Source organism: Alkalicaulis satelles (genome assembly GCF_008630495.1).
Classification (GTDB): Bacteria; Pseudomonadota; Alphaproteobacteria; order Caulobacterales; family Maricaulaceae; genus Oceanicaulis; species Oceanicaulis satelles.
Genome location: NZ_VWOJ01000002.1, coordinates 182767 through 238499, shown reverse-complemented (window position 1 = coordinate 238499; position 55733 = coordinate 182767). Strand labels below are relative to the sequence as shown.

The 55733-nt window shown below is 67.8% G+C and carries 57 protein-coding genes (2 of these 57 only partly in view); 28 read left to right on the top strand and 29 right to left on the bottom strand.

Translation table 11 applies throughout. The features are described 5' to 3' along the window. Positions 1–928 carry the 3' portion of a calcium/sodium antiporter gene (locus tag F1654_RS06845; protein ID WP_150022784.1) on the top strand. Its footprint begins 65 nt before the window's first position, so 928 of the gene's 993 nt are visible here — the last part of the coding sequence; its start codon lies beyond the left edge, outside the window; the stop codon is at positions 926–928. Here the strand turns inward: F1654_RS06845 and F1654_RS06840 are convergent, their stop codons facing one another. The 4 genes from F1654_RS06840 to F1654_RS06825 all read right to left on the bottom strand — a co-directional run bounded on the left by F1654_RS06840 (position 929) and on the right by F1654_RS06825 (position 5546). Further along, complete coding sequence (locus F1654_RS06840) at positions 929–2353, bottom strand: aldehyde dehydrogenase family protein (protein ID WP_150022783.1); 1425 nt, start codon at positions 2351–2353, stop codon at positions 929–931. It lies immediately after the preceding gene. Continuing rightward, entirely contained in the window at positions 2350–3957 is a 1608-nt protein-coding gene (locus F1654_RS06835; protein WP_150022782.1) for an FAD-binding oxidoreductase, read from the bottom strand. The genes F1654_RS06840 and F1654_RS06835 overlap by 4 nt, the downstream gene beginning before the upstream one ends. A gap of 10 nt (positions 3958–3967) precedes the next feature. Further along, positions 3968–4615: a hypothetical protein gene (locus tag F1654_RS06830; protein WP_150022781.1), complete on the bottom strand. Its 648-nt coding sequence runs from the start codon at positions 4613–4615 to the stop codon at positions 3968–3970. Between the two features lie 109 nt (positions 4616–4724). Beyond that, complete coding sequence (locus F1654_RS06825; RefSeq protein ID WP_150022780.1) at positions 4725–5546, bottom strand: GntR family transcriptional regulator; 822 nt, start codon at positions 5544–5546, stop codon at positions 4725–4727. Between the two features lie 83 nt (positions 5547–5629). Between F1654_RS06825 and F1654_RS06820 the strand changes: the two genes are divergently transcribed. Together F1654_RS06820 and F1654_RS06815 are read left to right on the top strand one after the other, a co-directional pair. After that, entirely contained in the window at positions 5630–6676 is a 1047-nt protein-coding gene (locus tag F1654_RS06820; protein ID WP_150022779.1) for a nitrilase-related carbon-nitrogen hydrolase, read from the top strand. A 105-nt stretch (positions 6677–6781) separates the two neighbouring features. Further along, the gene (locus F1654_RS06815; protein WP_150022778.1) at positions 6782–7267 is read left to right on the top strand and encodes a hypothetical protein; all 486 of its coding nucleotides are present in this window, start codon (positions 6782–6784) and stop codon (positions 7265–7267) included. 134 nt (positions 7268–7401) lie between these two features. Here the strand turns inward: F1654_RS06815 and F1654_RS06810 are convergent, their stop codons facing one another. The 5 genes from F1654_RS06810 to F1654_RS06790 form a co-directional block, all read right to left on the bottom strand. Beyond that, on the bottom strand, positions 7402–7920 hold the full coding sequence (locus F1654_RS06810; protein WP_150022777.1) for a CarD family transcriptional regulator: 519 nt from the start codon (positions 7918–7920) through the stop codon (positions 7402–7404). A 370-nt stretch (positions 7921–8290) separates the two neighbouring features. After that, a complete protein-coding gene (gene fdxA / locus F1654_RS06805; protein WP_150022776.1) occupies positions 8291–8632 on the bottom strand; it encodes a ferredoxin FdxA in 342 nt (113 codons plus the stop codon). 102 nt (positions 8633–8734) lie between these two features. Beyond that, a complete protein-coding gene (locus F1654_RS06800; RefSeq protein ID WP_150022775.1) occupies positions 8735–9052 on the bottom strand; it encodes an RNA-binding S4 domain-containing protein in 318 nt (105 codons plus the stop codon). Next, entirely contained in the window at positions 9049–11655 is a 2607-nt protein-coding gene (locus F1654_RS06795; protein ID WP_150022774.1) for a helicase-related protein, read from the bottom strand. The genes F1654_RS06800 and F1654_RS06795 overlap by 4 nt, the downstream gene beginning before the upstream one ends. Before the next feature lie 87 nt (positions 11656–11742). After that, positions 11743–12543 (bottom strand): DUF3108 domain-containing protein, encoded by an 801-nt coding sequence (locus F1654_RS06790; protein ID WP_150022773.1) that lies wholly within the window; start codon positions 12541–12543, stop codon positions 11743–11745. Positions 12544–12753: 210 nt separating this feature from the next. On the opposite strand from F1654_RS06790, the gene rpmB reads away from it, so the two are divergent. Beyond that, positions 12754–13041 carry a 50S ribosomal protein L28 gene (rpmB, locus tag F1654_RS06785; RefSeq protein ID WP_150022772.1) on the top strand — a complete coding sequence of 96 codons (288 nt, stop codon included), beginning with the start codon at positions 12754–12756 and terminating at the stop codon, positions 13039–13041. 153 nt (positions 13042–13194) lie between these two features. Here the strand turns inward: rpmB and F1654_RS06780 are convergent, their stop codons facing one another. The 3 genes from F1654_RS06780 to F1654_RS06770 form a co-directional block, all read right to left on the bottom strand. Then, a complete protein-coding gene (locus tag F1654_RS06780; RefSeq protein WP_150022771.1) occupies positions 13195–14307 on the bottom strand; it encodes a ferritin-like domain-containing protein in 1113 nt (370 codons plus the stop codon). Positions 14308–14470: 163 nt separating this feature from the next. Next, on the bottom strand, positions 14471–15430 hold the full coding sequence (locus F1654_RS06775; RefSeq protein WP_150022770.1) for a sterol desaturase family protein: 960 nt from the start codon (positions 15428–15430) through the stop codon (positions 14471–14473). Further along, a complete protein-coding gene (locus F1654_RS06770; RefSeq protein ID WP_150022769.1) occupies positions 15427–15894 on the bottom strand; it encodes a hypothetical protein in 468 nt (155 codons plus the stop codon). Before F1654_RS06770 ends, F1654_RS06775 begins: the two co-directional genes overlap by 4 nt. A 128-nt stretch (positions 15895–16022) precedes the next feature. On the opposite strand from F1654_RS06770, the gene F1654_RS06765 reads away from it, so the two are divergent. After that, positions 16023–16895, top strand: a complete 873-nt coding sequence (locus F1654_RS06765; RefSeq protein WP_150022768.1) for a glycerophosphodiester phosphodiesterase — start codon at positions 16023–16025, stop codon at positions 16893–16895. 922 nt (positions 16896–17817) lie between these two features. Then, on the top strand, positions 17818–18030 hold the full coding sequence (locus F1654_RS06760; protein ID WP_150022767.1) for a hypothetical protein: 213 nt from the start codon (positions 17818–17820) through the stop codon (positions 18028–18030). 68 nt (positions 18031–18098) lie between these two features. Here F1654_RS06760 and F1654_RS06755 read toward each other — a convergent pair whose 3' ends face one another. The 3 genes from F1654_RS06755 to F1654_RS06745 all read right to left on the bottom strand — a co-directional run bounded on the left by F1654_RS06755 (position 18099) and on the right by F1654_RS06745 (position 22020). Continuing rightward, positions 18099–19046 (bottom strand): tyrosine recombinase XerC, encoded by a 948-nt coding sequence (locus F1654_RS06755; RefSeq protein ID WP_150022766.1) that lies wholly within the window; start codon positions 19044–19046, stop codon positions 18099–18101. Further along, positions 19031–19735 carry a DUF484 family protein gene (locus F1654_RS06750; RefSeq protein WP_150022765.1) on the bottom strand — a complete coding sequence of 235 codons (705 nt, stop codon included), beginning with the start codon at positions 19733–19735 and terminating at the stop codon, positions 19031–19033. The genes F1654_RS06755 and F1654_RS06750 overlap by 16 nt, the downstream gene beginning before the upstream one ends. Before the next feature lie 68 nt (positions 19736–19803). Continuing rightward, positions 19804–22020: a prolyl oligopeptidase family serine peptidase gene (locus F1654_RS06745; protein WP_233205177.1), complete on the bottom strand. Its 2217-nt coding sequence runs from the start codon at positions 22018–22020 to the stop codon at positions 19804–19806. Between the two features lie 132 nt (positions 22021–22152). Here F1654_RS06745 and dapF point away from each other — a divergent pair, with 132 nt between their 5' ends. After that, positions 22153–22983 (top strand): diaminopimelate epimerase, encoded by an 831-nt coding sequence (dapF, locus tag F1654_RS06740; protein WP_233205176.1) that lies wholly within the window; start codon positions 22153–22155, stop codon positions 22981–22983. Here the strand turns inward: dapF and F1654_RS06735 are convergent. Next, entirely contained in the window at positions 22980–23498 is a 519-nt protein-coding gene (locus F1654_RS06735) for a GNAT family N-acetyltransferase (RefSeq protein ID WP_150022764.1), read from the bottom strand. The two genes, dapF and F1654_RS06735, sit on opposite strands and share 4 nt — an antisense overlap. A gap of 215 nt (positions 23499–23713) precedes the next feature. On the opposite strand from F1654_RS06735, the gene rpoH reads away from it, so the two are divergent. Both rpoH and F1654_RS06725 read left to right on the top strand, forming a co-directional pair. Then, a complete protein-coding gene (rpoH, locus tag F1654_RS06730; protein WP_150022763.1) occupies positions 23714–24601 on the top strand; it encodes an RNA polymerase sigma factor RpoH in 888 nt (295 codons plus the stop codon). A 47-nt stretch (positions 24602–24648) separates the two neighbouring features. Beyond that, positions 24649–24840, top strand: coding sequence for a hypothetical protein (locus F1654_RS06725; RefSeq protein ID WP_150022762.1), 192 nt, complete (start codon positions 24649–24651; stop codon positions 24838–24840). A gap of 9 nt (positions 24841–24849) precedes the next feature. Here F1654_RS06725 and F1654_RS06720 read toward each other — a convergent pair whose 3' ends face one another. Continuing rightward, the gene (locus F1654_RS06720) at positions 24850–25551 is read right to left on the bottom strand and encodes a lysoplasmalogenase (protein ID WP_150022761.1); all 702 of its coding nucleotides are present in this window, start codon (positions 25549–25551) and stop codon (positions 24850–24852) included. An 86-nt stretch (positions 25552–25637) separates the two neighbouring features. On the opposite strand from F1654_RS06720, the gene F1654_RS06715 reads away from it, so the two are divergent. Then, positions 25638–26645: a DUF481 domain-containing protein gene (locus tag F1654_RS06715; protein WP_150022760.1), complete on the top strand. Its 1008-nt coding sequence runs from the start codon at positions 25638–25640 to the stop codon at positions 26643–26645. A gap of 88 nt (positions 26646–26733) precedes the next feature. Here the strand turns inward: F1654_RS06715 and F1654_RS06710 are convergent, their stop codons facing one another. After that, entirely contained in the window at positions 26734–27585 is an 852-nt protein-coding gene (locus F1654_RS06710; protein ID WP_199200492.1) for a 1-acyl-sn-glycerol-3-phosphate acyltransferase, read from the bottom strand. A gap of 99 nt (positions 27586–27684) precedes the next feature. Between F1654_RS06710 and trmB the strand changes: the two genes are divergently transcribed. The 15 genes from trmB to metK all read left to right on the top strand — a co-directional run bounded on the left by trmB (position 27685) and on the right by metK (position 43184). Then, positions 27685–28386 carry a tRNA (guanosine(46)-N7)-methyltransferase TrmB gene (trmB, locus tag F1654_RS06705; RefSeq protein ID WP_150022758.1) on the top strand — a complete coding sequence of 234 codons (702 nt, stop codon included), beginning with the start codon at positions 27685–27687 and terminating at the stop codon, positions 28384–28386. Between the two features lie 128 nt (positions 28387–28514). Further along, a complete protein-coding gene (rimP, locus tag F1654_RS06700) occupies positions 28515–29063 on the top strand; it encodes a ribosome maturation factor RimP (protein WP_150022757.1) in 549 nt (182 codons plus the stop codon). A gap of 16 nt (positions 29064–29079) precedes the next feature. Then, a complete protein-coding gene (gene nusA, locus F1654_RS06695) occupies positions 29080–30843 on the top strand; it encodes a transcription termination factor NusA (protein ID WP_150022756.1) in 1764 nt (587 codons plus the stop codon). Then, the gene (locus F1654_RS06690; protein ID WP_150022755.1) at positions 30840–31487 is read left to right on the top strand and encodes an RNA-binding protein; all 648 of its coding nucleotides are present in this window, start codon (positions 30840–30842) and stop codon (positions 31485–31487) included. Before nusA ends, F1654_RS06690 begins: the two co-directional genes overlap by 4 nt. Positions 31488–31627: 140 nt before the next feature. Further along, a complete protein-coding gene (gene infB / locus F1654_RS06685) occupies positions 31628–34216 on the top strand; it encodes a translation initiation factor IF-2 (protein ID WP_150022754.1) in 2589 nt (862 codons plus the stop codon). A 30-nt stretch (positions 34217–34246) separates the two neighbouring features. Continuing rightward, entirely contained in the window at positions 34247–34876 is a 630-nt protein-coding gene (gene tsaB, locus F1654_RS06680) for a tRNA (adenosine(37)-N6)-threonylcarbamoyltransferase complex dimerization subunit type 1 TsaB (protein ID WP_150022753.1), read from the top strand. Further along, positions 34873–35313, top strand: a complete 441-nt coding sequence (locus F1654_RS06675; protein ID WP_150022752.1) for a GNAT family N-acetyltransferase — start codon at positions 34873–34875, stop codon at positions 35311–35313. The genes tsaB and F1654_RS06675 overlap by 4 nt, the downstream gene beginning before the upstream one ends. A gap of 103 nt (positions 35314–35416) precedes the next feature. Continuing rightward, positions 35417–35833 (top strand): Fur family transcriptional regulator, encoded by a 417-nt coding sequence (locus F1654_RS06670; protein WP_150022751.1) that lies wholly within the window; start codon positions 35417–35419, stop codon positions 35831–35833. Between the two features lie 128 nt (positions 35834–35961). Next, positions 35962–37374: a tRNA (N6-isopentenyl adenosine(37)-C2)-methylthiotransferase MiaB gene (gene miaB, locus F1654_RS06665; protein WP_150022750.1), complete on the top strand. Its 1413-nt coding sequence runs from the start codon at positions 35962–35964 to the stop codon at positions 37372–37374. A gap of 71 nt (positions 37375–37445) precedes the next feature. Continuing rightward, on the top strand, positions 37446–38405 hold the full coding sequence (locus tag F1654_RS06660; RefSeq protein ID WP_199200532.1) for a PhoH family protein: 960 nt from the start codon (positions 37446–37448) through the stop codon (positions 38403–38405). Next, positions 38402–38860 (top strand): rRNA maturation RNase YbeY, encoded by a 459-nt coding sequence (gene ybeY, locus F1654_RS06655; RefSeq protein ID WP_150022748.1) that lies wholly within the window; start codon positions 38402–38404, stop codon positions 38858–38860. The genes F1654_RS06660 and ybeY overlap by 4 nt, the downstream gene beginning before the upstream one ends. Next, positions 38857–39786, top strand: coding sequence for a hemolysin family protein (locus F1654_RS06650; protein ID WP_150022747.1), 930 nt, complete (start codon positions 38857–38859; stop codon positions 39784–39786). Before ybeY ends, F1654_RS06650 begins: the two co-directional genes overlap by 4 nt. Beyond that, positions 39783–41408 (top strand): apolipoprotein N-acyltransferase, encoded by a 1626-nt coding sequence (gene lnt, locus F1654_RS06645; protein ID WP_150022746.1) that lies wholly within the window; start codon positions 39783–39785, stop codon positions 41406–41408. The genes F1654_RS06650 and lnt overlap by 4 nt, the downstream gene beginning before the upstream one ends. A 51-nt stretch (positions 41409–41459) precedes the next feature. Beyond that, the gene (locus F1654_RS06640; RefSeq protein WP_150022745.1) at positions 41460–41897 is read left to right on the top strand and encodes a helix-turn-helix domain-containing protein; all 438 of its coding nucleotides are present in this window, start codon (positions 41460–41462) and stop codon (positions 41895–41897) included. A 114-nt stretch (positions 41898–42011) separates the two neighbouring features. Beyond that, the gene (metK, locus tag F1654_RS06635) at positions 42012–43184 is read left to right on the top strand and encodes a methionine adenosyltransferase (protein ID WP_150022744.1); all 1173 of its coding nucleotides are present in this window, start codon (positions 42012–42014) and stop codon (positions 43182–43184) included. Between the two features lie 81 nt (positions 43185–43265). Here the strand turns inward: metK and F1654_RS06630 are convergent, their stop codons facing one another. The 11 genes from F1654_RS06630 to sdhC form a co-directional block, all read right to left on the bottom strand. After that, positions 43266–44939, bottom strand: coding sequence for an AbgT family transporter (locus F1654_RS06630; protein WP_150022743.1), 1674 nt, complete (start codon positions 44937–44939; stop codon positions 43266–43268). Positions 44940–45012: 73 nt separating this feature from the next. Next, positions 45013–45714, bottom strand: a complete 702-nt coding sequence (locus tag F1654_RS06625) for a DUF4197 domain-containing protein (protein ID WP_150022742.1) — start codon at positions 45712–45714, stop codon at positions 45013–45015. 31 nt (positions 45715–45745) lie between these two features. Next, positions 45746–46735 carry an alpha/beta fold hydrolase gene (locus F1654_RS06620; RefSeq protein WP_233205175.1) on the bottom strand — a complete coding sequence of 330 codons (990 nt, stop codon included), beginning with the start codon at positions 46733–46735 and terminating at the stop codon, positions 45746–45748. 4 nt (positions 46736–46739) lie between these two features. After that, positions 46740–47681, bottom strand: a complete 942-nt coding sequence (rarD, locus tag F1654_RS06615) for an EamA family transporter RarD (protein ID WP_150022741.1) — start codon at positions 47679–47681, stop codon at positions 46740–46742. A gap of 52 nt (positions 47682–47733) precedes the next feature. Next, positions 47734–48057 (bottom strand): hypothetical protein, encoded by a 324-nt coding sequence (locus F1654_RS06610; RefSeq protein WP_150022740.1) that lies wholly within the window; start codon positions 48055–48057, stop codon positions 47734–47736. Positions 48058–48128: 71 nt separating this feature from the next. Continuing rightward, positions 48129–50537 (bottom strand): FtsK/SpoIIIE family DNA translocase, encoded by a 2409-nt coding sequence (locus F1654_RS06605; protein ID WP_150022739.1) that lies wholly within the window; start codon positions 50535–50537, stop codon positions 48129–48131. 74 nt (positions 50538–50611) lie between these two features. Further along, complete coding sequence (locus F1654_RS06600; RefSeq protein ID WP_150022738.1) at positions 50612–51397, bottom strand: succinate dehydrogenase iron-sulfur subunit; 786 nt, start codon at positions 51395–51397, stop codon at positions 50612–50614. Between the two features lie 35 nt (positions 51398–51432). After that, complete coding sequence (locus tag F1654_RS06595; RefSeq protein ID WP_150022737.1) at positions 51433–51657, bottom strand: hypothetical protein; 225 nt, start codon at positions 51655–51657, stop codon at positions 51433–51435. A gap of 24 nt (positions 51658–51681) precedes the next feature. Beyond that, a complete protein-coding gene (gene sdhA / locus F1654_RS06590) occupies positions 51682–53472 on the bottom strand; it encodes a succinate dehydrogenase flavoprotein subunit (RefSeq protein ID WP_150022736.1) in 1791 nt (596 codons plus the stop codon). 14 nt (positions 53473–53486) lie between these two features. Beyond that, positions 53487–53864 (bottom strand): succinate dehydrogenase, hydrophobic membrane anchor protein, encoded by a 378-nt coding sequence (gene sdhD / locus F1654_RS06585; RefSeq protein ID WP_199200491.1) that lies wholly within the window; start codon positions 53862–53864, stop codon positions 53487–53489. Continuing rightward, positions 53864–54262, bottom strand: a complete 399-nt coding sequence (sdhC, locus tag F1654_RS06580; protein WP_150022735.1) for a succinate dehydrogenase, cytochrome b556 subunit — start codon at positions 54260–54262, stop codon at positions 53864–53866. The genes sdhD and sdhC overlap by 1 nt, the downstream gene beginning before the upstream one ends. Before the next feature lie 407 nt (positions 54263–54669). Between sdhC and F1654_RS13875 the strand changes: the two genes are divergently transcribed. The 3 genes in view from F1654_RS13875 to F1654_RS06570 are tightly spaced (at most 60 nt apart) and all read left to right on the top strand, a layout consistent with a single transcriptional unit that may run on beyond the window. Next, entirely contained in the window at positions 54670–54831 is a 162-nt protein-coding gene (locus F1654_RS13875; protein ID WP_199200490.1) for a hypothetical protein, read from the top strand. A gap of 11 nt (positions 54832–54842) precedes the next feature. Then, positions 54843–55181 (top strand): helix-turn-helix domain-containing protein, encoded by a 339-nt coding sequence (locus tag F1654_RS06575; RefSeq protein WP_150022734.1) that lies wholly within the window; start codon positions 54843–54845, stop codon positions 55179–55181. Between the two features lie 60 nt (positions 55182–55241). After that, a protein-coding gene (locus F1654_RS06570; protein WP_150022733.1) for an SDR family NAD(P)-dependent oxidoreductase crosses the window boundary here: on the top strand, positions 55242–55733 show its 5' portion. Its footprint extends 378 nt past the window's final position; 492 of the gene's 870 nt are visible here — the first part of the coding sequence; its start codon is at positions 55242–55244; its stop codon lies off the right edge, out of view.

Here is a 55733-nt window from a genome sequence, read left to right as displayed (position 1 = left end):
CGATCTCCTGGTGCGCGGCGCCACGGCGCTGGCGCGCAGGCTGGGCGTGCCGGCGCTGGTGATCGGCCTGACCGTCGTGGCTTTCGGCACCAGCGCGCCGGAAATGGTGGTGTCAGTGGCCGCCGCCATTCAGGGCGCGCCAGGTCTGGCCTACGGCAATATCGTCGGCTCCAACATCGCCAACATCCTTCTGGTGCTGGGCATTCCGGCCATTCTGGCGCCGCTTGTGACGCGCGCGCCGGGCGTGCGCACCAACACCGCCATCGCGCTGGTGCTGACCATCGTCTTCATCGCCATGGGCCTCGATGGCGAGTTCGGCCTGCGCGAGGGCTGGGTGCTGTTCGGGGCGATTCTCGTCTACACGATCTGGCTGGGATATTCGGCTTCACGCCCGAAGGCTGTCGCCGATCCGCTCCTGTCTGAAATGACCGATGTGGATTCCATGGAGGGCCTGCCGCGCTCAGCGGGCATGGTGGCGCTGTTCACGATCGGCGGTCTGGTGCTGTTACCGCTGGGCGCGCATTTCGTGGTGTCCGGGGGCGGCGAGCTGGCCCGTCAGATGGGCGTCAGCGAGGCGGTGATCGGCTTGACGCTGCTGGCGGTGGGCACCAGCCTGCCCGAGCTCTCCACCGCTCTCATCGCAGCGCTGCGCAAGCAGGCGGCCATGGCGTTCGGCAATATCATCGGCTCGAACATATTCAATATCTGCGCGGTGGGCGGCATCACTGGAATCGCTGCCCATATGGCGGGCGCGAGCAGCGTGGTGGACGACACCTTCCTGCGTCTGGATTTCTGGGTGATGGGCGCGGCCATGCTGATTGGCGCGGCCTTCGTGTTCGCCAAGCGCCCCATCGGGCGGGCGTCGGGCGTGATCCTGTCGGTGTGCTACGCGGCCTATATCGCCGCGCTGCTGGCGACCAACCTGTAATTAGCCGTCCTCGCGGAAGGCCGAGAGGGGTGCAGGCTCGCCGGTATTGGCGATCAGCGCCTTGCGCCGGTAAAAGCGGGTCAGCCCGGCGGCCCCCATGCGTGAGGGTCCAAGGCCGGACTGTCTGAAGCTCTGCTTTTCGGCTTCATAGAAGAGCGCCGTCAGCGCCGCGTCATTGAGCGATACCGCGCCCGCGTCCAGGCGCCGGGCGATGGCTTCAGCCTCATCGAGATCGCCCGCGAACACCGCCGCCGACAGGCCGTAGACCGTGTCATTGGCCAGCGCCACAGCCTCCTCCACCGTTTCAAACGCCATCACCGGAAGGACTGGTCCGAACGTCTCCTCGGTCATCACGCTCATGGTGTGATCCACATTCGACAGAACGGTGGGCCGGATCCACAGCCCGCCGCCATGGGTTTCCACCTGGCCGCCTGTATGAACCACCGCGCCCCGGCTGCGGGCGTCCTCGATCTGGGCGGCGATGATGGCGGCCTGCTTGTCGAAAATCACCGGCCCGATCTCGCCTTGCGTGATGTCCGGCCAGTTCAGGCGCACCGCCCGGGCTGCTTCAATCAGGCGCTCCAGGAAGACGTCATGGATCGTGCGGTCCACATAGATGCGCTCGATGGACTGGCAGGCCTGCCCGGTGGACAGCACCGATCCGCGCAAGGCCGCGCGCACCGCCAGATCGATATCGGCGCTGGCGGTGATGATGAGCGGGTCCTTGCCCCCCAGTTCCAGAAAGGCCGGGATCAGACGCTGCGCGCAGGCTGCGGCCACCTTCCGCCCGGTGGCCACCGAGCCGGTGAAGCAGACCAGATCGCTCAAGGCGATGACCTGCTGGCCGGTCTCCCCGGCGCCAGGCGCAAAGGCCACGAGATCTGAGAGCGCGGCGTCGGCCAGGCTCGCCGCCACCGGTTGCGCAAAGCGCGGCGTGACTTCCGAAGGCTTGATCATGACCGCCCCGCCCGCCGCCAGCGCAGGAATCGCGTCGATGAGGGAAAGGGTGAGGGGGAAGTTCCACGGGCTGATCACGCCGACCAGCGCGTAAGGCACATACTGGCCCGAATGCTTCAGGGCCGGGTTGCTGCGCCCTGGCGTCCAGTCCGCCCTGGGCGCCAGCTGCGGCGCGGCTTGCACCCAGCCGCGGATCGAGGCGATGGCGCCCGCCACTTCCAGCCGGGCCACGCGGCGGCGTCCGGTATCGGCCTCCAGCGCAGCGGCGATCTCGTCCAGGCGCGCCTCCATGGCGTCCGCCCAGGCGGACAACCGTTCCATGCGCGCCTCGATGCTGAGGGCCGCCCAGGCGGGCTGGGCGGCGCGCAGCCGCGCGGCTGCAGCCTCCAGCGCGTCAGCAGACGGCGGAGTGAAGCGGTAATCGGTCTGGCCGGTACGCGGATTGCGCACGGCGATCTCGGCGCTCATGACAGCTCCCCCAGGCCCAGCGCGCCCGGATTGATGATGTTCTGGGGGTCCAGTGCGGCCTTGACGGCCTTGAGCAGCGCGAGCGCCGGAGCGGAGCGCGTGCGCGCCAGCGGATAGGTGCGCCCAGCCTGGAAATGGGCCGCGCCATAGCCTGAAAAGATGTCCACCACCGCCTCGCGCGCCTCGGCCACAAGCCGGGTGGCGTCCGGATCGGGGGCGCGGGGGGTGAGGGATTTGAGATAACCCGCCTCCACGCTCGCCTCATGCAGGGCGAACAGGCGGTCCGGCCACAGGAAGACCGGCTCCACCAGGAAGCCGGTGTTCGATAGCGTGGTCACCAGAAAGCCCGTGGTGACGCCATGGGCGTCAAAGCGCGGCTTCAACCCGGCGAACAGCGCCTCGATCTCCGCCCAGCAGGCCGGCCCGTCATCCATGGCCACGATGCCGTGCACCGGCACCCAGCGCTCGGCGGCCGGGCCGATCATGTTGTTCAATGGTGTGAAGGGCTGGGCGCGGATCACCTTGGGGATGGTGGGTTCCACGCTGCGCCCGCCCGCGCGCTCGGCCAGTTGCGTAAGCTGACGCAGAGCATCCTCGGCCCCGGTTTTGGAATGGCTCTCGGTGACCAGATGCAGGTTGAAATCGGCCTCGCCCAGAAACTGGCGTCCCGCCAGCGCCATTTTCGCGCCCTCGGCCAGGCCCTTCACCAGATTTTTCTGTCCTGTGACCACCTTGCCCAGTGTCTTCGCATCGCTCATCAGCGAGGCGCGCTTCATGCGCACCGCGGTCAGGCCCGGGTCGAACGCAAACAGCTCGCACGCCAGCCCGGTGCGCCCCAGAGAGGCCAGCGCTTCGGCGCACGCCTCCCGGCTGGGATAAGAAAAGCTGGCCCAGCGCTCATGGGCGGGCGCCGGGATCAGGCGCAGCGTGATCTGCGTCTTGACGCCCAGCGCGCCTGCATCGCCGCAGAACAACCCGGTCAGGTCCGGGCCGTAATGACGCAAGAACGGGCGGCCCGGCCCCTTGGCGGTTTCCGCCGAGGCAGTTCCGGTGCGCAGGATCGATCCGTCGGGCAGGGCGGCGGCGATCGACAGCACGCTGTCGGATGTGGGCCCGTACACCCCGGCGCCGAAGAAGGCGTTATTCTGCGACACGCCCCCGCCAATCGTTGAGCTTATCCCCGAAAGCGGCCCCCAGAAGGGCGTGCGCAGGCCTTTTGCGGCCAGCGCCTCATACAGGGTCTTCCAGGTGCAACCCGCCTCCACGCGCACATACATGCCCGCTTCGCTGATCTCGAGGACGCGGTTCATGCGCACGGTGTCCAGACACACCCCTCCGGGACGGTCCGCAAGATAGCCGGCGGTGTAGGACATGCCCCCGCCGCGCGGATAGACCGGCGCTCCGGCTTCAGCGCAGGCGCGCACCACGGCGGCGCATTCGGCTTCATCAGCGGGGCTCGCCACCAGATCCACCTGCGCGCCCTGGCGCCAGACATCCTGGGAATAGAGCGCGCGGGCGGCGTCGTCCGAACGCACATGATCGGGCCCCACGATCGAGGCGAGGGTTTCGGCAAGGCTTTGGACGGCGGGAGCGGGGCGGGTCATGGCAATCTCCTCAGACCGGATGCAGGACGCCCAGCGCCGCTGCGCCGAGCACGGCGGCCCAGATCACGAACACCCAGCGGCGTGCATGGGCGAGGCTGGCGCCTACGGCCGTCTCCGCGTCCTCATCGCCCTGACCGGCGGCGATGCGCCCGAAGGCGGGGCCGAACGGGGCGAGGGCGCGCCGGATCATCAGGCCTGCGAACACGGCGAGCGCCAGTAAGAGTAGCTTGCCCGCAATGAACAGGGGCAGGGCGATCACCCCCAACATGCCCGCCGCGCCAGCGCCCGTGAGCGCCAGCAGGGCCGCCAGGCGGATCGCCATATCGATGCGCCGGGCGAGCCCGTCCGGCCCGGCCTTGAGATGAACCATCCAGGCCGCAATCGCCCAGACCAGCGCCAGCGCAAAGGCCGGCGCGATCCAGACCGTGCTGATCATCAGCCAGCCCTCATACACCGCCAGCGCAAACCCCGTGGGGAAGGCGAAGATCAGCGCCATGCGCGGCGCCATGTCCACATCCATCAGGATTTTCGCCGCCGCCGCCCGGCCTGCGGGCGCGCGCTCGGGATCGGCCACAAGCCGACTCGCGACAAAGGCGCCCAGATCGCCGCCCAGCCAGTAGACCAGCACCAGAATATGCATCAGTTCGATCAGCGCCACGCCGCGCCTCCGCCAGCCTTACCTCTTGAACAGCCGGGCGTTCCGGCCTCAAATGGTATAGTTATATATCTTTTGGGCGGAGGGGAAGATGAGGGCGGCGCGAGACCGGTCAGGCGAGTTCAGCCTCGCTCCAGCCTTCGCCGGCGGCGTCCTTGCGCACCAGCCGCATATGGTAGCGGAAGCGTTCGGGCCGGTAATAGGCGATGATGTGCTGGACTGCGCGTCCGTCGCGCCCGCGCATGATGCGCTTGATCTTGAGCAGGGGCGCGCCCGGCGATATGCGCAGCGCGGCGGCGATATGAGGCTCGGCCGCCGTGGCGGTGATGGTCTGGTCGGCCTCAACCGCTTCCGCACCCGCCCGGCGCAGAAGCTCCTGCATGGGCTGGGTCTTGAGATCGTCCTCGCTGTAGCGCGCCGCGATCTCTCCAGGCACGTGGGTGATCAGATAGGAGAAGGTATCGCCCTCCAGCGAACGCAGGCGCACGGCGCGCTGCACCCGGTGACCGGGTTCCAGCGCCATCTCCAGCGCCAGCTCCTCGTCGGCGCGCAGATGAGACGCCTCCAGAAGCTGCACCTGGGTTTCCAGCCCCATACGCTTGAGCGCGTCGAACAGCGTGTCGAAACGCCCCTCCACAACCGGCGCGCCGGCATTATGGGTGACCACCGTGCCGCGCCCGCGATGGCGGGTGACGAAGCCGTGGGCGGCCAGCTCGTTCATGGCGCGTTTGACGGTGATGCGCGAGACATTGAACAGGCGCGTCAGCTCCTGTTCGCCTGGCAGGATGGTTCCGGCGGGATATCCGCCTTCGCGGATCCGGTCGCGCAGCACCAGGAAAATCTGATGATAGAGCGGGGTCGGCAGGGATTCGTCGATCAGGTCCGGCGCCAGCCGCGGCGCTGCATCGCTTCCCCGCGCAGAAGACGTTGTCATGTCAGGCCTTCTGGCATTTGTATCTGAATGTTCATGTCCGGACTATGTCGCGGGTTCGCGGCTGACTGCAAGGAGTGAGTTTGATGACGGCCCCTGATCCCGCCTACACCGCCCTGGCGCTGCAATCACTGTGCGAGACCGTCAATGCCTGTGCGGACCGTGACAGTGCGCGTGCGCGCATGCTGGCGTCCATCGCGCGTATCCGCGCTGAAATTGCAGGCTCCATAGCCTTTATCGGCCCGGATGTGCGCCTGGTGGTGCTGCCCGAATATGCCCTTACCGGCTTTCCCATGCGCGAAAGCGCGCAGGCCTGGCGTGACAAGGCGGCGATTGATTCCGACGGGCCGGAATTTGAGGCCATGGCCGCCATCGCCGCCGAATTCAACATTCACCTGGCCTGGAACGGGTATGAGACCGATCCCCATTTCCCCTCACTCTATTTCCAGGCCTGCGTGGTGATCGATCCGTCCGGGACGCAGGTGCTGCGTTACCGGCGCCTGATCTCCATGTATGCGCCCAGCCCCTATGATGTGCTCGATCCGTATCTGGACGCCTATGGCGAAGCGGCGCTGTTCCCGGTGGCCGATACCGCCCTTGGCCGGCTGGCGGCCATTGCCTCGGAGGAGATCCTGCATCCCGAGATCGCGCGCCTGCACGCTGTGCGCGGGGCGGAGGTGTTCGTGCACGCCTCCTCGGAAGTGGCCAGCCCCCAGGCCACCCCGAAGAATATCGCCAAACAGGCCCGAGCCATTGAAAACCTCGCCTATGTGGTGTCGGCCAATACCGGCGGGATGACCGGTACGCCCATCCCGCAGGCCAGCGCGGACCGGGGCTCGAAGATTGTCGATCCGCGCGGGCTGATCGTGGCCGAGGCCGCCAGCGGCCCGTCCATGTGCGCCTATGGCGAGGTGGATGTGGGCCAGGTCCGCCGCCTGCGCCGCAAGGTGTCCATGGGCAATCTGCTGGCCCGCCAGCCCATGGATTTGTGGGCCCGCGCCTATGGCGGGGCGAGCGTACACCCTGAAGGCTCGCTGATGGAGAAGGGCGAGGTGATCACCCCGGCCAAGGATTTCTATCGTGAGCGTCAGGCCCAGGTGATCGAGGCGCTGTCCCGGCGCGGGGTGATCTGACCCCCCTGTTCAGGGCAGGGCGTAAACAGCGCCTGCCCGCTAGCCTTGTCTCCACCTGGCGCGCCGGCCCTGACGGGAGCGCGCCCAACACGGGGAGACTTCATCATGAAACGTATTGTGACAGCCGCTGCCTGCGCCCTCATCGCCGCGGGCGCCGCCAGCGCCCAGGAAGGCCAGGTCATGCGTATGGGCGACACCGCCCTGACCTGCCAGGAAATCATCGCCGCCGCCAGCGAACAGACCGGGATCCTGGGCGGTTCTCCCGAAGGCGGGCTGATGACCAGCGAATATGCGGTCAACACCGCTACGGCGCTGGCCCAGCACGGGGCCATGATGTCGGGCGCGGCGCGGGCCGTGCCGGGTCTGGGCGCGGTGGGCGGCATGATGGGCCGCGCCGCGCAGCGCCAGCGTGAACAGGAAGAGGCCCGCCGGGCCGTGGCCGAAAAGCGCTGGTACTTCCTCAACGGCCTTTATGGCGGGCGCAATTGCGACACCATCCTGCGTCAGGAAGCCCAGGCGGCCGCCGCCGCCGCGCCTGCGCCGGAAGCCGCGCCGGAGCCGGAGCCCGCTGTGGAGGCTGAAGAGGGTTAGCGCCCTGCTGCGGCTTCGCTTTCGCGGGGCGTGAGGGGTGCGGCGCCGGCGCCAAAACAAACGAGCGCCCCCAAAACAAACGGGGCCCGCCAAGGCGGGCCCCGTTCTTCGTCCTGGACCTGAAGTCTCAGATATCAGGCGGCTTTCTTGGTGAGGGTGCGGGTGAGCAGCTCGAGGGCTTTCTCCCGGTCCACCTTCTCCACCGCGGCCACTTCGCGAACCATGCGGTCGAGCGCGGATTCGTAGAGCTGGCGCTCCGAATAGGACGGCTCGGGCTGGTCTTCCTGACGATGCAGATCGCGCACGACTTCGGCGATGGAGATCAGATCGCCCGAATTGATCTTGGCTTCATATTCCTGGGCGCGGCGGCTCCACATGGTGCGTTTGATGCGCGGCTTGCCTTTCAGCGTGCCGATGGCGTCCTTGAGCACCTGCTCGCTGGCCAGCGGACGCATGCCCGAGGCGGTCGCCTTGGCTGTGGGCACGCGAAGGGTCATCTTGTCCTGCTCGAAGGAGACCACATAGACCTCGATGTCGAACCCGGCCACGGTTTCCTTCTCCACTCCCGTCACCCGGCCGACGCCGTGCGCGGGATAGACGACATAGTCGCCTTTCTTGAAGTTCTTGTTGTCGTTGGCGGTCTTCTTCGTCATGGATGCTCCCGTGTCCTTTGTGGCGGCGCGCCGCCGGGGCCCTTGCCGGCGAAAGCGGATCTGTTGATCGCGCCCTGCGCCGCTCTTCACATGTCCTCTACGGAGCGCGCTTCGCGGCCAGGCCGTCCCAGTCGGCCACCCGTGTCAATCAACGCCATAACGCCTCCGGGCGGACCCGTGAGGGATCCGTCAGACAGGCATGCGGGGCGCGGGTCAGATCAAGGGCAGGTTTCCTGGGCGCAAGCGGGCGCAACATCCGATAGACATTATGAATATCACAATTATTGCAAAAACTCAACGTGCTGCAGACGCGAAGGCGTTCCGCATGCGGAAGGCAGTTAAGAAAAGTTTAACCGGTACGGCGACGCCGTCAGCCGCCTGAGCCGGGCTTGGGGGAGAAATATTTCTCCAGTTTTCCAGATTCGGTCTCAAATTGCGCCGCATCAGAGGGCGCGTCTTTCTTGACAGTGATGTTGGGCCACTCGGTGGCGTACTTGGAATTGAGAGCTAGCCATTTGCCGTCTGTATCATCTTCAGTGTCGGGCTTGATGGCCTCTACCGGGCATTCCGGCTCGCATACGCCGCAGTCAATGCATTCGTCAGGGTGGATGACGAGCATGTTCTCGCCCTCGTAGAAACAGTCCACGGGGCAGACCTCGACGCAGTCGGTGTATTTGCATCGGATGCAGGCATCAGTGACGATGTAGGTCATCGGGTGTCGGCGAACCCTTGAAAGCGGATGTGTCAGGCGGCGGGATCAGGAGCGGATTTGGCGCTCGCGCCCGGCTTTGTCAATCGCAAGGCGCTTCCGGCTTCAGTCAGAATGCGCGTGCGGCGGCCCGTCTTGCGTGTAGAGCCTGCGCGCTTCGGCCGGCGGGCCGCGCCGCGCGCCCAGGTCCAGGACCGTTACGCGCACCAGCGTGCCGCCGCGCATAAAAATCAGCGTATCGCCCGGCCGTATGGCCGCTGCGGGCCGGCTCAGGCGCTGCACGCCGCCCGCGCGCTCCACGCGCACCGCGCCGCTGGTGATGCAGGCCGCGGCCAGCGCCCGGGATTTGAACAGGCGGGCGCGAAACAGCCACACATCACAGCGCTGGCCAGGCCCGGCGGCCTCATCCGGCCGGAAACTCATTGACGGGCTCTTCGGGCGGCGCCCTTGCGGCCAGTGCTCCGGCGCGGCTTGCCTTGCGCCGTCCGCCCGGGACGCTGGGGCGTCAGATCCAGGGCGGCGAGCGCGGCGAAGGGCGTGTCGGCCGGGGGCGGAGGCGGGGCGCTCGTGCGCTCGCGCCGGTCTCTGGCGCGACCGGTCCAGAGCTCGGGCGTCTCGCCTTCGGCCTTGCGCACCCGGCGATAGCCCAGCGCGCGCAGCACGCCGCGCAGATCCTCCTGGCTGCAGCCGAGCAGATTCATCATGGCCGGCGCCGGGCTGAAGCGCCGGGCCGGATCGCCCTGGCGGGATTCACGGATCAGGTCGGCCAGACGCTCGAGAATATCAAGGCGCACAGCCAGGGGGCCGCACAGCTGATAGCCCGCGCAGGCATGAGCGGCGTCGTCGAGAGAGGGGTCGGGCGCGGCGCTGGTGCGTCCGGGCGGCGGGCGGAAGGCGCGCGCCGCATCCCCGGCATGCACGCCGTGCAGCAGCGCGTTGAGCCCGGCGGCGCGCGGCTTCAGCAGCGCAGGCAGGAAGACGGCATGTTCACCGATACGCACCCCCGCTGCGCGCAATTGACGGCGCTCATGGGCCGAGAGGGCGGCGATATCGGCGGCCAGATCGCGGCGGGGCGCTGCGCCGGAGCCCTCCACCAGCCGGAAGGCGATGCCGCGCGCCAGACCCTCAAGCCCGCCCGAGCGCGCCTCGACCTGTTCACGCAGCGCCATCAGCGGCGCCAGACCTTCGCTCGCCTGCCGGGCGGCGAAACGCTCGATATGGGCGACAGCGCGCGCCACGGCCTCGGCTGCGCCCAGCTCGCCGCCGATCAGCTGGACGCCTGGCGCGAAGGGGTGAGGGCCAGCGACGAGACGGGCCACGGGCGCGTCCCGCCAGAGCACGCGGCCTTCATCATCCAGCGCCAGGGCGTCATCGCCGGCCCGCGCCAGCTGGCCCAGGCGCCGGTTCACCTCCGGGCGCACGGCTTTGAGCGCGGCGTTGGCCACGGCCCGGCGCGCCAGCGGTCCGCCCGCCGCGTCTGCCCGGAAGTTCAACGCGTCCAGCCGCCCGACAAAATGGCCTTCCACGGTCACTTCGCCGGATGCGTCCAGCCCTGCTTGCAGATCGGCGTTCTCGCGCAGGCCCTTCATCAGGGCGCTGGTGCGCCGGTCGATGAAGCGCGCGGCCAGGCGCTCGTGGAGCGCGTCCGACAGGGCGTCCTCCACCTCCCGGCTGCGCGCCTGCCAATAGGCCGGATCACGCGTCCAGGACGGGCGATGGGCGGCGTAGGACCAGGTGCGCACCTGGGTCAGGCGCTGGGCCAGGGCGTCCACATCGCCCGCCGTGCGGTTGAGGCGGGTCAGCTGGGCGTCCAGCCACGCATCAGGCAGGCGTCCATCGCCCTCTGTCAGGTGCAGGAAGAGGGTTTTCACCAGACGGGCATGCTCGTCCAGCGTGCCCTTGCGAAATTGCGGCGTGCCGCACACATCCCACAGCCGCGCCGCGCCGCCACGTGCTGAGGCGCGCTCACGCACATCGCGGTCGCGCGAGAGAATGTCGAGCACGCCCTCATCCACCGCCGCGCGCACCCGTTCCAGCGCGGGATCGGGCGCGGGCGCGCCAAGGGAAAGTTTCAGCGCATCAAGGCTGGAGACGTCCAGCGCATGATTGCGCCAGACCAGCCGGCCGATGGCGTCGAAATCATGGGCCTCCACCCGCTCGATAATCTCGGGGTCCAGCGCGCGGGCCTCGGCGGTCTCGCCAAACGTGCCGTCGGTGCGGAAGCGCCCGGCGCGCCCGGCGATCTGGCCGATCTCGTGAGGATGCAGGCGCCGGCGCCGGCGTCCGTCAAACTTGGCGTAGCTGGCGAAGGCCACATGGCCCACATCCATGTTCAGTCCCATGCCGATGGCGTCAGTGGCGATGAGGAAGTCCACCTCGCCCGACTGATAGAGCTCCACCTGGGCGTTGCGCGTGCGCGGTGACAGCGCGCCCATCACCACCGCCGCCCCGCCGCGCTGGCGGCGCACCAGCTCGGCCATGGCGTAGACATCCCCGGCGCTGAAGGCGACCACAGCCGAGCGCCTTGGCAGCTTTGTGAGCTTTTTGGCGCCTGCATAGCTCAGCGTGGAGAAACGCTCGCGCGTCTCGATCACGGCTTCGGGGACCAGGCGGCGCAGGATGGGGCGCATGGAGGCGGAGCCCAGAAACATGGTCTCCTGAGTTCCGCGCGCATGCAGCAGGCGCTCGGTGAAGATATGACCGCGCTCGGGATCAGCGGCGAGCTGGATCTCGTCTACCGCCAGAAAGGCCGGACGCAAATCCAGCGGCATGGCCTCCACCGTGCACAGATAGAAGCGCGCATGGGGCGGGACGATTTTCTCCTCGCCCGTGATCAACGCCACCGATGCCGCGCCTTTGGCCTTGACCACCTTGTCATAGAGCTCGCGGGCCAGAAGGCGCAGGGGCAGGCCCATCACGCCGGTCTGGCGCGCCATCATGCGCTCCAGCGCCAGATGGGTCTTGCCGGTATTGGTCGGGCCGAGCACCGCAGTGACCGGCGCATCGCGGAAATGAGAGGCGGTCATGACGCGCTCCGGGGAATCGCTCCCTCCAGCGTCCAATCTAGGCCGCCGCCCGCCCCGATTTAAGGGGTGCGGGCGCCTGCAAGCGGCTTATTGCGCCATGGGGCCGGCATAGACGCGCGTGGCGGTGATGGTGGCGTCGCCGATGCGGGTGCGTGCGCGGAAGCGCACCGGCACCCAGGCGCCCTCCATATCGGCCAGCCAGACATTGATCGGGCGGGCGGTGTCTTCCTCGGTGGGCTTGCGCCCCTCGTCATAGCCGCTGATCGGCTCCAGGAAGATGCGGCAGCGCAGGGCCTGGCCGCGATAGCCGCGGGCATTGACCTGTTCCATGGAGCCGCGCTCCAGGCGCAGATCGTAGCGCGCCTTGCCGTCGAACACAGGGATGCGGCCCTCGCAAGGACGTTCGCCCTGGGGCTGGGAGAGCATGATGGAGATCATGGCGGTGACCGGATCCAGCGCGCCTTCGCGCTCCTCGTCGCTGGCGGGCGGCTCGCCCATGGAGCCGAAGGGCGGGTTGACGTCCGGCACGGCGCGTCCGTCCTCGAAATCGATTCCCACCGTTCGGTTGGTGCCGCTGGCATGGTTGAAGTGCTCATAGCGCCAGGGGCTGAGGGCTCGGCCGGGATTGTCCCGGTAGCCGGTGGTGGTGGCGTTGATGTCGGTGTCGTCGAACCAGCGCAACAGGCCCCCGGCGCGGAAATTGGCCGCGCCGGCATAGGTGTCCTCATGCAGCCAGGCGGTGATGGTGATATTGGCCACCGGCACCGCCACCAGCACTGATCCGGAATACTCCACATGGATCTGCTCGGGCAGGGCGGCTGCACCGGCTTGCGCCCCGCTAAGGGCGGCAGTCGCGGTGAAAGCGGCGATGGCGGTGCGGAAGAGCATGAATTCAGCCTTGTCTGTATGGCGGCGTGTGTGCGTGTGCAGTATGAAACCGGCGCCAATATGGCTGCAAGATGAATGCCGGGCGGCGCGGCTGCGTCTTGACGGCGCATGACGGCTCGGTTAGATGGCCCGCTCTTGCGCTGCGGGCGGCCTGATAAGGGCTTTCAGGCGGCGCTCAAGGATTCATGCACCAGCTTAAGGTGGAAGCCAATGTCGCGGCGCTGCGAACTTACGGGCACGGGCCCGATGTCGGGTAACAACGTGTCCCACGCCAACAACAAGACCAGGCGGCGCTTCCTGCCCAATCTGGTCCAGGTCACGCTGGCGTCCGAGACGCTGGGCCGCGCCTTCCGCCTGCGCATTGCGGCCAAGGCCCTGCGCAGCGTGGACCATGTTGGCGGGCTGGACCCGTTCCTGCTCAAGGCCCGCGACGCGGACCTGTCGCCGGGCGCGCTGAAGATCAAGCGCGAGCTGAAAAAAGCCCAGACCGCAGCCTGATAAGGCCAACTGGTTTCCAGCGTTCAAGCGCCCGCCGGAAACGGCGGGCGTTTTGCGTGTCTGATCATGGACGATCTCATGAAAATGCCGCCCTGCGAGGGGCGCAGGGCGGCAGGGTTTTCCCGCACATCGCGAGGGAAGCGACGGGGAAAATTACTCGGCGTGACCGGCTGCGCCATGGGCGGCCACCGCCTCGATATACTCCCGGCGCGCCTTGCCCGGATCGAGGGTTTCTTCCAGCTCGCGCGCCACGCGCTCGTCATCTTCCTGCAGCGCCTGGGGGTCAAGCTCGGCGAAATGGATGACGCCCATATCGGCGTAGGCCTTCTGGATGCGCGGTCCCCACAGGCCGATATCTTTCACGATCGGCACGATGCGCTGGAACAGCATGGTGCGGTAGAGCTTCACGATCTCGGATTGCTCGGCGAATTCCCTGCATTCCTTGGCGGGAAGACCGAGCACGTCATAGACTTCGCGGCTGCGGGTCATGCGATCGCGCATCAGATAGCAGGCCTCGACCAGAAACTCCTCGCGCTCGTCACGCTCTTTCTGGGTGAGCTGGGGATAATAGTCACGCAGCGAAATCCGGCCAAAGGCCACATGGCGCGCCTCGTCCTCCATCACATAGGCGTTGACCATGCGCGCCAGCGGGTTCTGGGCCAGATCGCGAATGGTGCCGAACGCGGCCAGGGCCAGGCCCTCGATCACCACCTGCATGGCCAGATAGGTCACGTCCCAGCGGCTGTCGGACAGAGCCTGATTGACCAGCACCATGAGCGAGTCGGTCATCGGATAGGACACGCCGAATTTGCCGGACAGCTTGCGGTAAGCCTCCACATGGCGGGCCTCGTCCATCACCTGGGTGGCGGCGTAGAATTTGGAATCAAGGTCAGGCACGGACTGCACGATTTTGGACGCGGCCAGCAGGGCGGCCTGTTCGCCCTGCAGGAACTGGGAAATGTTCCACGACTGGGCATGGCGGCGCATCTCGGCCTTTTCCTTCGGCGTCATGCGATTCCAGATGTCCGAGCCATAAATGGCCACCGCCTCGTCGGGCATCTCCATGGGGTTTTCCGGATCGAGCTCCAGGCTCCAGTCGATGCGGTTGACCGCATCCCACTGCATGTCCTTACCCTTCTGGTAGAGGTGCATGAGCGTGGTGCGCCCCTCGTCGAAGCGCCAGTCGAAGACGGACTCGAACTCGTTGGGCACATGCCAGTGTGAATCGATGTCCGGTATGGGGTAGAGATCGCGCAGCGCCGTCATGGCCGTCTCCCGTTGCTCAGGCCGAATGCCTCGAACGCCGGTCGCCGCGCCGGAAGGGCCGGGCGGTCCGGCCTGAAGGCGATTGCATGCTCCCTGCAGAGCGTGAACGCCGTTCACTTCCACTCAAGCATGCGTCAGGCGCCTGCATGTGTCCAGAGGCGATTTACTCGGCCGGCCGTGCTTCAGGCGGGAGGGAGGCGGACTCAGCCGGCTTGTCGCTACGCGCCGTACGCTGCTGCTCCATCCAGCGCGCCTTGAGGATTTTCGAGCTGTCCCGGCTGCCATCCGGCGACCAGCCCGGCGGACCGAGCCAATAGCCCAGCGCCTCGCGCAATGAGCGCGCCGAGCGCACGTCCTTCACGATGCCGATCCATTCATGCAGGCAGATTTTGAGCGGGTTGTGCGTGCCCAGCTGGCGCACGATGCCGTAGCGGCACGGCTCGTCCTCGCGCTCGGGCTCGAACGTGCCGAACATGCGGTCCCAGATGATGAACACGCCGGCGTAATTGCGGTCGAGATAGCGCGGATTGACCGCGTGATGGACCCGGTGATGGGACGGTGTGTTGAAGATGTATTCAATCGGCGCGGGCAGGCGCTTGACCGCCTCGGTATGGATCCAGAACTGGTAGACGAGATTGAGGGCGCCGACGAAGGCCACCATCGCAATCGGGAAGCCGATCAGCACCAGCCAGGTGCCGAAGAAGATGAATTTGAAGGTCAGCGGGTTCAGCCAGGGCTGACGCAGGGCGGTGGTCAGATTGTAGTGCTGGCTGGAATGATGAACCACATGATCGGCCCACCACCAGCGCACGGTATGGGCGAAGCGGTGGCTCCAGTAATAGACGAAATCGTCCAGCACGAAGCACAGGACAAACGCCCATAGCGCCCAGCCGATATCGAACAGCGCAAACTGGGACACGAAGATGAACCAGGCCAGCGCCACCCCGCCCAGCACGATGCCCGAGACGGTATTGCCCAGTCCCATGACCAGGCTGGCGGCGCTGTCGCGCGGCTCGAACCGGGCGCGCCCGGTCATGCGCGCATAGATCATTTCGGCCACGATCAGGGCCACGAAGGCCGGGATGGCCAGAAGGATCGGATCAGGCAGGTCAGGCGCGTTCATGTGGTGGCGTCCTTGGCGGTCTTTCCGGCCGGCGCGGCCTCAGCGAAGGCTGTGATGCGCCCGGCCCAGTCCTGCGCTTGCTGTGCGCTCGCCAGGGTCAGGCGGGCGCGCGGCAGGGTGAAGTCGTCGAGTGATATCACAAGTTCGCGGCCCTGCGCCTGCGCCCCGCGCACCTCGCCGGGCCAAAGCGCGCGGCATACCAGGCTCGCCCCGCTGGCCAGCGCCAGCCCCAGGCGCGCGCCATTGGCCTCCATGACCAGCGCGGCGCGCTGACCGGTGCAGGCGACGGCCTGTTGTCCGGCTCTGAAGCCCAGCACATCGCGCTCCAGCGCCTGGGCGGCCGCTTCGGGGCTGTCCAGCGCGCTGGGCGTCCAGCCGCCCAGAACGGCGTTGAGCGCCACCACAAGGCCGACGGCCAGGGCGGACCCGAACAGGATCAGGAGCAAGGTGAGCAGCTCGTTCATGGGACGCGATTGAACGCCGTTCACTCAATCAGCGCAAGCCCCGGCGCCATAGGCGCGCCTGTCACGGGCTTGTCAAAACGAAGGGTCATACAACAGACTGAACCCATAGCCGCCTGCAGGAGCCTGACATGCGTTTCGTCCTCATCCTCATCGCCCTGATCGCGCTTGTCTGGACCGGCGCGGCGTTCTGGCCAGGACCGGGGCCTGTCAGTCATGCCTGGCTGGAGGCGCGCGTGACCGACCGGGCCGAGCGCATCGCCCATGCCGGCGGGCTGAAGCGTGCGCCGGCCAATACGCTCGAAGCCCTCGCCCAGGCGGTGGAGGACGGCGCAGACGTGCTGGAGGTGGACACCCAGATGACCGCCGACGGCGTGTTGGTGCTGATGCATGACGATACGGTGGACCGCACCACCAATGGCTCGGGCCTGGTCTCGGAGCTGACGCTGGAGCAGATCGTCCGGCTGGACGCGGCCTTCGGCTATGCGGGCGAGGACCCGGACCGCTTCATGCGCCAGGGCGTGCGGGTTCCGACCCTGGCCGAGGCGTTTGATGCACACCGCGACATGCGCTGGATCGCCGAGATCAAGCCGGACACGCAAGAGGCGGCGCTGGCCATGTGCCAGACCATCCGCGAGGCGGGCATGGCCGATCGCGTCATGGTGGGCTCGTTTCACGACAACGCCATGGCCCATTTCCGCGAAGCCTGCCCGGAGGTGGCCACCGGCATGGCCTCCAACGAGGCGCTGAGCTTCTACATCGCGGCGCGTGCGGGCGTGGCCGATCTGCACCCGACGCGCGCCCACGCCCTGCAGATTCCGCCGCGCGCTTCGGGGTTGGACGTCACCCACCCGCGCCTGATCGAGGCGGCCCATGCCCGCGGCCTCTTGGTGCAGGTGTGGACCATCAATGACCCGGCCGAGATGGAGGGTCTGATGGCGCGCGGCGTGGACGGCATCATCACCGACCGGGTGGATGTGATGGCCGGGGTTCAGGCCGGCTGATCGCGGTTCGAGCGCGGGCGTGTGAGAATTTTCGCGACATACGGCCGCAGACGTCTCTTATCATTATTATCACCACCCTCCTTCCGCTTCCGCCCTGTCTGCTTGCAGGGCGGTCTGACGCTTCCGGTTCCTAGTTTCATGATGTGTCATGGCGGACGGAGCATACCGCCGCTCGGGGCAGGGGCGGATAACGGGGCCTTTCACCGTTCCGGACAGGCCCCCATCACCAAGCCTGCCTTCCCGGAAGCCGTGAAGCGGCTATCCGGGATCCATCCCCCATAGCTTCCATCCGCTACAGCGGCAGCCGATGACCGGTGGATGGGTCCCGGCTCTCGCTGCGCTCGGCCGGGAAAGCAGTGTTGTGGCATCTGAACCCAAACCTCTCCACCCGCGTTTCCCCGGCGTGCGCCGGGAAAACGCATGAGGGGATTCCGGGCAAATCTTCAGACGTCGGCGCCGCACCCCTCACCTTTATCCTCTCCCCTCAGGGAGGGGAGAGGGGGCTTTGACGCTACGGTCTTTTCGGAAATGCTTGATCCCAAGCCCAAAGGATAAAGCGCGGCGTATATGCCCCCTCTCCCCCATGACCATGGGGGAGAGGATAAAGGTGAGGGGGCGCGGGAGATCACTTAGCCCCCCCCCTCTCTCACCCCGCCCTACCCCGAAAAGCGCCTCTCGGGACCCCATATATTGTGCAGTATACGGTCCTTTTACAGCATATAGCGTCATCAGGCGCGGCGCGTTATAACGGTCTTTATGAAAGATTTATTCGCAAGCGCAGCAGTCCCGGATCGCCTTTATGGCAAGGCAAGTCCGGCCATGCAGGGCGAAAATCAAATTTCCGTATACTGCAAAAAAATTTGACAAGCGCCTCACGCGGTGACACTTTGATGACATCAAAAGCCAGCCCATGGAGGGTGTCATGCCGCGTATCACTGCTATCCTTCTGATCGGCGCCTGGCTGGCCTTCGCCGCCATTGCGCCGCGCTTCCTGACCGGTGAGGTCACGGGGCTGCTTGCGCTGGCCGGCATGGTTGCGACCGTGGCGGTTCTGGCCTTCTCCGGCCATGTCTCCCGCCCCGATCCGCTGTCGCTGAACCTGACGGCCCGCCGGCCGTATTGGGAAACGCGCTGAAGGTCTTTACAGACAGACGCTGAACACGCCCGCGCCCGCAGCCTCACGGCTGCGGGCGTTTGCGCCTCTCAGGCGGAGCGCTTGCGCGCGCGCGGATGGGCGCTGGCGTGCACGCGCATCAGCGCGCCGGCGTCCACATCGGCATAAATCTGGGTGGTCGACAGCGAGGCGTGGCCCAACAGGTCCTGGATGGCGCGCAAATCCCCGCCATGGGCCAGAAGATGGGTGGCGAAGGCGTGGCGCAGGGCGTGGGGCGTGGCGCTGGACGGCAGGCCCAGGCGCGCGCGCAGCGTCTCCATGGCGGTCTGCACCGCGCGCGGACCCAGCGCCCCGCCGCGCACGGCGCGAAACAGCGCCTCATCACGCGCCAGCGGGTAGGGGCAAAGCGCCGCATAGGCCGTAACCGCGTCACGGACCTGATCGAGCACCGGCACGATGCGCATGCGCCCGCCCTTGCCGGCGACCCGCAAAGTGCGCGGCAGGGGATGTTCCGCGCCGGTCAGGGCCAGCGCTTCGGAAATGCGCAATCCGCAGCCATAGAGCAGCGACAGGATCGCGGTATCGCGCGCGGCGATCCAGGCGGGGGCATCGCTCTCGCCGGGCGCGCCGATCAGGGCGCGCGCCGCGCTCTCGCTCACCGGGCGGGGCATGCGCCGGGGCGCCTTGGGCGCCTCCACCAGATGCAGGGCGGGATTGTCCAGCCCCCAGCGCCGCCTGGCGTAATGAAAGAAGCTGCGCGCTGCAGACAGGCCGCGCTGGAGCGTGCGCACGCCGCAGCCCTCGCGCCGCCGCGCGGCGAGCCAGGCCCGCCAGTCGGCGGCTTCCAGTCCAGCCAGCGCGCCCAGCGTCACCGGACCGCCCAGATGGCCGCCGAGAAATTCAAGAAGGCCCGCCACGTCGCGGCCATAGGCGTCCAGCGTGCGCGCGGCCAGCCGGCGCTCGCCCGACAGATGATCGAGCCAGGCGGGCAGCGCCGCCTGCGCGCTGAAAGAGGGATCGCTCAGTCCGCCAGCCATGGCGTGATCCGCCGCTCCAGCACCCGGGCGAAGACATGCAACAGGTCGGCGCCCTGATCGGGGGTGAAGGCGCGCGCATCGCGTGCGGCCAGGCACAGCACGGCGGGACGCCGGGCCAGCTCAAGGCGCACCAGCGCTTCGGAGCGCAACCCGCTGGCGCGCGCCTCGTAAAGGGCGCTGGCGAAGCGCTCATCCACCGGCCCCAGGCGCTCGGCGCGCTTGCCCAGAAGCGCATCGGTCAGTTCCGGCGAGCAGGCGCGTATGGCCTGGCCGCCCGGCAGGGGATCGGCGCCCTCGATGAAGATGCGGATGATGTCCACGCTCAGCGCGCCGGCGGCCCGTCCCGAAAGCTTGCGGTCCAGCGCAGACAGGCTCTCGGCCTCCAGCACCGCCAGGATCGCGGCATGGGTCTGGGCCTGGGCGGCGAGATTGGCCTTGGCCAGGGCGATGAGGGCGGCGTTGGTGGCGCGCGCGCGGGCCAGTTCGGCGTCCAGCCGCTTGCGCGCATGGGCGCCCAGATCCACCACGCCGGACGCCGAGACCGCCTCATGCACCCGCGCCAGCAGATCGGGGTCGCCCGCAATCACTTCGGGATGCTGGCGCAGCCATGCGCGCAATTCGTCCAGAGCCCCGGCCTCGCCGGCGTGCGGGTCCGGATGGGGCGATTGCGGCGGACGGGTTTCGAACATGACGGGCGGCCCGGGTCGGGAGAGGAGATTGTCCGCTCCAGTCCTAGGCCGCCCGGCTTGCTTCAGGGTTAACGCTCTTGCGTTTCGCCCGCTGTGCGATCCATCAGCGTCTGCATCAGGAAGGTATATTCCAGCGAGACGCGCTTGGCCGCTTCGGCCAGATTGGCCGCCGCCGAATGACCGCCCTCGATGTTCTCGTAATAGAGCATCTCGTGGCCCAGGGCATCGAGCAGGAAGGCCAGCTTGCGCGCATGGCCGGGATGGACCCGGTCATCCTTGGTCGAGGTCAGGATGAAGATGGGCGGATAGTCGCCGTCCGTCTCCACGTTATGCACCGGCGAGATGGAGCGCAGGAAGGCGCGCTCGTCCTCATTTTCGTCGGGGAAGCCGTACTCGTCCTGCCAGCTGGCGCCGGCCAGCAGCAGGTGGAAGCGCATCATGTCCAGCAGCGGCACCTGGCTGATCACCGCGCCCCACAGATCGGGACGCTGCACATACATCACCCCGGTCAGCAGCCCGCCATTGGACCCGCCCATCACGCCCAGCTGGGGCGCGGTGGTCTCGCCGGTGCGGATCAGGTCCTCGGCCACGGCGATCAGGTCGTCGAAAATGCGCTGGCGGTTGGTGCGCAGGCCCGCCTGGTGCCAGGCCGGGCCGAACTCGCCCCCGCCGCGGATATTGGCCAGCACGTATGTGCCGCCGTTTTCCAGCCAGGACCGGCCCATGACGCCCGAATAGGACGGGTTCATGGATACCTGGAAGCCGCCATAGGCGTAGAGCAGGGTGGGCTGCGGGCCGTCAGTCCCGGCGCTGCGCACGATGAAATACGGGATCATGGTCCCGTCCGCGCTGCGCGCCTGGCGCTGCTCGACGATCATGCCCTCGGCGTCAAACCAGGCCGGGGCGGACATGGCCGGCTCCAGCGTCAGTTCTCCGGTGACCCGGTAGAGGGTCTCAGGCGTCAGGAAGCCCGAGACATTGACATAGGCCAGATCGCTCTGGTCATCGGCGGTGATGATGGAGATGGAGGCGTTTTGCGGCGCCTCGACCGGCTGGCTGGTCCATCCGCCATCATGATAGGTGAAGGCTTCCAGCTGGCTGACCACATTGTCATTGATCACCATGAGCAGGTGATTGGCCGTCGCCGCCACCGAGCCGACCGACTGGCGGGAGTCCGGCACGAACACCGTCTTGACCTCGGGCAGTTCGCCCGTTTCAGCCAGCGCGGCCATGTCCAGCGACAGCGCCGCGCCCGCCGGATAGGTCGGTCCGCCCTCCACCGGCGCCCAGTCTTCTTCGGTGGTGAAGATCATCTGGCCGTCAAACAGCGCCTGGGGCGTGGACTTGCGCGGCAGGGGCAGGGCGATGGGCTCGCTCTGCGCATTATCCGGGAGCAGCCAGTAGACGCCCTCGAAGAAGCTTTCGCGCTGGATGGCGACGAAATAGGCGGTTCCGTCGGCCTGCTCGAACCGGGCCGGCCACACGCCCACATCGGAGGCCTGGCCGGAGAATACCGTCTCGGCCTCCTCGATGGGGGTTCCGCGCGTCCAGCGCTTCACGGCGAAGGGATAGCCCGATGTGGTGGTTTCATCCGGGTCCAGCGCCGTGGCGATGAGCAGGGTGTTCTCGTCAATCCAGGCCGAGGAGCCCTTGGTCTGCGGGATGACGAAGCCGTCCTCGACAAAGGCGCGCGCCTCCACGTCGAACTCGCGGCGCACCGAGGCGTCCGAGCCGCCGTCTGACAGGGTCAGCATGCACAGCCGGTAATCGGGCCCCAGGCAGCTCGACCCGCCCCACACCCAGTTTTTCTCTTCAGCGGCCGCCAGCGCGTCCACGTCCAGCACCACGTCCCATTGCGGCGTTCCCGACGCGTAGCTCTCCACCGTGGTCTTGCGCCACAGGCCATGCCGGTTCTGCGCATCGCGCCAGAAATTCCACAGCTCGCCGCCGCGCACGCCCACATAGGGGATGCGGTCGGTGCTCTCGAGCACTTCCAGCGCCCGGTCATGGAGCGTCTGGTAGCGCGGATCGGACTGCAATTGCGCCAGCGCGCGCTCGTTCTGCAAACGCGCGAAGCCCAGCGCGTCCTCGCCCTCGACCTCTTCGAGCCATTCGAGATGCTCCTCGCCGGCCTGGATGGCGGCGTTCAGCGCCGCCCCGCTCAGATCTTCTTCCACAACCAGGCCGTCGGTCTCGTTCACAGGCGCGTCCTCTCCATTGGGCGTACAGGCCGCCAGCCCGATCATGGCGGCGGCGGCAGTGAGGCTCATTCCCCAGCGGCGCATCAGATCTCCTCCCCGGTAAATCATGGTCAGGCATTCAACCGCGCCGGGCGCGCCCCGTCAAAGCAGCTTGCATTACAAACTCACACCTGCGCGCGATTGCGCGGCGCGCCCTGGCGGCGTAAGCCTTGCGCCATGAAAGCCTGGGCCATGAACGGGGCGGGCAACGCCTTCATCCTGATCGACGCGCGCGGGGCGCCTGCGCCGCTGGCGCCGGCCCCGGACGCCGTGCTGGCGCTGGCTGAAAGCCATGCCTTCGATCAATTGCTGGCGCTGGAGGCCGATGAGGGCGCCGATGCGCGCCTGAGGGTCTGGAACCGCGATGGCGGCGAGGTGGGCGCCTGCGGCAATGGCACGCGCGCCGCAGCCTGGCTGATGTTTCAGGAAAGCGGCGCGGACCGGCTGGCCCTGGCTTCAGCGGGCGGGCCGATGGCCGCGCGCCGGCGTTCAGATGGCGGAGCGGAGGTCGATCTCGGCCCGGCGCGGCTGGACTGGCGCGAGATTCCGCTGGCGCGCCAGATGGATACGGTGCGCCTGGATTATGGGGTGGATCTGCCCGGCGGCGGGCGGCTGGAGGGCCCGGGCGCGGTGTCCATGGGCAATCCCCATGCGGTGTTCTTCGTGGACGATCCGGACGCCCTGCCGCTCCATGAGATCGGCCCGCGCATCGAGCACGACCGGCTGTTTCCTGAACGCGTCAATGCCGGCTTCGCTGCTGTCCTGGGGCCGGATCTGATCCGGCTGAAGGTCTGGGAGCGCGGCGCCGGCCTGACCCAGGCCTGCGGCACGGGCGCGGCGGCCGCCCTGGTGGCGGCCTGCCGTCAGGGCCGGATCGGGCGCCAGGCGGTGATCCGGGCCGATGGCGGCGATCTGCCCGTGCGCTGGAGCGCGGACGGTCATGTGCATCTGGCCGGCCCGGTGGTGCTGGAGGGCGCCGTGAAATTGCCCTCCGGTTTCGGGGGCTAGATGTCCCGCGCCATCACCCAGTCGCAATAGACCCGCCCGCCCACGTCAAACTCGCGCTCGCCGGCCTGATGAAAGCCCTGGGCCTTGTAAAACGCGATGGCGCGCTCATTGCCCTGATACACGCCCAGCAGCATGCGTGAGCGCCCGGCGGCGCGGGCATGGGCCAGGCCGTGTTCAAGCAATCTGAGGCCCAGCCCCGTGCGCTGCAGGCGCGAGAGCACATAGATGCGCTTCATCTCGATATCGCCCGGACGGGTCTCCACCGGCAGGCCGGGCGGGGCGAGATGAAGATAGCCCACCGGCGCGCCGCCGGGCGCAGCTTCAGCGATCCACAGTGCCTGGGCCGGATCGGCCAGCGCAGCGGCGTAGACCTGCGGCGTGTGGCGCTCAAAGCAGTGGCGCACGATGGCCGCGCCGTCCACCACGCCGGCATAGCTGTCGAGAAACGTCGCCGCCCCGGCCAGCGCCAGCGCACGCTCGTCCCCTGGCTCCGCCTGTCTGACCAGTACGCTCATAACCCGCCGATAGGACGCGCGCGCCCGGGCGGCAAGTCTTTCTTTGCCGGGCGCGCCCTTAATTCCGTCGAGATTTTGTGTTGCAGTGCACCGTGACGCCGCAGGCAGGGGGCGAAGAGCTTTCGCACGCCGCCCCCTCGCATACCGGCGCAAGGACGCCTACATGGCCCGGACGCGCTTGTTAGAACGCCGCGCCTTGGGACGGGGAGAACGCCATGGCCAATGCCTCAATGATCGCCATCACGCCCGAAGGCGGGCTGTCGCGCTATCTGGCTGAAATCCGCAAATTTCCCATGCTGGGCAAGGACGAGGAGTTCATGCTGGCCAAGCGCTGGCAGGAGCACCAGGACACCGAGGCCGCCCACAAGCTGGTCACCTCCCATCTGCGCCTGGTGGCCAAGATCGCCATGGGCTACCGGGGCTATGGCCTGCCCATCGCCGAGGTGATCTCGGAGGGCAATGTGGGCCTGATGCAAGCGGTCAAGAAATTCGATCCGGACAAGGGCTTCCGCCTGTCCACCTACGCCATGTGGTGGGTGCGCGCGGCCATCCAGGAATACATTCTGCGCTCCTGGTCGCTGGTGAAAATGGGCACCACGGCGGCCCAGAAAAAGCTGTTCTTCAATCTGCGCCGCATGAAGAGCCAGATGCAGGCGCTCGAAGACGGCGATTTGCGCCCTGAACAGGTCGAGCATATCGCCACCAAGCTGGGCGTCACCGATGACGAGGTGATCTCCATGAACCGGCGCCTGTCCGGCCCGGACGCCTCGCTCAATGCCCCGCTGCGCGGCGATGGCGAGAGCGAATGGCAGGACTGGCTGGCCGACGATACGGCCAGCGACGCCGAGGAGGATCTGGCCGAAAGCGACGAGTTCGATACCCGCATGACCCTGTTGCAGGAGGCCATGGGCGGGCTGAACGAGCGTGAGCGCCACATCATCCAGGAGCGCCGCCTGACCGAAGAGCCCAAGACGCTCGAGGAGCTGGCCGAGGTCTACAGCGTCAGCCGCGAACGCATCCGCCAGATCGAGGTGCGCGCGTTCGAAAAGCTGCAGGCCGAAATGAAGCGCCTGGCCGGCGAGCGTGGCCTGATGCCGGCTTAGGCGGGAGCCGTCGGGCCAGAGACAAGGACAGCTCAGGAGAAGCGATCATGCCCCTGACCCGTGATTTCAAGGCGACGGTCCAGGCCCGCGCCGCGCGTGACCTGCAGTATCGAACCGCGCTGTGCGCAGAGGCGCAAGAGGCTCTGGTGGAGGGCGATATCGCCACGGCCAAATCCCTGCTGCGTGATGTCGCAAGCGCCATGGCGGCGCCTGGGTGGACGGAGCAAACCCGGGCCTGAATCCCGGCGCTATGCGCTCGCAGCCCCCATCCGCTTCATCCGCACGATCCCCACCGCCAGCGCGACCTGCGCGCCGTAATACAGGATCCAGATCATCGCCGCGGGCCAGTCAAAGCCGTCGGGCTGCAGGGTTCCGCCGAACCAGCGCGCGGCGATGATGGCGTCCGAGGCGATGAAGACCAGCGCGCCGATGAGGATGAGGCGCGGGCCTTTGACGAAGCCGGCCAGGATCGCCATGGCCAGGATGATCCCCAGATAGGCGCTGGCCGGGGCGGCCAGCTCGCCCATGCCCGGTCTCAGCCAGATCAGCATCACCGCGCCGAACACCGCCAGCCCCGCTGCAACCGCCAGCCCGGAGGGGCGCCAGCCGCGCTGGATGATCGCCAGTGCGAAGATCACGCCATAGAGAATGTGGGCGGCGGCGAAGAAGGCGATGCCCGCCTCGCGCTCGGGCGGGGTCAGGGCGAGCGCGAAATCGCCCCCCGCCGAGGCCAGCAAGGCCAGCGCCAGCAGGGGCGCGCGCGAGAACCCGGCATAGGCCGCCAGCAGCACGATGGAGAGCGCCTTGGTGATGGCCAGCAGACCCGAGGTTGAGGCGGTGAATGTGTCCAGCCCGAAATAGATCATTGAGGTGATCAGCGAGACGGCCAGATAGACCGGTCCGGCCCAGTCAGGGATCAGCGGTTCGCTCTCGGCGTAGCGGTCGGTCAATGTCAGGCTCCCGGTTACGTTCACGGCCCATAAAGGGTAGGAGTTTTTAACCGGGGGGAAAACCGACACGTCCACAGGGGAATTCCATGCGCGCCCTTTTCGCCGCCAGCCCGCTGGCGATCGCCCTGTCCGCTGCAGCACTCGCCGATGCGCCGCGCCTGCCCGACAGCCTTTATACACTGCTCGGCGCGGCTCATGAGACCGGCGATGCGGAGGTGTTCGCCCAGGCCGTGCGCCTGATCGCCCTGACCCAGGAGCCTGAAGTGGTGGCCGCTGGCGCTGATGCGCTGTCTGCGCAGGCGGGCGCCAGGGCGCGCGCGGCGCTGGGGCTGGAGCTGATGGCGGTGGAAGCCGTCACCGGCGAAGCCCTTGAGGACGCCGGGCCGGATGATGACGAGGCGGAGGAGCCGGCCGGCCCTGTCAGCCGCGCCATCGGATTTGTCGCCAATGGCAAGCTGGAGCACTGGAGCGGGCGCGTGCGCGCCGGGCTGCGCTATGACACCGGCAATGTGGAGCGCGAGGATTACACCTTCGGCCTGCAGGTCACCCGAGCTCTGGCCGGCTGGGGGTTTGAAGGCGCGATCGACTATAATTATTCCGAGATCGACTCGCGCGTGGGCCGTGACGAGCTGATCGCCCGGGCGCGCGGCGAGCGCGAGCGGGGCGAGCGCTGGACCAATTTCATCGATACGCGCTACGAGCAGGACCAGCTGTCGGGCTTTGACTGGAAGGCGTTCGCAGGCGGCGGGCTCGGCTACCGGGTCTATGCGCGCGATGATCTGGCCTGGACGCTGCGTGCGGCCCCGGGCGCGCGCTGGACCAAGGATGTGACCGGTGATGTGGATACCTTCGCCGCCTTTGACCTGGGCTCGGAATTCCAGGCGAGCCTGACCGATGCGGTGCGTTTCACCGCCAACACCAATCTTTTGTTCTCCGAACGCTCACAGGCCGACCAGGTGCTGGCGCTGAACACGGCGCTGGGGGCGGTGTGGTCGGTGGAGCTGCGATACCGTTACCGCCACCAGTTCAATCCCGAGCCGGGCTTCCAGAGCAATGACAGCCGCGCCGATGTGGCGCTGGTGCGCGAGTTTTAGAGCGCAATCGGCAAAAGTGGGAACCGGTTTTCGGACTAAATTGCGCTGCAGATCATAGACTTGGAGCGTGTGGCCTGACGCTGTCAGGTCAGATCACGTTCCAGGGCTTGCCCCAGGCCAGCGCCTCGCTGAGCGCGCGCATATGGGCCGCCGCTGCCGCGTCCTGTCCGGGCAGGGCGCGCGAGGGCAGGGGTTCGCCAAACTCAAGCCGGTAGCGCTTGTTCTTCTGGGCCATGAAGGCGTGAAACACCGTCATGTCGCGCAGCTCGGTGCTGATCAATGACAGGGCGTAATACAAAAGCGGCATGCGCTGGCGCACGCCCAGCGGCACGGCGGGCGCGTCGAACCGGCGGGCCAGCGAGATGAAGGCCGGCGCCCAGTCCGGCTCGGCCAGGCGGCGCTGGCGCCAGCTCCAGTGCGCCATGCGCCCGGCCGGAAACACCACCACGCAGCGTCCGGCGTTCAGCGCCTCCATGGCCGCGCGCAGCGTGTCGCGCGCGCTGGTGCGGTCGCGGGCCATGGGCCGCCATTCCACCGGGATGACGCGCGAGACCAGGCCCGGCGCCACGCGCAGCGCGTCGCGGTTGGCGAAGAAGATCAGATCGGGCCGGCGGGCCTTGAGCGCCTGCCAGGCCGCCACCCCGTCGGGCACGCCGCCGGGATGATTGGACGAGATCATGACCGGGCCGCTTTCGGGCACATGCTCCAGCCCGCTCACCTCGACGCGCAGGGACAGATAGTCCTGCGCCCAGTCCATCACCGCTGCGCCCTCCAGCTCGCGCAGGGCGCGGGCCATTTCCACCGCCCGCTCATAGCCCAGCAGGGGCAGGCCCAGCGCGCGCACCAGCGCCCAGACGCGCGGACGGGCGCGCAGGCGCGGGGCGCGCTCATCGATCAGCGCGTCCACCACAGCGCGGGCAGGATCAGGAGGCAGGGCCATGGATATATCCAGAGCGCGCGCCGGGCGCGCATGCAAGGGGCCTTTCACGCATGCGCAGCGCTGGTCAGGACAGGCGCGCCGCGTTACATCCTGCGCGCCATGACACCGCCCGCCCCTCCCCAGCCCCATCCCAAGGCCGGCGCCCGCCGGCTCTATGGCCGCGCCAAGGGCCATCCCCTGACCGCGCGCCAGCAGGATCTGGTCGACCGGCTCGGCCCGTCCATGGCCTGGCCCGATGAAGGCGTGATCAATCCCGCAGACCTTCTGCCCGGCTGTCAGGATCATGTGCTGGAGATCGGCTTTGGCGCGGCGGAACACCTGATCGGCCAGGCGCAGCGCAGTCCGGGTGCGGGGTTTGTCGGGATCGAGCCCTTCCTCAACGGCGTCGCCAAGGCGCTGGCGGGCATCGAGGACCACGGGCTCGCCAATGTGCGGGTCAAACGCGCCGATGCGCGCGAGGAGATGGAGCGCATGCCAGACGGCGCCTTTGCGCGCATCTTCCTGCTCTTCCCCGATCCCTGGCCCAAGTCCCGCCACGCCAAGCGGCGCTTCGTGCAGGCCGATACCGCGCGCCAGCTGGCCCGTCTGCTACAGCCCGGCGGCCGGCTGCGCGTGGCCACCGATGTACGCGCCTATGCCGACCATGCCTTGCCCATATTGATGGAAACGCCGGGCCTCGCCTGGCGCGCCGATGGCCCGGGCAGCTGGCGTCAGAACCCCGCCGATCACATCATCACCCGCTACCAGTCCAAACGCCTGGGCGATATCGCGCCGGTATTCATGGAGTTTGAGCGGGTGTGAGCCATTGCGCCCGCCCGCCCGGTCGCGTATATACCCCTTCAACAAGTTCGATACGCCGGATGGCGCGATCGGGCGGCTCGGGTGACCGGGCCGCCCTTTTCGTTACCGGCGCTGGCCAGGAGCCGCCCTTGAAGACCCGCTCGCCCCAGGACGCGCGCATTCTGTCTCTCGCCGAGCCCATCGCCGACGGGCTGGGGCTGGAGATCGTGCGCGTGCGGGTGACCGGCGGCAAGAAGACGGTGTGCCAGATCATGGCCGAGCGCGGCGATGGCGAGATCACGGTGGCCGATTGCGCGCGCCTGTCGCGCGGCCTGTCGGACCTGCTGGAGCAGGCCGATCCCATCGCGGGCGAGTATGACCTGGAGGTCTCCTCGCCGGGCATTGACCGGCCGCTGACGGCGCTGGCCCATTTCGCCCGCTGGGAGGGCTATGAGGCCAAGCTTGAGCTGGACCGGCTGGTGGAGGGGCGCAAGCGCTTCCGCGGCGTGCTGGCCGGCGTGGAGGACGACAGCGTGCTCATCGACCTGGCCGGCGAGGACGAGACCGCCGTCATACCGTTCGACTGGATCGCCGACGCCAAGCTCGTCCTGACCGACGCGCTGCTGGCTGAAAGCCTCAAGGGCCGCAAGCCCGCCCCTGGCGCAGAGGATGCGCCGTCTGACGAAGATCAACCCTGACAAAGGAAAAGTGACCATGGCTATCGGGGTCAGCGCCAACAAGCTGGAAATCCTGCAGATCGCCCGCGCGGTGGCGCAGGAGAAGATGATCGACGAGATGATCGTCCTGGAGGCCATTGAAGAGGCCATCCAGAAGGCGGCCCGCTCGCGCTATGGCGCGGAGCTGGATATCCACTGCAAGATCAATCCCAAGACCGGCGAGATGCGCCTGACCAGCCGCACCAGCGTGGTCGAGGAGGTCGAGAACGAGGCCCACGAGCTGACCCTCGAACAGGCCCGCCGCCGCGACCCGGAAGCCGAGATCGGCACGGTCTATGAAGAAGAGCTGCCGCCCATCGAGTTCGGCCGCGTCGCCTCCCAGACCGCCAAGCAGGTGATCACCCAGAAGGTCCGCGAGGCCGAGCGCCAGCGCCAGTACGAAGAGTACAAGGACCGCGTGGGCGAGATCGTCAACGGCATCGTCAAGCGCGTCGAGTACGGCAACGCCATCATCGATCTGGGCAAGGCCGAGGGCATTATCCGGCGCGCCGACGGCATTCCGCGCGAGGCGCTGCAGAACAATGACCGGGTGCGCGCCTATATCTATGACGTGCGCCCCGAAGTGCGCGGGCCGCAGATCTTCCTGTCGCGCGCCCATCCCGACTTCATGGCCGCCCTGTTCGCCCAGGAAGTGCCCGAGGTCTATGAGGGCGTGATCGAGATCCCGCGCGTGGCGCGCGATCCGGGCAGCCGGGCCAAGATCGCCGTCATCTCCAATGACAGCTCCATCGATCCGGTGGGCGCGTGCGTGGGCATGCGCGGCTCGCGCGTGCAGGCCGTGGTCAACGAGCTGGCCGGCGAGAAGATCGACATCATCCCGTTCAACCCGGACCCGGCCACCTTCATCGTCAACGCGCTGCAGCCCGCCGAGGTCACCAAGGTGGTGCTCGACGAGGAAGCCACGCGCATCGAGGTGGTGGTGCCCGACGATCAGCTTTCGCTGGCCATCGGCCGCCGCGGCCAGAATGTGCGCCTGGCCAGCCAGCTCACCGGCTGGTCCATCGACATCCTGACCGAGGTCGAGGAATCCGAGCGCCGTCAGAAAGAGTTCGCCACGCGCACCGCCCTGTTCATGGAAGGGCTGGATGTGGACGAGGTGATCGCCCAGCTCTTGGCCACTGAAGGCTTCGCCGAGATGGAGGACATCGCCTGGGCCGAGCTCGACGAGATCGCGGTGATCGAGGGCTTTGACGACGCCACGGCGGCGGAAATCCAGACCCGCGCGCGCGAATGGCTGGAGCGCCAGGCCGCCGAGCAGGACGCCCGCCGCACCGAGCTGGGCGTTGAGGACGGCCTGTTGGAGATCGAGGGCGTGACCTTGCCGCTGGCCGTGCGCCTGGGCGAGAATGGCGTGAAATCGGTCGAGGATCTGGCCGGTCTCACCCCGGACGATCTGCGCGGCTGGTACGAGACCCGCGACGGCGAGCGCGTGCGCGAGCCGGGCATGCTGGACGGCATGGATGTGGACGGCGCCGAGGCCGAAGCCCTGATCATGCGCGCGCGCGTGGCGGCGGGCTGGATCGAGGCGGACGCGCTGGAGCCTGAAGCCGAAGAGGTTCAGGAAACCGATGAGGCCGAAGACGCCGTGGCGCAGGACGATGCGGCGGGCGAGGCGCTGGACGATCTCGACCTGTCCGATCTTGAGGCCGAGGCGGCCCGTCTGGGCGTGGACCTGACCGAGCTGCTGGACACGGGCGGTGACGAGGCGGACTCTGGCGCGGAGGAAGACGGCAAGCGGTGAGCCGGGGCGCAAGGACGGGCCGGGTGAAGGCGGTGCGCGAGCGCCGCTGCGCCGCCACCGGAGAGGTGCTCGGCGAAGCGGCCCTGTTGCGCGTGGCGCTGGCGCCGGACGGGAGCCTGGTTCCCGATATCGCCGCCCGCCTGCCGGGCCGGGGCGCCTGGGTGAAGGCGGACCGGGAGAGTGTGGAGCTGGCGGTGCGCCGCAAGGCGTTTCACCGCGCCTTCGGCCAGCCGGTGGAGGTCCCTGAAGACCTCGCCGGCGCGTTCGAGGCGCAGCTTGAAGCGCGCGCCTTGTCAGTTCTGGGCCTCGCCAGGCGCGCAGGACGGCTCGCAATGGGGTATGATGCGGTTCGCCTCGCCCTGCAGAAGGGCCCCGATCCGGCCCTGCGCATCGAGGCGGCGGACGGTTCGGCGGACGGGCGCGGCAAGCTGGACGCGCTGGCGCGCGCCGCCCGTCCGGGCCTGGCCACGGTGTCCTGCTTCAGCGCCGAGGCGCTGGGCCAGGCGCTGGGACGCACAGGACTGGTGCATGCGCTTCTGGCCCAGGGGCCCGAGGCGCAGGCCTTTAAGGCGGTGGCGGGCAAACTCGCCGGCTTCCGCCCTCTGGACCCTGCCGGGAATGCGGCAGGCGCACAGAACGGTTGATCCGCCGGGCAGGGCGGCTAGTTTAGCGGGCCTTCGGGCGGGGCGGTGATCGCTCCGGCGGGCGGACCCAGATGCATATGACGGCGGACAGCTCGCGGCGGCTGTCCGGCGCCTCTCACGACTGCCGCGCAAGGACGCTTATGAGCGACGCTGACGAACGCAACACCTCGGGCCGCAAACCTCTGTCACTGGGGGGCGGCTCCACGCCGTCCGGAACGGTGCGCCAGAGCTTTCCGCGCGGGCGCCAGAAGGCCGTCGTGGTGGAGAAGAAACGCAAGCGCCCCGGCGCGCCCGGCGGCAAGGACGCCCCTGCGTCCGCCGGCAAGGACGGCGCCAAGCCCGCTTTGTCCGACAAGGAGCGCGCGCGCGCCCTGCTGGCCGCCAAGGCCAAGCAGCTGGGCCTGTCAGAGGAAGAACTGCTCAAGCGCCAGGCCGCGATCCAGCGCGCCCGCGCCGAGCAGGACGCCCGCGAAGAGAAAAAGCGCGCCGAGGAAGAAGATCGCACGCGCCGTCAGGCCGACGAGCTGCGCGCCCTGGAAGAACAGCGCCAGCGCGAGGAGGACGAGCGCAAGGCCCGCGAAGAGGCTGAACGCCGCCGCAAGGCCGAGGCCGAAGCGCCCGCGCGCAGCGAACCCGAGGCGCCGGTGGAACCGGATCCGGCGATGCCGCCTGAGCCTTCCCTGAAGCCCCAGCGCAAGGCGGACAAGCCGCGCGAACGCGGCGCCAGTGACGACGCCGCCGACATGCTCAGCAAGATGGGCGGGCGCATCAAGGAGAAGAAAGCCGAGCCGGCTGAAAAGACCGGCGGCGGGCGCGGACGCGAGGGCCGCCGCCATGCCGGCAAGCTGACGCTGCAGAATATCGAGGAAGGCGATGAGGGCCGCCAGCGCTCCCTGGCCTCCATCCGCCGCGCGCGCGAGCGTGAGAAAATGCGCCGCGCCCAGCAGGGCCAGGGCCGCGAGAAGGTCTCGCGCGAAGTGGTGGTGCCCGAGGCGATCACCGTCCAGGATCTCGCCCAGCGCATGGCCGAGCGCGCTGCGGACGTGGTCAAATATCTCATGACCCAGGGCCAGATGGTCCGGGCCAATGACGTGATCGACGCCGACACCGCCGAGCTGATCGTCGAGGAGTTCGGCCACACCGTGAAGCGGGTGTCGGAATCCGACGTGGAGCTGGGCTTCATCTCGGCCGAGGATGATGACGGCGCCAAGAAGCCGCGCCCGCCGGTGGTCACCGTCATGGGCCATGTGGACCACGGCAAGACCTCGCTGCTGGACGCGTTGCGCCAGACCGATGTGGCCGCCGGTGAGGCCGGGGGCATCACCCAGCATATCGGCGCCTATCAGGTGCAGCTGAAAACCGGCGACCGCATCACCTTCCTGGATACGCCCGGTCACGCGGCGTTCTCCTCGATGCGTGCGCGCGGCGCCCAGGCGACCGATATCGTCATCCTGGTGGTGGCCGCCGATGACGGCGTCATGCCCCAGACCATCGAGGCGATCAAACACGCCAAGGCCGCAGGCGTGCCGATCATCGTGGCCGTCAACAAGATCGACAAGCCCGACGCCACCCCGGACAAGGTGCTGCAGGAATTGCTCCAGCACGAGGTGTTCGTGGAATCCATGGGCGGCGACGTGCAGTCGGTGAATGTGTCGGCGACCAAGAAAACCGGTCTCGACGAGTTGACCGAGGCGATCACCCTGCAATCGGAGCTTCTGGAGCTGAAAGCCAATCCGGACCGCTCCGCCGAGGGCGTGGTGATCGAATCCCAGATCGACAAGGGCCGCGGCCCCGTGGCCACCGTGCTGGTCAAGCGCGGTACGCTGAAGCGCGGCGATATCGTCGTGGCCGGCGCCCAGTGGGGCAAGGTGCGCGCCCTGGTCAATGAGCGCGGCCAGCAGATGAAGGACGCCGGTCCGTCCCTTCCCGCCGAGATTCTCGGTCTGGACGGCGCGCCCGAGCCGGGCGAGGTGTTCGCCGTGGTGGAGACCGAGGCGCGCGCGCGCGAACTGGTCGCCTACCGCCAGCGCATGGTGCGTGACCGCTCTGCGGCCGCGCGCACGGGCATGGGCGCCTCGCTCGAGCAGATGATGGCCCGCCTGCAGCAGGCTGAGGTCTCCGAGATGCCCATGCTGGTCAAGTCCGACGTGCAAGGCTCGGCCGAGGCCATTGGCGGCGCCATGGACAAGCTGGGCAATGAGGAAGTGCGCGCGCGCGTCATTCACTCCGCCCCGGGCGGCGTGTCTGAAAGCGATGTGCTGCTGGCGCGCGCCTCGGGCGCGCCGATCTTCGCGTTCAATGTGCGCGCCAACAAGCAGGCGCGCGAACTGGCCGAGCGCGAAGGCGTGGAGATCCGCTATTACTCGGTGATCTACGACCTGATCGACGATGTGAAGGCGACGCTGGAAGGCATGCTGGCGCCGGAGAAGCGCGAGACCTTCATCGGTTACGCCGAGATCCTGGAAGTCTTCTCCATCACCAAGGTGGGCAAGGTGGCTGGGTGCCGCGTCACCGAAGGCGTGGTCAAGCGCGGCTGCGGCGTGCGCCTGCTGCGCGACGACACGGTGCTTCACGAAGGCAAGCTGTCCACCCTCAAGCGCTTCAAGGACGAGGTCCCCGAAGTGCGCGCGGGCACCGAGTGCGGCATGGCCTTCGAGAAATACGAGGACATCCAGGTCGGCGACCAGATCGAGTGCTTCCAGGTCGAGGAGGTCAAGCGCTCGCTCTAGGGCGGGACGGCTTGGCGGAAGGACGCCGGCATGCGCGCTGCGGTCCTGGTCATCGACACCTCCACGTCCTGGTGCGCCTGCGCGCTGGAGGCGGGCGGGCGTGTGGCGCGCCGCAGCGAGGATATCGGGCGCGGCCATGCCGAAGTGCTGGCGCCCTGGGTGCGCGATCTGATGGATGAGGCGGGCGTTGCGCCACGCGATCTCATGCGCATCGGCGTCAATACTGGCCCCGGCGGCTTTGCCGGCGTGCGCGTGGGCGTGGCTTTCGCGCGCGGGCTGGCGCTGGCTGCAGGCGCGCAGGCTGTGGGCGTCACGGCGCTGGACGCCTGGGCGCGCCGGGCCGATCCTGACGCTTCCGCCACCGTTTTCAGCGTGCATGACGCAAGGCGCGGCGAGCTGATCTGGCGGGTCTATCGCGATGGCGATGCGCTGGCCGATCCTGTTCGCGGTGATCTGGAGGCGGCCCGCATCGCCTTTGACGCCCATCCCGGCGCCCGGCTGGCCGGCTCCGGCGCGGCGCTTCTGGGCGCGCCGGACGATCCCGCTGCGCCGCTGGACGCGCTGCTGGCGCTGACCCGGGCGGCGCCCGGCGATGCGCCGTCCCCCGCCCCGGTCTATGCCCGCGCACCGGACGCCAAGCGGGCGGGCGAGGGGGCATGAGCCTGGCCGTCACGCGGTGCGGGTCCGAGGCGGCGGCGCTGCTGGCCGCGCTGCACGCGCAATGCTTTGAGGAATGCTGGAGCGAGAGCGAGATGGCCGGGCTCCTGGCCAGTCCGGGGGTCGCTGCGCTGGTGATCGAGGCGGGCGGCGCGCCCGGCGGCCTGGCGCTGGTGCGCGTGGTGCTGGACGAGGCCGAGCTTCTGACCCTGGGCGTCCTGCCGTCCCAGCGCGGGCGCGGCGCCGGGCTGGCGCTGCTGAACGCGGCTGAAACCGAGGCGCGCCGGGCCGGAGCGGAGCGGCTGTTTCTGGAGGTGTCCCACGTCAATGCGCCGGCCGCCACGCTCTATGAACGCGCAGGATACCGCCAGGTCGGGCAGCGTACGCGCTATTACCGCGACGGCGCTGATGCGCGGGTCCTGGCCCGCGAGCTGGAATAACCCCAATCCCTTTGCGTATGGACAGGCCGCAAGGGCGGAGCGTATCTAGGGTCATCGCCCCCGCGCCCTGTGGCGCGCGGCCCCGAGACCAGCGAGGCCTCCCATGACCGACCGGATCGAACAGCTCTGCGTGGACAAGGGCTTGCGCATGACCGAGCAGCGCCGGGTCATCGCGCGCGTCTTGTCACGCGCCGACGATCATCCCGACGCCGAGGAACTGCACCGGCGCGCCAACGAGATCGACAAGGGCATCTCGCTGGCCACGGTGTACCGCACCGTGCGCCTGTTCGAGGACGCCGGCATTATCGAGCGCCACGATTTCCGCGACGGCCGCTCGCGTTATGAAGAAGCGCCCGAGGATCACCACGATCACCTGATCGACATGAATACCGGCGATGTGGTGGAGTTCTATGACGAGGAAATCGAACGCCTCCAGGAAGCCATCGCCCGGCGCCTGGGCTACAAGCTCGTCGATCACCGCCTGGAGCTCTACGGCGTCAAGCTGAAGGGCGGGGAATAGGGGCTGACGAAGCCCCGCGCTTGCATCGCAAGGCCTCAATGCCCATAACGCAGGGTCTGCGCGCGGCCTTCGGGCTGCGCATTGGCTATTGGTGACCCGTTCCGCCGGCGAGGAGGCCGGCTGCGCCCATGACCGAGACTGCGAACGCCGCCACGGCGACTTCCGGTGACAAGACCCGCAAGCGCCTGTTCATCAAGACCTATGGCTGCCAGATGAACGTGTACGACTCCGAGCGTATGCGCGATCTGCTGACGCCTCTTGGCTATGAGCCGGCCGAGGCGCCCGAGGGCGCCGATCTGGTCATCCTCAACACCTGCCATATCCGCGAGAAGGCCGCCGAGAAGGTCTATTCGGAGCTGGGCCGGCTGCGCCCTCTGAAAGAGGAAAAGGCGGCGGCGGGCGGGGCCATGACCATCGCCGTGGCCGGCTGCGTCGCCCAGGCCGAAGGCGCCGAGATCCGCGCGCGCGCGCCGGTGGTGGATCTGGTGGTGGGGCCGCAGGCCTATCACAAACTGCCCGAGTTCATCGCCAACGTGCATCGCGGACGCGGCGAGGCGCTGCAGACCGAGTTCGAGGTCGAGGACAAGTTCGACGCCCTGGCCGCGCCTGCGCGCCAGATCGAGGGCTATAGCGCCTTCGTGACCGTGCAGGAGGGCTGCGACAAGTTCTGCACGTTCTGCGTGGTGCCCTATACGCGCGGCGCCGAATGGTCGCGCGCGGTGGACCAGGTGACCGCCGAGGTGCGCGCGCTGGCCGCCCAAGGCGTGCGCGAGGTGACGCTCTTGGGCCAGAACGTCAACGCCTATCACGGCGCGCCCCCGGCGGGGCGCGAGGCGGACGGGCCCTGGGGGCTGGCGCGTCTGGTGCGCCATCTGGCGCGCATTGACGGGCTGGAGCGCATCCGCTTCACCACCTCCCATCCGGGCGATATGGATGACGATCTGATTGCGGCGTTCGCCGACACGCCCGCCCTGATGCCCTATTTCCACCTGCCGGTGCAGTCGGGCTCGGACCGGATCCTCAAGGCCATGAACCGGCGTCATACGGCGGCGGACTATCTGGCCATCATCGAGCGCCTGCGCGCGGCGCGGCCCGATATCGCCATTTCCGGCGACATGATTGTGGGCTTTCCCGGCGAGACCGAGGCCGATTTCGAGGCCACGATGGAGCTGGCGCGCGCGGTCAATTACGCGGCCTGCTTCTCGTTCAAGTATTCGCGCCGTCCCGGCACGCCGGGCGCGGCCATGGCCGGCCAGGTCGATGAGGCGGTCAAGCATGAGCGCCTGTTGCGCCTGCAGGCGCTTCTGGGCGCCCAGCAGGAAGCGTTCAACGCCTCCATGACCGGGCGGCGCCTGCCGGTGCTGTTCGAGCGCGCCGGGCGCAATCACGGCCAGATCGCCGGGCGCAGCCCCTATCTGCAGGCGGTCCATTGCGACGGCCCGGACAGGCTGATCGGCCAGATCGCACAGGTGGAGATCACCGGCGCCAGCCGCAATGCGCTGTCAGCCCGACTGGTCCCGGAGGAGACGCGCGCCGCGTGAGCCGAAGTCCCAAACCGCGCCCCAAGGCCAAAAGCGCCCCCCGCGAGGGGCGGCGCCTGCCTGCCGACACTATGCATTTTGATGATGCCGGGCGCGTGCGCGCCCTGGCGGGGCCGGGTCATGAGAATTTCGCCGTGCTGGAAGCCGAGCTGGGCGTGCGCGTCGAGGCGCCCGGCGGCGGCCAGGTCGTGGTCATGGGCGAGGAGGCGCGCGCGCGCACGGATGCGGGCCGGGTGCTCAACGCGCTCTATGCGCGCCTGGGCGAAGGCCTTTTGGTCGATCCGGCCGCGGTGCGCGCGGCCTGCCTGATGAGCGGCGACGCGCCGGCGGAGGCGCTGGACACGATCATCCGGGTGCCGCGCGGCGCCAGCTTCGCCGCCCGCACGCCCGGACAGGGCGAGTATGTGCGCGCGCTGAAAGATGACGCGTCCTTTGACATGGTGTTCGGCGTCGGCCCGGCGGGCACGGGCAAGACCCTGCTGGCGGTGGCCCAGGGCGCGAGCCTGCTGGCCCAGGGCGCGGTGGAGCGCCTGGTGATCACCCGTCCGGCGGTGGAGGCCGGCGAGCGCCTGGGCTTCCTGCCCGGCGATCTGACCGAAAAGATCGATCCCTATCTTCTGCCCATCTGGGACGCGCTGCGCGATGCGCTGGGCCAGCGCCTGAGCGACAAGTTCCGCGAGGAGGGCCGGGTGGAGGTGGCGCCGCTGGCCTTCATGCGCGGACGCACGCTCAACCGCGCCTTCATCGTGGTGGACGAGGCCCAGAACGCCACCATCCCCCAGATGCGCATGGTGCTCACCCGGCTGGGCGAAGGCTCGCGCATGGCGGTGACGGGCGATCCGACCCAGACCGACTTGCGCCGCGGCGAGCCGTCGGGCCTGGCTCATGCGCTGGGCATTCTCGACGCCGAGCCGCGCATCGCCATCCACCGCTTCACCCGCGCCGACGTGGTCCGCCACGGCCTGGTGGCGCGCATCGTGGACGCCTATGAGCGCGACGACGCCCTGACGCAGGGGCGCGAGGGGTCATGAGCGTGGAGATCGTCATCGGCCATGATGCCTGGCGTGCGGCGGACGGGCTTGAAGCCCTGATCACGGACGTGATCGCGGCGGCGCTTGCCCGGATGGACGATCCGCGTCCGGGCGTGGCGGTGATCCTTCTGGCCGATGACGCAATGGTGCGCGATCTCAATGCCCGCTTCCGCGGCAAGGACCGGCCCACCAATGTCTTGTCCTTTCCCGCGCCGCAAAGCGAGGGCTATCCCGGCGATGTGGCGCTGGCCTACCAGACCTGCGCGCGCGAGGCGGATGAGGCGGGCAAGACGCTGGTCCATCACGCCGCACACCTGGCCCTGCACGGGGTCTTGCACTTGAACGGATTTGACCATCAGGAGGACGCTGCGGCGCGCGAGATGGAAACGCTGGAAACAGCGGTGCTCGCCGGGTTCGCGATACCCGACCCCTATGCCGCCCAAAATACGCCATGACCGATACCGAGCCAGGCAATGGCCTGATCACCCGCTTTACATCCGCTTTCCGGCGAGCGGGCGCCGCCGAAGTGGAGTACAGCTCCGTCCTGCCCGCTGCGAGCACGGCCGGCCCCTCCTCCGCGCTGGCGCCGGGCGGGGATCTGTTTCTGAATCTGCGCGAGTTCCACGCCAAGCGCGTGGAGGACGTGATGGTGCCGCGCGCCGACATCATCGCGGTGGAGATCGACACCCCCCTGAAGGAGCTGGCGCGCCTGGTCACAGAGGCGGGCCATTCGCGCTTTCCGGTCTATCGCGAGACGCTCGACGACCCCGTCGGGGTCGTGCATATCCGCGACATCATCAGCTATCTGGTGCGCTACGCGGAATCCGGCGACGAGGGCGCGGGCAATTGGGGCGAGGCGCGAATCCTGCCCGCCGTGCGCCGCCCGCTGCTCTACGTGCCCGCCTCCATGCGAGCGCTGGACCTGCTCCTGCGCATGCAGTCGCGGCGCATGCATATGGCGCTGGTGGTGGACGAGTTCGGCGGCACGGACGGTCTGGTGACGCTGGAAGACCTGATCGAACCCATTGTGGGCGATATCGAGGACGAGCACGACGAGACCGAAGCGCCCTCCATCCGCGCCAAGGGCGCCGATATGTGGGAGGCCGATGCGCGCGCGCCTATCGAGGAGCTGGAGCGCGAGCTGGGCCGGGACATCGCCACCGAGGCCGAGGAAAACGATGTGGATACGCTGGGCGGTCTGATTTTCCGCCTGGCCGGCCGGGTGCCCGAGCGCGGCGAAGTGCTTTCCCACCCGTCGGGGCTGGAGTTCGAGATCCTCGATTCCGATCCGCGCCGCATCAAGCGCATGCGCATCCGTCCCGCCGTGCGCCCCGCCGCGCCCGCCGCCAGCCCCCCGCCGGAGGCGCCTGAAACGCCATGACCGTCTGGCGCGCCCGTCTGCGCCGCCTGCGCGCACGCGGGCGGGCGCTCAAGGGCCCGGCCCTTTATGGCGCGCTGTTCGCGCTGGGCGCGTTCGGCGTGCTGGCGCATGCCCCGTTTCATGTCCAGCCCGCCCTGATCATCGCCTATGCCGGGCTGGTCTGGGCGCTGGACGGCGCCCGGCGCGCCCGCTCGCCGGTCAGAGCGGGTTTCGCGCGCGCCTGGAGTTTCGCCGCGGGCCAGTTCCTGGCCGGCACCTGGTGGGTGGCCAACGCCTTCCTGGTGCAGGCCGAGGACTATGGCTGGCTGATCTGGGCGCCGCTCATCCTTCTGCCCGGCGGGCTCGCCCTGTTCTGGGGCGCGGCCGGGGCGGCCTATGCGCGCCTTGCGCCGCGCGGCGCCCACCGCATCACCGTCTTCGCCGGGGCGTTCATGGTCGTGGAGCTGGCGCGCTCGGTGGTGCTGAGCGGTTTTCCGTGGAATTTGCCCGGCCATGTCTTCGCCGCAGGCGGCGCGGTCAGCCAGATCGCCAGCATTATCGGGGCGGCCGGCCTGTCGGCGCTGGTGCTGTTCGCCTTCGCCGCGCCCGCCGCCCTGGCCGGGCGCGGTCCGGCGCTGGCGCGCGCCATGCCGCTGATATTGGGCTTCGTCCTGCTGGCGGGCGCGTGGGGCTGGGGCGCGATGCGCCTTGAGGGCGCGCAAATGACCGCGGCCGGCCAGAGCGTGCGCGTGGTGCAGATCCATATCGACCAGCGCGACAAGACCCTGGCGGCGCGCCATGAGATCTTGCAGCGCTATCTCGTCCTGTCGTCGGCGCCGGGCGTGGAGGATGTGTCCGCCATTGTCTGGCCGGAGGGCGCGGTGCCCGGCTTCCTGCTGCACGAACCGGACCTGCTGGCCGACATCCGCCGCGCCCTGCCCGAAGGCGCGCTCCTGCTGAGCGGGATAACCCGGGCGGCGCGCGGCGAGGCCGGCGGTCCGGACCAGTTCTTCAATTCACTGGGCGCCCTGCGCATGGATGCAGACTGGATGGTGCTGGAGGACGCCTATGACAAGGTGCGCCTGGTGCCGTTCGGCGAGGGCAATCCGGTGGCGCCGCTCACGCGCCTGATCGGGTTCGAGACCTTGTCCCATATTGCGCCCTTCTACACGCCCGGACCCTATGCGCGCACGCTGTCACTGGCGGGGCTGAGACCGTTTGCGCCGCTGATCTGCTACGAGGTGATCTTCCCGCGTTTTGCGCCGCGCGGGGCGGACCGGCCCCATTGGCTGGTGAACATCTCCAATGATTCATGGTATGGCGCATCATCAGGACCCCGCCAGCATCTCAACCAGGCGCAGTACCGCGCCGTGGAAGAAGGATTGCCCCTGGTCAGAGCGGCTTCAAACGGCGTATCGGGACAGATTGATCCCTATGGTCGCATTGAGCGCGCTCTGGCAGTTGATGACGAATCTTTTATTGACGTTGTTTTGCTTGAGAGGCTGGACGCAACCCCTTACAGCCTTTACGGAGATGGCCTGTGGAGCATCCTTTTTGCGATTCTCCTTGCGTTGAATAGCGTGGTTGCTTGCTGGCTGAATCGCCTTCAGTTGGACACAAAGCCGCCGCGATACAGCGTATGATTGAGCGCCAGAGGGGCTCTCCAGGCCCGATGACAAGACAGGAAGCCGAAAATGAGCGTAAATCCCCGTGGCCCGAACGCCGTAGACCGTCATGTCGGCTCTCGCATCCGTCTGCGCCGTCAGCTGCTCAATATGAGCCAGGAAAAACTGGGTGATGAGCTGGGCGTGACCTTCCAGCAGGTGCAGAAATACGAGCGCGGCACCAACCGGGTCGGCGCGGGACGGCTCTGGCTGATGGGCCGCGTGCTCGATGTGCCGGTGTCCTTCTTCTACGAGGGCGTCTCGGAATCCATGACGCAACCGGGCTTCTCGGAAGGCGACCAGACCCCGATCGTGGATGATTTCATCCAGTCCGCCGATGGCGTGGCGCTGGCCCAGGCCTTCGCCCGCATCAAGGACGGCAAGGTGCGCCGGCGCATTCTGGAGCTGGTGCGCACCCTGGCCGCCGAAGAAGCAGAAGCCGCCGCCGCCGAGACCGCCGAGGTCTGAGCCTGCAACCCGGTCCCCGGACGCCCTGGCCGGGGCGTCCAACCGTCTTGCAATTGGGGCGGGGATGGGCTTTAAGCGCTCCATATAAAGCAATCTTTATATGGAGCATGCAGCGTGGCCCGAACTTCCTATCTCTTCACCAGCGAAAGCGTTTCCGAAGGCCACCCGGACAAGGTGTGCGACCGCATTTCCGACACGGTCGTGGACCTGTTGCTGTCGCGGGACCCGGTGGCCCGGGTGGCGTGCGAAACGCTGACCACCACCAACCGCATCGTGCTGGCCGGTGAAATCCGCTGCGCTGCTGACGTGGCGCCCGAAGAGATCGAAGCCGCCGCGCGCGCAGCGGTGCGCGATATCGGCTATGAGCAGGACGGCTTCCACTGGGAAACCGCTCACTTCTCCAATCACCTGCATGAACAGTCCGCCGACATCGCCCAGGGCGTGGACGAGGGCGCGGGCGCTTTCAAGGAAGAGGGTGCGGGCGATCAGGGCATCATGTTCGGCTATGCCTGCGACGAGACGCCCGAGCTGATGCCCGCGCCGATCACCTATTCTCACCAGATCCTCAAGGAGATGGCGCGCTTGCGCAAAACCGGCGAGCGGCCCGAGTTCGAGCCGGACGCCAAGTCCCAGGTGACGCTGCGCTATGAGAACGGCCGTCCCGTGGCCGTGACCAGCGTGGTGGTCTCCACCCAGCACAAGGACGGCGTCTCGCTGGAGGATATCCGCGAGCTGGTGCGCCCCATCGTCAAACAGGTCCTGCCCGAGGGCTGGTTCCCGCCCGAGGACGAGTTCTACGTCAATCCCACCGGCAAGTTCGTCATCGGCGGACCCGACGGGGACGCCGGCCTGACCGGCCGCAAGATCATCGTCGACACCTATGGCGGCGCCGCGCCCCATGGCGGCGGCGCGTTCTCGGGCAAGGATCCCACGAAAGTGGACCGCTCGGCGGCCTATGTGGCGCGCTATCTGGCCAAGAACGTGGTGGCCGCAGGGCTGGCGCGCAAATGCACCATACAGCTCTCCTACGCCATCGGCGTGGCCAAGCCGCTCTCGGTCTATGTGGACCTGCACGGCACGGGGCGGATTGACGAGGCGGTGCTGGAAAAGCGCTTGCCGGAGATGGTCAATCTCTCCCCGCGCGGCATCCGCACCCATCTGGGCCTGAACAAGGCCATCTATGCGCGCACCGCGGCCTATGGCCATTTCGGGCGCACGCCGGACGCTGATGGCGGCTTCTCCTGGGAGAAGACCGATCTGGTCAGCGATCTGAAATCCCTGGCCTGATGATCTGATCTGCGCGCCAGCCCAGGCGCGTGAGACGCTTTCAACGCCGCCCGGCCGTCAGGCCGGGCGGCGTTGTCACGTTCAGCTTGCGGGATAGAAGGTGGGGGAGCCCGGCCCCACCTCCAGGCCCAGGGCGAAGGTCCACAGGAAGAACAGCGCGATCCAGCTGATCAGGAAGGCCATGGAATAGGGCAGCATCATCGCGATGACCGTGCCGATCCCCAGCTTTTTGTCATAGCGCGTCATCCACGCCAGGATCAGGCCGAAATAGCTCATCATCGGGGTGATGATATTGGTCGATGAATCCCCGATCCGGTAGGCGGCCTGGATCACCTCGGGCGAATAGCCCACCAGCATCAGCATGGGCACGAAAATGGGCGCGGTCACCGCCCATTGCGCGCTGGCCGAGCCCAGCATCAGGTTCACAAAGCAGCACATCAGGATGAAGCCGATGAAGATGGCCGGGCCGGTGAGCCCGGTGTCGATCAGGAATTGCGCGCCGGTGACCGCGGTGATGGCGCCCAGATTGGACCAGCCGAAAAAGGCCACGAACTGGGCGGCGAAGAAGACCAGCACGATATACAGGCCCAGCGTCGAAATGGCCGAGGCCATGCCGTCAATCACGTCACGGTCGGTCTTCATGGTGCCCGCCGCCCGGCCATAGGCGAAGCCCACGATCAGGAAGAACAGGAAGATCCAGGTCACAAAGCCTGTAAAAAAGGGCGCCTGCCTGAAAATTTCGCCGGTCTCGGGATTGCGCAAAGCGCCCCAGCCGGGCAGCCAGTCGGGAATGTTGACCGAGAACAGCGTGCCGATAAACGGCAAGCTCAGCGACAGCTCATCTCCCATCAGCGTCCAGGCCATGGCCGCGAACACGCCCAGCGAGGCGATCCCCGCCCACATCAGGCCCTTCTTCTCCGGGCTGGAGACCGGCTGCATCATGTTGTCGTCAAAGACGGACGGATCGGCGCGGCTGGAATCATAGGGGCCGAGCTTGGGCTCGACGATGAAGATGGTCACCAGCGAGCCGATCGCGGTGATCATGAAGGTGGAAGCCACCATGAAGAAGTAATTGGCCGGCGCCGAAACCACATATTCAGGATCGATCAGCTGGGCCGCCTCGGTGGTGATGCCCGCCAGCAGGGGATCGATGGTGCCGATCAGCAGATTGGCGCTATAGCCGCCCGACGTGCCCGCGAACGCCGCCGCCATGCCCGCCAGCGGATGGCGGCCCAGCGCGTAGAACACCGCGCCCGCCAGCGGCACCAGCACCACATAGCCCATTTCAGAGGCGGTATTGGACAGGACGCCGGCGAACACCACCGCCACGGTGACGGTATGCCGGTTGGCGCCCAGCACGATGGAGCGCACGGCGGCGGACAGCAGGCCGGATTTTTCCGCCACGCCCACGCCCAGCATGGCCACCAGCACCACGCCGAGCGGGGCGAAGCTGGTGAAATTGGTGGTCAGGCTGGTGAAGATGCGCCGGAAGCCGTCCTCATTCATCAGGCTGACCGCGCGGATCATGCCGTCCGCAGTCCGGCCCGCCGCGCCTTCGGGGCGCGGGTCTTCCACCGCGACCTGCAAAAAGCCGCCGAAAAATCCTGAGGCCAGGATCATCAGGCCGGCCAGGATCGCAAACAGAGTCACCGGATGGGGCAGGAGATTGCCCAGCCACTCCACCGCATCGAGAAACCGGGTGAAGGCGCCGCGCTTGGGCGCAGCTTCGCTCTGCGGATCGGGCCTGGATGTCACGTCACGCGCTCGTCAGTTGGGGAAATGAAGGGGGGAGCCCGGAAACTGGCACAGCCCAGGCGGGGGGTCCAGCCTAGCCGCCCATGATCCGGCCCAGCAGCGAGGCGCCCTGGCGCAGCGGATCGCGGCGGATGGCGCGCTCTTCCACGCCGATATAGTGGAACACGCCGTCCAGCGCCTTCTCCACGGCGAAGTCGGTGACCTGATCGCGCAAGTTCGCCGCCGGCGCGCGAGAGCCGAACAGCCTGCCCAGACCGGATCGCGCCGTGACCAGGTTGGAGGCGGCGTCCACCGCCGAATAGGCGCCCGATTCGCTCAGCGTGCGCTCCATGGGCGGTCGCATCAGACCGGTCAGGGGCGCCGCGGTGCGGCCGCGCAGGTATTGCGTGGCTGCCGTGTCTCCACCGCGCACAATGCCGGCTGCGTCCTCGATGGTCAGGGTGCGGATGGCGTTGACGAACAAATCGCGCGCCGCGGGCATGGCTGCTTCCGCCGCCCTGTTCATGCGCAGCTCCACATCATCGAGCGGTCCTGACAGGCCCGCCGGGCGCAGGCGCTGCTGGGCGCTGCGCAGGGTTCCCGGCAAGGGGATGCGCACCAGGCTGTCGCCGAAGAACCCGTCCCTTGCGCCCAGGCGCGTTGTGGACAGGCGCGCAGCGCTGGTCAGCATCTCGCGCACGGCGGGGCCGGCGGCGCTCTGGGCGCGGGCGGCGGGTGCAAGGGTGAAGCAGGCGGCGGCCGCCATGCTGGCGGCGATCATCTCACGGCGGTTCATCTCATCAGCCCCTTATCTCTAAATGCCGGCGTCAGCCTGCCTGCGCCTTTATGAACCGGCGCTGAAGCCAGTCCAGCATGAGCGCGCTCAGGGTTTCAGGCGCCTCGGCCATGGTCCAGTGGCCGATATCCTCGATCACATGGCGTTCGAGATCAGCGCACAGGGCGGGCATCCAGGCGGTGAGTTTGGGCGGCAGCATGAAATCACACTCCGCCGAGATCATCAGGCAGGGCATGGACAGGCGGTGATCCACCCCGCCCATGCGCGCCCAGTTGGCGTTGAAATTACGGTAGAGATTGAGCCCGCCGCGAAAGCCCGACCGGCGATAGGCCTGGGCGTATTGCGCCCTGAGGTCCGGGCCGATGACGCAATCCTCTTCCGATTTCAGTCCGCCGCGCGCGACAAACCGGTCAAACCGGAGCGGCAGATGGGTCATGGAGGCGGGCAGCTTGGCCATATCCCCGCTGGGCGGAGGCGGGGCGAAGGAGAAGGCGAAGAAATCATCCTCACGGCCGGCGAACAGCTCATCGGCGGCCTCGTCCTGGAAGCGCACGATATAGTGCTCCTCGCCGCCCTGCTCGCGGAACACCTCCAGCGGCGGGGTGGAGCTGCGCGGCAAATGAGGCGTGTTGACCCCGATGGCGCCCAGAAAGCGGTGCGCGATCAGGCAGGCGGCCTGCCACATGATGATGCCGCCCCAGTCATGCCCGGCGATCACGGCGCGCTCGATCCCCAGCGCATCCAGCAGGTTTTCGATATCCGCGCACATCGCGTCTATGCCATAGGCGGCGATATCATGAGGCGCGTCCGAGCCGCCAAACCCGCGCAAATCGGGCGCGATCACCCGGAAGCCGGCCTGGCTCAAGTCACGCATCTGCGCCGCCCAGCTCAGCGCCAGATCCGGCCAGCCATGAAGCAGGAGGACCGGCAGGCCGTCCTGAGGCCCGGCCTCATGGACGCTCAGTGTGATATCGCCCGCGCGTATGCGGCGGGCGGGGGGTATGGGCGCGTCAGCGGGCATCATCTCATCCTGGCGGCGTCTTGCGGCTGGAGTGTAGGAGATCGAGGGCGAACACCGCCAGCCCTGACCAGATCAGGGCGAAGGTGACCAGATGACCCAGCGTGAAGGTCTCGCCATAGGCCAGAGCCACGATGAATTGCAGGGTCGGGGCGAGAAACTGCAACAGGCCGAGCGTGGCGAAACTCACCCCGCGCGCGCCCAGGATGAATAGCAGCAGCGGCGCCACGGTCATGGGACCGGTCAGGATCAAGAGGAGCGCAGCCTGCGGCCCGGTGAAGAAATGCCCGCTCCCGCCGCCCGCTTCCAGCCAGATCAGCGCGAATGCGGACGGTATGGCCAGGAGCGCGGTTTCCCAGAACAGGCCGATACGCCCGTCCACCGCGATGGTCTTCCTGACATAGCCATAGACGGTGAACGTGCCCGCCAGCACCAGCGCGATCAGGGGCAATTCGCCCACGGTGATGATCTGGTTGGCGACGCCCAGGGCCGCCAGCCCCACCGCCACCGCCCGCCAGCGTCCGAAGCGCTCATGGGCGATGAACACGCCCACGGCCACATTCATCAGCGGATTGATGAAATAGCCCAGCGACACTTCCAGCACCCGCCCGTCATTGACGGCGAAGATGAACAGCCACCAGTTCGACCCGATCACCAGGGCGGTGAAGCCCAGCAGCATCAGCGCGCGCCGGTCTTTCAGCACCGCCAGGGCCGGGCCGATGCGCCGCGCCATCCAGAGCAGGATCAGAAGGGCGGGGACCGACCACACCGCCCGGTGCAGCACGATCTCGGCGGCGCTGGCGAACGCCAGGAGCTTGTAGAAGATCGGAGACAGGCCCCAGACCGCATAACCGGCCAGCGCCGTCATCCCCGCCCGCAACGGCTCCATCCGGCCCGACGGCTCGGGCGGCGGGGGCGGCGTTTCAGGAGCGGAGCGGGACCGGGCCATGGGCGCGGAGTTAAACCCGCGCGCCCGCCCTGTCATTCGCGAATATGCTCAGCTACTGCGCCGGGGCGCTCCGGCGCGCGCCGATCACGTGGGCGAGGCGCCAGGCCATCCACACCGCCGCCCACACATTGCCCAGAAAGGGCAGGGGCAGGATGAACAGAAGCGCGATGGGCTTGCTCGGCTCCAGCAGCCAGATCAGCACGCCGATGAAGAAGAAGCCCAGATACAGATCAGCCAGGCTGACCACGCCCCACGGACCGGAAACCAGCCAGGCGACAGCCTCGCCAAACGACTGACCGGCGGTCATGGCCGCCCACACAATCAGCGCCAGCAGCGCCACGCCGCCTGCAAGGCTCAACACACGCACCAGGGTCATCATCGCGCTCCGCTCTTGGCTGACTATCGCCTTGCTATACGCAAGGCGGGCCGGAGCGGTTCAGGCGGACCTCACACATCCTCGCGTTCGGGCAGGAAGATCTCGCGCTTGCCGGTATGGTCGGCGGGGCCGATCATGCCCTCGTCCTCCATGCGTTCGACCAGCGAGGCGGCGCGGTTATAGCCGATCTGCAGGCGGCGCTGGATATAGCTGGTGGAAGCCTTGCGGTCGCGCGCCACCACGGCCACGGCCTGATCGAACAGATCATCGCCCGAGCCCTCGCCGCCGCCGAACAGGCCGGCCTCGCCGCCGTCCTCGTCGTGATCATCGGTGACCGCGTCGAGATAGTCCGGCGCGCCCTGCTCTTTCAGCCAGGCGGCGACCTGCTCGACCTCGCGGTCGGAGACGAACGGGCCGTGCAGGCGGCGTATGCGCCCGCCGCCGGCCATGAACAGAAGATCGCCCTGGCCCAGGAGCTGCTCGGCGCCCTGCTCGTTGAGGATGGTGCGTGAATCGATGCGCGAGGTGACCTGGTAGGAAATCCGGGTCGGGAAATTGGCCTTGATGGTGCCGGTGATCACGTCCACCGACGGGCGCTGGGTCGCCATGATCAGATGGATGCCCGCCGCGCGCGCCATCTGGGCCAGGCGCTGGACCGCGCCCTCGATATCCTTGCCGGCCACCATCATCAGGTCGGCCATCTCGTCGATGACCACCACGATATAGGGCATGGGATCGGGCTCGATGGTCTCGGTCTCGTAGACCGGCTCGCCGCTCTCGCGGTCGAACCCGGTCTGGACGGTGCGCGAGAGCATCTCTCCGGCGGCGCGGGCCTCGGCGGCGCGCTCGTTGAAGCCCTTCATATTGCGCACGCCCACCTTGGACATTTTGAGATAGCGCGACTCCATCTCGCGCACGGTCCATTTGAGCGCCGCCAGCGCCTTTTTCGGGTCGGTCACCACGGGCGAGAGCAAGTGGGGAATGCCGTCATAGACCGACAGTTCGAGCATTTTCGGGTCGATCATGATCATGCGGCACTGGTCCGGGGTCAGCCGGTAGAGCAGCGACAGGATCATGGCGTTGATGCCCACCGACTTGCCAGACCCGGTGGTGCCCGCGATCAACAGATGCGGCATGCGCGCCAGATCGGCCGTGTAGGGCTCCCCGCCAATGGTCTCGCCCAGCGCCAGCGGCAGCTCGGCCTTGGCGTCCTCAAAGCCTTTGGAGGCGAGGAGCGCGCGCAGGAACACCGTCTCGCGGCGCTGGTTGGGCAGTTCGATGCCGATGGCGTTGCGCCCGGGCACCACCGAGATGCGGCAGGCCTGGGCGGCCATGGAGCGGGCGATATCATCGGCCAGATTGATCACACGGCTGGTCTTCACCCCCGGCGCGGGCTCCAGCTCGTAAAGCGTGACCACCGGGCCGGGGCGCACCGCGGTGATCTCGCCCTTCACCCCGAAATCCGCCAGCACGCCGGCCAGCAGCTCGGCGTTCTGGGCCAGGGCGTCCGGATCGGCCATGTCGGCGCGCGCGGCGGAGGGCGCCAGCAGGTCCAGGCGCGGCAGGTCGAACCCGCCGGTCTCGTCGAACGCCAGCGCGCCCTGGGCCTCGCGCGCCTCGCGGTCAGACGGTTTGGCGCGCCGGCGCGGGGCGATCTTCACCGGCGGGCCATTGTCCGGCTCGCTGGCTGAAGCCTTGCGGGTCTTCAGGCCCGCCGGCGCTGCGCGGCCCTGTTGCAGGAAGACCGGCGCGGTCTCGGCCCGGCCATCGGGCGCCGGGCGCGCCTCGGGCGCATCGCGCCGCCAGGGGCGCGGGGCTGCGCCGATTAGCTGGTCAGCCCACACCCGCACCGTCGCCCAGGCCAGCGCCGCCCGGTCGCCGGCCGCGGCCACATCGCCCATGGTCAGCCCGAAACAGAAAAACAATCCGCCCACGGCGATCAGAAGCCCCATGCCCGCCGCCATCAGGTTCGCCCCGGGCAGGCCGGTCAGGGCGATCAGCCCGGCCAGGCCCGCCAGCGCATGGTCGCCCAGCAATCCGCCCAGCCCGGCTGCAAACGGCCAGTTGGCCGGCATGGGCAGGGCCGCTACCGCGATGGCGAAACCCGTCACGCCCGCCAGCCCGGCGGCAAAGCGCAGCCAGCCCAGCGCCGCCGGGCGTCCACGCGCGCCGCGCGCCATCAGGATCAGCCCCCAGGCGATAAAGCCCAGCGCGGCGGCCGCGCCCGCCCAGCCGGTGATCTGCAGCAACAGGTCTGCGGTCACCGCGCCCGGCGCGCCCAGCCAGTTCATCACCGCGCGCCCTGTAGCGGCGTTGAGGCTGGGGTCCAGCGGGTGATGGGTCAGCATGGCGATGAGCGCCGCCGCGCCGCCGCCCGCCAAGGCCGCGCCCATCAGGCGCGCCGACGCCTGCGCCAGCCAGCCGGGGCGGGGCGTCACGGGCGTGAACTCGTCATCGGATATGCGTGCGGGCGCGGTCATCACCCCATGATCGCAGGGGAGTCTTCCCGCAAGGTAAACGCAAACCTAACCGGGGCGCGTGAGCGCCGGGCCGGTCAGGTCTGGCGCTCGACCATCAATTCCTTGATTTTGCCGATGGCCTTGGCCGGGTTCAGGCCCTTGGGGCACACCTGGGCGCAGTTCATGATGGTGTGACAGCGATAGAGCTTGAACGGGTCTTCCAGTGCATCCAGGCGCTCGCCGGTGGCCTCGTCGCGGCTGTCGGCGATCCAGCGATAGGCCTGCAGGAGCGCGGCGGGCCCGAGATACTTGTCGGAATTCCACCAGTAGGACGGGCAGGCCGTGGAGCATGAGGCGCACAGAATGCACTCATACAGCCCGTCCAGCTCCTCGCGGTCCTGCGGGCTCTGGCGCCACTCGCCCTGGGGCGTGGGCGTCTCGGTCTGCAGCCAGGGCTGGATGGAGGTGAGCTGGGCGTAGAAATTGGTCAGGTCCGGGATCAGGTCCTTGATCACCGGCTGGTGGGGCAGGGGCGCGATGGTGATCACGCCCTTGTCGTCGGCGATGGCCTTGGTGCAGGCGATGGTGTTGCGCCCGGCGATATTCATCGAGCACGAGCCGCAAATCCCCTCCCGGCACGAGCGCCGGAAGGCCAGGGTGGAATCGATCTCGTTCTTGATGAAGAACAAGGCGTCCAGCACCATCGGGCCGCACCGGTCCATGTCCACGAAATACGTGTCCCAGCGCGGGTTCTCGCCGCTGTCGGGATCATAGCGGTATACCCGGAACTCGCGCAGCGCCTTGGCGTTGGCCCCTTCAGGCTTGGGCCAGGTCTTGCCTTTTTTGACCTTGGAATTGTTCGGCAGGGTGAGCTGGACCATGCGTGTCGTGTCCTGTTGCAGTCGGAACTTGAAGATCAGGCGCTGGTTAGATCGAGGCGGCGATCGATCCGGTCCAGACGGCCTTCGAATCCGTCGATGCGATGTTCCAGACGCATGAAGTCGCGACGCAAACCCGCCGTCTGGTCCTCCAGCGAAGACAGCCGCTCGACCACATTGCCGAGACGCTCTTCGACTTTACCCAGGCGCAGGTCGATCCGGCGCAGGTACTCAAGGACAAGACTTTCAGGTTCGCTGCTCATGCGCCCAGTCTACCACATTCCCGTCTAATAAACCCGCGCCTTGGGCTCGATATAGGCGATGTCGTTGGACAGGGTGTATTCGTGCACCGGGCGGTCGCCCAGCGTGACCTTGCCTGTCGCCTCGTCAAACCAGCTCAGCGTGTGCTTCATCCATTGCTTGTCGTCGCGCTCGGGGAAGTCCTCGCGCGCGTGTGCGCCGCGGCTTTCAGTGCGCGCAGCGGCCGAGTTCACGGTCACGGCGGCCTGGGCGATCAGATTGTCGAACTCCAGCGCCTCGACCAGATCGGTGTTCCAGATCATGGAGCGGTCATTGATGGCGATATCGCTGGCGCCCTTGTGGACTTCCGCGATGCGCGACACGCCCTCGTCCAGCACCTCCTGGGTGCGGAACACCGCGCAGTTTTCCTGCATGGCGCGCTGCATGTCCAGGCGCAGCTTCGCCGTCGGCGTGCCGCCGCTGGCGTTGCGCAGCCGGTCAAACCGCTCCAGCGTCGCTTCACCGGCCTTGGCGGTGAGGTCGGGCTGATTGGCGCCGCCCTCCACCGTGGCCGCACAGCGCAGGCCCGCGGCCCGTCCGAACACCACCAGATCGATCAGCGAGTTGGAGCCCAGCCGGTTGGCGCCGTGCACCGACACGCAGGCCGCCTCGCCCACCGCCATCAGGCCGGGGACCACCGTGTCGGGGTCGCCCTTGGCCTTGGTCAGCACCTCGCCGTGATAATTTGTGGGGATGCCGCCCATATTGTAATGCACCGTCGGCAGCACCGGAATGGGGGCGCGGGTCACGTCCACGCCGGCGAACACCTTGGCGCTTTCGGAAATGCCCGGCAGGCGCTCGGCCAGGATTTTCGGGTCCAGATGATCGAGATGCAGGAAGATATGGTCCTTGTCCGGCCCGACCCCGCGCCCGTCGCGGATCTCCATGGTCATGGCCCGGCTGACCACGTCCCGGCTGGCCAGATCCTTGGCGTTGGGCGCGTAGCGCTCCATGAAGCGCTCACCTTCCGAATTGGTCAGATAGCCGCCCTCGCCTCGCGCGCCCTCGGTGATGAGGCAGCCTGCGCCATAGATCCCGGTGGGGTGGAACTGGACGAACTCCATGTCCTGCAGCGGCAGGCCGGCGCGCAGCACCATGGCGTTGCCGTCACCGGTGCAGGTATGGGCCGAGGTGGCGGAGAAATACGCCCGGCCATAACCGCCGGTGGCCAGAATCGTCTTCTGGGCGCGGAAGCGGTGCAGCGTGCCGTCATCGAGCTTCCAGGCGGTCACGCCCCGGCACACGCCCTCTTCGTCCATGATCAGGTCAAGGGCGAAATACTCGATGAAGAACTCGGTCGAGTGGCGCAGGGACTGGCCGTAGAGCGTGTGCAATATGGCGTGGCCGGTGCGGTCGGCGGCGGCGCAGGTGCGCTGGACCGGGCCTTCGCCGAAATTGCGGGTCATGCCGCCAAAGGCGCGCTGATAGATCTTGCCGTCCTCGGTGCGCGAAAACGGCACGCCCCAGTGCTCCAGCTCGTACACGGCGGCGGGCGCCTCGCGGCACAGATATTCGATGGCGTCCTGGTCGCCCAGCCAGTCCGACCCCTTGACGGTGTCGTACATGTGCCAGCGCCAGTCATCCTCGCCCATATTGCCCAGGCTCGCCGAGATGCCGCCCTGGGCGGCCACGGTGTGGGAACGGGTGGGGAAGACCTTGGTGATGCAGGCCGTCTTCAGCCCGGCCTGGGCCGCGCCAAGCGCCGCGCGCAGGCCGGACCCGCCTGCGCCCACCACCACCACGTCAAAGCTGTGATCAATCCATTTATAGCTCGCCATGGGCGCCAGTACTCCTATGCCGCGATCACCAGGACCGCATACAGCGCCGCCAGCCACAGGCCGGCCGCGATGAGCGTGTTTGCTATCAGCAGGGCGGCCCGGGTGACGGGCTTGGTGATATAGTCCTCGATCACCACCTGAAGACCCAGGCGCATGTGATAAAACGCCGCTGTCAGCGTCAGCAGCGTCACCAGCGCGCCCAGCGGCGAGGCGATCATGGCGCGCGCGCTGTCATAGTCCAGCGCAGGCAGGCGCGCGATCATCCATACAAAGGCCGGGATCAGCACGATCAGCGCCACGGCGGAGACGCGCTGGGCGATGAAATGACCCGATCCGGTGCGCGCCGAGCCCAGGCCCTTGGCGCGCGAGAGAGGGGTGCGCAGTCCGCTCATCAGATCAGCCCTCCGGCCAGAACCCAGATGCCCGCCGTGATCGCAATCGCGGCGATGAAGATGAGGATGGAGCGGGTGTTGGAGCCCTTGGGGTCGAACCCCAGCCCCAGATCCCAGGCCAGGTGCCGCACGCCATTGAGCAGGTGATAGACCAGCGACAGCGTGAACCCGATCAGGGCGAGCTTGACCAGGGTCGCCAGCGGCCCGGCCATCACCGTTTCCACGATGGCGTAGGCCTCCGGCCCTGAGGCCAGCGCCACCAGCCAGGCGGTCACCAGCATCGCGCCGATATAATTGACCACCCCGCTCATGCGGTGCGCGATGGAGGAGGCCATGGTCGCATGCCATCGCCAGATCGAAACGTGAGGGGAAAGGGGCCGGGAAGGATGGGGCGCCATGGGCGAAATTTCCGCCTTTTCAGGTAGACTCAACAGTAAATGACTGGCCTTCTGAAGCGGGTTCGACTCGCAAACCGGCCCCGCCAGCCCGTGCGGCAGGACATTAATCCCCACCCGGCCAAGGTCAATGCGGGCTGTGCGGTGGGATAGGGGCGGCGTGCAAGGGATCGCTATATGCGCCATTGGCGTAGTGCGCCATTGACGTATGGCTTGGGTGGATTTAATGTGGGGATCGGCAGGCAGTGAAGCGCCGATTTGTTGAAACGCAGACCTTCTACGCCAGAGCACGCCATATCTGTTCAGACGAGCAGGTATGCCAAGCGGTGGATTTCATCACCACCGATCCGGGGATTGGCGCCGCGATACCCGAGCTTGGACCGGCAGTTTAGCAGTATGTTTTCAAGGAGATGAAGCTGGTCGTCATGTACACGCTCTCCCATGACTACGGGCTGGTCATTTTCCTCAATGCCGAGCGCCATGGCGTGCTGAGACGCCTGAGCGTGAAAATGGTCAGGCGCGCGAGGGCCTTGATTGGATTGCTGGCAGGCAAGGGGATTTTGGGCGGATGAAGGAAGAGGCCATGTCTGAGTATGAAAAGAATCTGATCCAGGGCCTGGAAGAGGCTCTGGCCATCGTTGAGGGCAAGGCCAAGCCGACGCGCGAGGGCTGGGTGGAGGTGCCCGCTATCGATGTGGCCGGGATACGTGCGCGCATGGAATTGTCCCAGACAGAGTTCGCCAGGAAATTCGGTTTCAACGTGACCGCCGTGCGCAATTGGGAGCAGGGCCGCCGCACGCCCCATGGCCCCGCCCGCATTCTGCTGCACACGATCAGCAAGCATCCCGATGTGATCGAAAGCGTCCTGTCGGAGATCGAGGCGGCCAGCCCCGCCCTGTTGATGGACGCCGCCCCCGATTGACCGCGCGCCCTGCGGCGCGCCAGTCTGCCCGGCCTTGATCATCACCGGAAGGGTTGAACCATGAGCGGGGCGAAAAGCGTTGTCATTACCGGAGCGTCCACCGGCATCGGGTATGCGGCGGCGCAACATCTCTCGGAGCGCGGCTGGCGGGTGTTCGCCGGCGTGCGCAAGGACGCCGACGCCCGCCGCGTGGCCGGGGCGCTGGGCGAGGCCGTCACGCCGGTGAGGATCGATGTCACCGACATGGCCAGCGTGCACAAGGCCGCCGAAGTGGTCACCAAAGCGCTGGACGGCGCGGCGCTGTCGGGGCTGGTCAATAATGCCGGGGTGGCTGTGGCCGGCCCGCTCCTGCACCTGCCCATCGAAGAGATGACCCGCCAGCTCGACATCAATGTCACCGGCCAGCTGCGCGTCACCCAGGCGTTTGCGCCGATGCTGGGCGCGCGCCGCGATCATCAGGGCCCGGCGGGGCGGATCGTCAATATCTCCTCGGTGGCCGGTTTCAGCGCCGCGCCGCTGGTGACGCCCTATTCGTGTTCGAAATTTGCGCTG

Excerpts from the sequence above, each read along its gene's own strand:
- F1654_RS06840 (WP_150022783.1), bottom strand. The coding sequence starts at position 2,353 with ATGAGCGCCGAGATCGCCGTGCGCAATCCGCGTACCGGCCAGACCGAT.
- F1654_RS06835 (WP_150022782.1), bottom strand. The coding sequence starts at position 3,957 with ATGACCCGCCCCGCTCCCGCCGTCCAAAGCCTTGCCGAAACCCTCGCC.
- F1654_RS06825 (WP_150022780.1), bottom strand. The coding sequence starts at position 5,546 with ATGACAACGTCTTCTGCGCGGGGAAGCGATGCAGCGCCGCGGCTGGCG.
- F1654_RS06820 (WP_150022779.1), top strand. The coding sequence starts at position 5,630 with ATGACGGCCCCTGATCCCGCCTACACCGCCCTGGCGCTGCAATCACTG.
- F1654_RS06815 (WP_150022778.1), top strand. The coding sequence starts at position 6,782 with ATGAAACGTATTGTGACAGCCGCTGCCTGCGCCCTCATCGCCGCGGGC.
- F1654_RS06810 (WP_150022777.1), bottom strand. The coding sequence starts at position 7,920 with ATGACGAAGAAGACCGCCAACGACAACAAGAACTTCAAGAAAGGCGAC.
- fdxA (WP_150022776.1), bottom strand. The coding sequence starts at position 8,632 with ATGACCTACATCGTCACTGATGCCTGCATCCGATGCAAATACACCGAC.
- F1654_RS06800 (WP_150022775.1), bottom strand. The coding sequence starts at position 9,052 with ATGAGTTTCCGGCCGGATGAGGCCGCCGGGCCTGGCCAGCGCTGTGAT.
- F1654_RS06795 (WP_150022774.1), bottom strand. The coding sequence starts at position 11,655 with ATGACCGCCTCTCATTTCCGCGATGCGCCGGTCACTGCGGTGCTCGGC.
- F1654_RS06790 (WP_150022773.1), bottom strand. The coding sequence starts at position 12,543 with ATGCTCTTCCGCACCGCCATCGCCGCTTTCACCGCGACTGCCGCCCTT.
- rpmB (WP_150022772.1), top strand. The coding sequence starts at position 12,754 with ATGTCGCGGCGCTGCGAACTTACGGGCACGGGCCCGATGTCGGGTAAC.
- F1654_RS06780 (WP_150022771.1), bottom strand. The coding sequence starts at position 14,307 with ATGACGGCGCTGCGCGATCTCTACCCCATACCGGACATCGATTCACAC.
- F1654_RS06775 (WP_150022770.1), bottom strand. The coding sequence starts at position 15,430 with ATGAACGCGCCTGACCTGCCTGATCCGATCCTTCTGGCCATCCCGGCC.
- F1654_RS06770 (WP_150022769.1), bottom strand. The coding sequence starts at position 15,894 with ATGAACGAGCTGCTCACCTTGCTCCTGATCCTGTTCGGGTCCGCCCTG.
- F1654_RS06765 (WP_150022768.1), top strand. The coding sequence starts at position 16,023 with ATGCGTTTCGTCCTCATCCTCATCGCCCTGATCGCGCTTGTCTGGACC.
- F1654_RS06760 (WP_150022767.1), top strand. The coding sequence starts at position 17,818 with ATGCCGCGTATCACTGCTATCCTTCTGATCGGCGCCTGGCTGGCCTTC.
- F1654_RS06755 (WP_150022766.1), bottom strand. The coding sequence starts at position 19,046 with ATGGCTGGCGGACTGAGCGATCCCTCTTTCAGCGCGCAGGCGGCGCTG.
- F1654_RS06750 (WP_150022765.1), bottom strand. The coding sequence starts at position 19,735 with ATGTTCGAAACCCGTCCGCCGCAATCGCCCCATCCGGACCCGCACGCC.
- F1654_RS06745 (WP_233205177.1), bottom strand. The coding sequence starts at position 22,020 with ATGCGCCGCTGGGGAATGAGCCTCACTGCCGCCGCCGCCATGATCGGG.
- dapF (WP_233205176.1), top strand. The coding sequence starts at position 22,153 with ATGAAAGCCTGGGCCATGAACGGGGCGGGCAACGCCTTCATCCTGATC.
- F1654_RS06735 (WP_150022764.1), bottom strand. The coding sequence starts at position 23,498 with ATGAGCGTACTGGTCAGACAGGCGGAGCCAGGGGACGAGCGTGCGCTG.
- rpoH (WP_150022763.1), top strand. The coding sequence starts at position 23,714 with ATGGCCAATGCCTCAATGATCGCCATCACGCCCGAAGGCGGGCTGTCG.
- F1654_RS06725 (WP_150022762.1), top strand. The coding sequence starts at position 24,649 with ATGCCCCTGACCCGTGATTTCAAGGCGACGGTCCAGGCCCGCGCCGCG.
- F1654_RS06715 (WP_150022760.1), top strand. The coding sequence starts at position 25,638 with ATGCGCGCCCTTTTCGCCGCCAGCCCGCTGGCGATCGCCCTGTCCGCT.
- F1654_RS06710 (WP_199200492.1), bottom strand. The coding sequence starts at position 27,585 with ATGGCCCTGCCTCCTGATCCTGCCCGCGCTGTGGTGGACGCGCTGATC.
- trmB (WP_150022758.1), top strand. The coding sequence starts at position 27,685 with ATGACACCGCCCGCCCCTCCCCAGCCCCATCCCAAGGCCGGCGCCCGC.
- nusA (WP_150022756.1), top strand. The coding sequence starts at position 29,080 with ATGGCTATCGGGGTCAGCGCCAACAAGCTGGAAATCCTGCAGATCGCC.
- infB (WP_150022754.1), top strand. The coding sequence starts at position 31,628 with ATGAGCGACGCTGACGAACGCAACACCTCGGGCCGCAAACCTCTGTCA.
- tsaB (WP_150022753.1), top strand. The coding sequence starts at position 34,247 with ATGCGCGCTGCGGTCCTGGTCATCGACACCTCCACGTCCTGGTGCGCC.
- F1654_RS06675 (WP_150022752.1), top strand. The coding sequence starts at position 34,873 with ATGAGCCTGGCCGTCACGCGGTGCGGGTCCGAGGCGGCGGCGCTGCTG.
- F1654_RS06670 (WP_150022751.1), top strand. The coding sequence starts at position 35,417 with ATGACCGACCGGATCGAACAGCTCTGCGTGGACAAGGGCTTGCGCATG.
- miaB (WP_150022750.1), top strand. The coding sequence starts at position 35,962 with ATGACCGAGACTGCGAACGCCGCCACGGCGACTTCCGGTGACAAGACC.
- F1654_RS06660 (WP_199200532.1), top strand. The coding sequence starts at position 37,446 with ATGCATTTTGATGATGCCGGGCGCGTGCGCGCCCTGGCGGGGCCGGGT.
- ybeY (WP_150022748.1), top strand. The coding sequence starts at position 38,402 with ATGAGCGTGGAGATCGTCATCGGCCATGATGCCTGGCGTGCGGCGGAC.
- F1654_RS06650 (WP_150022747.1), top strand. The coding sequence starts at position 38,857 with ATGACCGATACCGAGCCAGGCAATGGCCTGATCACCCGCTTTACATCC.
- lnt (WP_150022746.1), top strand. The coding sequence starts at position 39,783 with ATGACCGTCTGGCGCGCCCGTCTGCGCCGCCTGCGCGCACGCGGGCGG.
- F1654_RS06640 (WP_150022745.1), top strand. The coding sequence starts at position 41,460 with ATGAGCGTAAATCCCCGTGGCCCGAACGCCGTAGACCGTCATGTCGGC.
- F1654_RS06625 (WP_150022742.1), bottom strand. The coding sequence starts at position 45,714 with ATGAACCGCCGTGAGATGATCGCCGCCAGCATGGCGGCCGCCGCCTGC.
- F1654_RS06620 (WP_233205175.1), bottom strand. The coding sequence starts at position 46,735 with ATGCCCGCTGACGCGCCCATACCCCCCGCCCGCCGCATACGCGCGGGC.
- rarD (WP_150022741.1), bottom strand. The coding sequence starts at position 47,681 with ATGGCCCGGTCCCGCTCCGCTCCTGAAACGCCGCCCCCGCCGCCCGAG.
- F1654_RS06610 (WP_150022740.1), bottom strand. The coding sequence starts at position 48,057 with ATGACCCTGGTGCGTGTGTTGAGCCTTGCAGGCGGCGTGGCGCTGCTG.
- F1654_RS06605 (WP_150022739.1), bottom strand. The coding sequence starts at position 50,537 with ATGACCGCGCCCGCACGCATATCCGATGACGAGTTCACGCCCGTGACG.
- F1654_RS06600 (WP_150022738.1), bottom strand. The coding sequence starts at position 51,397 with ATGGTCCAGCTCACCCTGCCGAACAATTCCAAGGTCAAAAAAGGCAAG.
- F1654_RS06595 (WP_150022737.1), bottom strand. The coding sequence starts at position 51,657 with ATGAGCAGCGAACCTGAAAGTCTTGTCCTTGAGTACCTGCGCCGGATC.
- sdhA (WP_150022736.1), bottom strand. The coding sequence starts at position 53,472 with ATGGCGAGCTATAAATGGATTGATCACAGCTTTGACGTGGTGGTGGTG.
- sdhD (WP_199200491.1), bottom strand. The coding sequence starts at position 53,864 with ATGAGCGGACTGCGCACCCCTCTCTCGCGCGCCAAGGGCCTGGGCTCG.
- sdhC (WP_150022735.1), bottom strand. The coding sequence starts at position 54,262 with ATGGCGCCCCATCCTTCCCGGCCCCTTTCCCCTCACGTTTCGATCTGG.
- F1654_RS13875 (WP_199200490.1), top strand. The coding sequence starts at position 54,670 with ATGAAGCTGGTCGTCATGTACACGCTCTCCCATGACTACGGGCTGGTC.
- F1654_RS06575 (WP_150022734.1), top strand. The coding sequence starts at position 54,843 with ATGTCTGAGTATGAAAAGAATCTGATCCAGGGCCTGGAAGAGGCTCTG.